The 56,522-nt window shown below is 67.7% G+C and carries 53 protein-coding genes (2 of these 53 only partly in view); 38 read left to right on the top strand and 15 right to left on the bottom strand.

The genetic code is table 11. From position 1 onward, the window contains the following. The 4 genes from AC1DW0_RS17490 to ftsZ all read left to right on the top strand — a co-directional run. Positions 1-622 carry the 3' portion of a D-alanine--D-alanine ligase gene (locus AC1DW0_RS17490; protein ID WP_457350216.1) on the top strand. 356 nt of this gene lie to the left of the window's left edge, so the window shows 622 of its 978 coding nt (coding positions 357-978); its start codon lies beyond the left edge, outside the window; its stop codon occupies positions 620-622. Further along, on the top strand, positions 619-1,449 hold the full coding sequence (locus tag AC1DW0_RS17485; RefSeq protein WP_457350215.1) for a cell division protein FtsQ/DivIB: 831 nt from the start codon (positions 619-621) through the stop codon (positions 1,447-1,449). The genes AC1DW0_RS17490 and AC1DW0_RS17485 overlap by 4 nt, the downstream gene beginning before the upstream one ends. Positions 1,450-1,457: 8 nt before the next feature. After that, positions 1,458-2,687 (top strand): cell division protein FtsA, encoded by a 1,230-nt coding sequence (gene ftsA / locus AC1DW0_RS17480; protein ID WP_056202917.1) that lies wholly within the window; start codon positions 1,458-1,460, stop codon positions 2,685-2,687. Positions 2,688-2,768: 81 nt separating this feature from the next. Continuing rightward, entirely contained in the window at positions 2,769-4,007 is a 1,239-nt protein-coding gene (gene ftsZ / locus AC1DW0_RS17475) for a cell division protein FtsZ (RefSeq protein ID WP_056202920.1), read from the top strand. A 52-nt stretch (positions 4,008-4,059) separates the two neighbouring features. On the opposite strand, the gene AC1DW0_RS17470 is transcribed toward ftsZ, so the two are convergent. The 3 genes from AC1DW0_RS17470 to AC1DW0_RS17460 are packed head-to-tail and all read right to left on the bottom strand — an operon-like array spanning position 4,060 to position 6,783. Then, the gene (locus AC1DW0_RS17470; protein ID WP_477947087.1) at positions 4,060-5,244 is read right to left on the bottom strand and encodes a Bcr/CflA family efflux MFS transporter; all 1,185 of its coding nucleotides are present in this window, start codon (positions 5,242-5,244) and stop codon (positions 4,060-4,062) included. Then, complete coding sequence (locus AC1DW0_RS17465) at positions 5,241-6,065, bottom strand: alpha/beta fold hydrolase (protein WP_457442909.1); 825 nt, start codon at positions 6,063-6,065, stop codon at positions 5,241-5,243. Before AC1DW0_RS17465 ends, AC1DW0_RS17470 begins: the two co-directional genes overlap by 4 nt. A gap of 22 nt (positions 6,066-6,087) precedes the next feature. Continuing rightward, complete coding sequence (locus AC1DW0_RS17460; protein WP_477947085.1) at positions 6,088-6,783, bottom strand: SDR family oxidoreductase; 696 nt, start codon at positions 6,781-6,783, stop codon at positions 6,088-6,090. 115 nt (positions 6,784-6,898) lie between these two features. On the opposite strand from AC1DW0_RS17460, the gene AC1DW0_RS17455 reads away from it, so the two are divergent. The 4 genes from AC1DW0_RS17455 to AC1DW0_RS17440 all read left to right on the top strand — a co-directional run bounded on the left by AC1DW0_RS17455 (position 6,899) and on the right by AC1DW0_RS17440 (position 10,679). Continuing rightward, on the top strand, positions 6,899-7,462 hold the full coding sequence (locus tag AC1DW0_RS17455) for a TetR/AcrR family transcriptional regulator (RefSeq protein WP_056202931.1): 564 nt from the start codon (positions 6,899-6,901) through the stop codon (positions 7,460-7,462). A 102-nt stretch (positions 7,463-7,564) separates the two neighbouring features. Then, positions 7,565-9,526, top strand: a complete 1,962-nt coding sequence (locus AC1DW0_RS17450) for a sensor histidine kinase (RefSeq protein ID WP_457350207.1) — start codon at positions 7,565-7,567, stop codon at positions 9,524-9,526. An 18-nt stretch (positions 9,527-9,544) separates the two neighbouring features. Beyond that, on the top strand, positions 9,545-10,480 hold the full coding sequence (gene lpxC / locus AC1DW0_RS17445; protein WP_457350205.1) for a UDP-3-O-acyl-N-acetylglucosamine deacetylase: 936 nt from the start codon (positions 9,545-9,547) through the stop codon (positions 10,478-10,480). 13 nt (positions 10,481-10,493) lie between these two features. Further along, positions 10,494-10,679: a hypothetical protein gene (locus AC1DW0_RS17440; RefSeq protein ID WP_056202941.1), complete on the top strand. Its 186-nt coding sequence runs from the start codon at positions 10,494-10,496 to the stop codon at positions 10,677-10,679. 287 nt (positions 10,680-10,966) lie between these two features. Here the strand turns inward: AC1DW0_RS17440 and AC1DW0_RS17435 are convergent, their stop codons facing one another. Both AC1DW0_RS17435 and AC1DW0_RS17430 read right to left on the bottom strand, forming a co-directional pair. After that, the gene (locus AC1DW0_RS17435; RefSeq protein WP_457350203.1) at positions 10,967-12,454 is read right to left on the bottom strand and encodes a carboxypeptidase M32; all 1,488 of its coding nucleotides are present in this window, start codon (positions 12,452-12,454) and stop codon (positions 10,967-10,969) included. A 253-nt stretch (positions 12,455-12,707) separates the two neighbouring features. Then, positions 12,708-13,205, bottom strand: a complete 498-nt coding sequence (locus AC1DW0_RS17430) for a YqaA family protein (protein ID WP_457350201.1) — start codon at positions 13,203-13,205, stop codon at positions 12,708-12,710. Positions 13,206-13,268: 63 nt separating this feature from the next. Here AC1DW0_RS17430 and dusB point away from each other — a divergent pair, with 63 nt between their 5' ends. The 12 genes from dusB (at position 13,269) to ruvC (ending at position 24,284) form a co-directional block, all read left to right on the top strand. Continuing rightward, complete coding sequence (dusB, locus tag AC1DW0_RS17425) at positions 13,269-14,333, top strand: tRNA dihydrouridine synthase DusB (RefSeq protein ID WP_056202947.1); 1,065 nt, start codon at positions 13,269-13,271, stop codon at positions 14,331-14,333. Between the two features lie 19 nt (positions 14,334-14,352). After that, the gene (locus tag AC1DW0_RS17420; protein WP_056202949.1) at positions 14,353-14,601 is read left to right on the top strand and encodes a helix-turn-helix domain-containing protein; all 249 of its coding nucleotides are present in this window, start codon (positions 14,353-14,355) and stop codon (positions 14,599-14,601) included. Between the two features lie 170 nt (positions 14,602-14,771). Beyond that, positions 14,772-16,352: a bifunctional phosphoribosylaminoimidazolecarboxamide formyltransferase/IMP cyclohydrolase gene (purH, locus tag AC1DW0_RS17415; RefSeq protein ID WP_457389173.1), complete on the top strand. Its 1,581-nt coding sequence runs from the start codon at positions 14,772-14,774 to the stop codon at positions 16,350-16,352. A 252-nt stretch (positions 16,353-16,604) separates the two neighbouring features. Further along, a complete protein-coding gene (locus tag AC1DW0_RS17410) occupies positions 16,605-18,023 on the top strand; it encodes a coniferyl aldehyde dehydrogenase (protein ID WP_477947081.1) in 1,419 nt (472 codons plus the stop codon). A 2-nt stretch (positions 18,024-18,025) separates the two neighbouring features. Then, positions 18,026-19,666, top strand: a complete 1,641-nt coding sequence (locus AC1DW0_RS17405) for a GMC family oxidoreductase (RefSeq protein ID WP_477947079.1) — start codon at positions 18,026-18,028, stop codon at positions 19,664-19,666. Between the two features lie 2 nt (positions 19,667-19,668). Next, the gene (locus AC1DW0_RS17400; RefSeq protein ID WP_457389170.1) at positions 19,669-19,956 is read left to right on the top strand and encodes an antibiotic biosynthesis monooxygenase family protein; all 288 of its coding nucleotides are present in this window, start codon (positions 19,669-19,671) and stop codon (positions 19,954-19,956) included. Between the two features lie 30 nt (positions 19,957-19,986). Beyond that, entirely contained in the window at positions 19,987-20,535 is a 549-nt protein-coding gene (locus AC1DW0_RS17395; RefSeq protein WP_477947076.1) for a GNAT family N-acetyltransferase, read from the top strand. Continuing rightward, positions 20,535-20,924, top strand: coding sequence for a GFA family protein (locus tag AC1DW0_RS17390; protein WP_477947074.1), 390 nt, complete (start codon positions 20,535-20,537; stop codon positions 20,922-20,924). The genes AC1DW0_RS17395 and AC1DW0_RS17390 overlap by 1 nt, the downstream gene beginning before the upstream one ends. Positions 20,925-21,032: 108 nt before the next feature. Beyond that, the gene (locus AC1DW0_RS17385; protein WP_477947072.1) at positions 21,033-21,920 is read left to right on the top strand and encodes a tetratricopeptide repeat protein; all 888 of its coding nucleotides are present in this window, start codon (positions 21,033-21,035) and stop codon (positions 21,918-21,920) included. Between the two features lie 45 nt (positions 21,921-21,965). Then, positions 21,966-22,616: a lysophospholipid acyltransferase family protein gene (locus AC1DW0_RS17380; RefSeq protein WP_457389166.1), complete on the top strand. Its 651-nt coding sequence runs from the start codon at positions 21,966-21,968 to the stop codon at positions 22,614-22,616. Next, positions 22,616-23,596, top strand: a complete 981-nt coding sequence (locus AC1DW0_RS17375; protein ID WP_056202979.1) for a phosphatidate cytidylyltransferase — start codon at positions 22,616-22,618, stop codon at positions 23,594-23,596. Before AC1DW0_RS17380 ends, AC1DW0_RS17375 begins: the two co-directional genes overlap by 1 nt. Before the next feature lie 139 nt (positions 23,597-23,735). Next, positions 23,736-24,284 (top strand): crossover junction endodeoxyribonuclease RuvC, encoded by a 549-nt coding sequence (ruvC, locus tag AC1DW0_RS17370; protein WP_457350183.1) that lies wholly within the window; start codon positions 23,736-23,738, stop codon positions 24,282-24,284. A gap of 48 nt (positions 24,285-24,332) precedes the next feature. Here the strand turns inward: ruvC and AC1DW0_RS17365 are convergent, their stop codons facing one another. Next, positions 24,333-24,821: a PEPxxWA-CTERM sorting domain-containing protein gene (locus tag AC1DW0_RS17365; protein WP_056202983.1), complete on the bottom strand. Its 489-nt coding sequence runs from the start codon at positions 24,819-24,821 to the stop codon at positions 24,333-24,335. Positions 24,822-24,841: 20 nt separating this feature from the next. After that, the gene (locus AC1DW0_RS17360) at positions 24,842-27,871 is read right to left on the bottom strand and encodes an ExeM/NucH family extracellular endonuclease (RefSeq protein ID WP_477947069.1); all 3,030 of its coding nucleotides are present in this window, start codon (positions 27,869-27,871) and stop codon (positions 24,842-24,844) included. 105 nt (positions 27,872-27,976) lie between these two features. On the opposite strand from AC1DW0_RS17360, the gene AC1DW0_RS17355 reads away from it, so the two are divergent. From AC1DW0_RS17355 to ubiM, 7 genes are all read left to right on the top strand, one after another. Continuing rightward, positions 27,977-29,395: a sodium:solute symporter gene (locus AC1DW0_RS17355; protein ID WP_477947067.1), complete on the top strand. Its 1,419-nt coding sequence runs from the start codon at positions 27,977-27,979 to the stop codon at positions 29,393-29,395. A gap of 46 nt (positions 29,396-29,441) precedes the next feature. After that, positions 29,442-29,717 carry a hypothetical protein gene (locus AC1DW0_RS17350; RefSeq protein WP_457350175.1) on the top strand — a complete coding sequence of 92 codons (276 nt, stop codon included), beginning with the start codon at positions 29,442-29,444 and terminating at the stop codon, positions 29,715-29,717. A gap of 44 nt (positions 29,718-29,761) precedes the next feature. After that, positions 29,762-30,739, top strand: coding sequence for a S1C family serine protease (locus tag AC1DW0_RS17345; RefSeq protein ID WP_457350173.1), 978 nt, complete (start codon positions 29,762-29,764; stop codon positions 30,737-30,739). 35 nt (positions 30,740-30,774) lie between these two features. Beyond that, positions 30,775-31,356 carry a GNAT family N-acetyltransferase gene (locus tag AC1DW0_RS17340; protein WP_457350171.1) on the top strand — a complete coding sequence of 194 codons (582 nt, stop codon included), beginning with the start codon at positions 30,775-30,777 and terminating at the stop codon, positions 31,354-31,356. 42 nt (positions 31,357-31,398) lie between these two features. Further along, positions 31,399-33,177 (top strand): ABC transporter ATP-binding protein, encoded by a 1,779-nt coding sequence (locus AC1DW0_RS17335; RefSeq protein WP_477947064.1) that lies wholly within the window; start codon positions 31,399-31,401, stop codon positions 33,175-33,177. 171 nt (positions 33,178-33,348) lie between these two features. Beyond that, positions 33,349-35,118, top strand: coding sequence for an ABC transporter ATP-binding protein (locus tag AC1DW0_RS17330; protein WP_477947062.1), 1,770 nt, complete (start codon positions 33,349-33,351; stop codon positions 35,116-35,118). A 46-nt stretch (positions 35,119-35,164) separates the two neighbouring features. Next, on the top strand, positions 35,165-36,322 hold the full coding sequence (gene ubiM / locus AC1DW0_RS17325; protein WP_056202996.1) for a 5-demethoxyubiquinol-8 5-hydroxylase UbiM: 1,158 nt from the start codon (positions 35,165-35,167) through the stop codon (positions 36,320-36,322). On the opposite strand, the gene AC1DW0_RS17320 is transcribed toward ubiM, so the two are convergent. Both AC1DW0_RS17320 and AC1DW0_RS17315 read right to left on the bottom strand, forming a co-directional pair. Beyond that, entirely contained in the window at positions 36,319-37,560 is a 1,242-nt protein-coding gene (locus AC1DW0_RS17320; protein WP_477947060.1) for a patatin-like phospholipase family protein, read from the bottom strand. The two genes, ubiM and AC1DW0_RS17320, sit on opposite strands and share 4 nt — an antisense overlap. Positions 37,561-37,580: 20 nt before the next feature. Continuing rightward, positions 37,581-38,291: a phasin family protein gene (locus AC1DW0_RS17315; RefSeq protein ID WP_056203002.1), complete on the bottom strand. Its 711-nt coding sequence runs from the start codon at positions 38,289-38,291 to the stop codon at positions 37,581-37,583. Positions 38,292-38,496: 205 nt separating this feature from the next. Here AC1DW0_RS17315 and AC1DW0_RS17310 point away from each other — a divergent pair, with 205 nt between their 5' ends. From AC1DW0_RS17310 to AC1DW0_RS17290, 5 genes are read left to right on the top strand one after another with little or no spacing between them, the layout of a single operon-like run. Further along, entirely contained in the window at positions 38,497-40,491 is a 1,995-nt protein-coding gene (locus AC1DW0_RS17310; protein ID WP_457350159.1) for an SDR family oxidoreductase, read from the top strand. 55 nt (positions 40,492-40,546) lie between these two features. Beyond that, complete coding sequence (locus tag AC1DW0_RS17305; protein WP_457350157.1) at positions 40,547-44,233, top strand: M48 family metalloprotease; 3,687 nt, start codon at positions 40,547-40,549, stop codon at positions 44,231-44,233. Positions 44,234-44,291: 58 nt separating this feature from the next. After that, entirely contained in the window at positions 44,292-44,837 is a 546-nt protein-coding gene (locus AC1DW0_RS17300; RefSeq protein WP_477947057.1) for a GNAT family N-acetyltransferase, read from the top strand. Further along, positions 44,834-46,075: a saccharopine dehydrogenase family protein gene (locus AC1DW0_RS17295; protein ID WP_477947055.1), complete on the top strand. Its 1,242-nt coding sequence runs from the start codon at positions 44,834-44,836 to the stop codon at positions 46,073-46,075. The genes AC1DW0_RS17300 and AC1DW0_RS17295 overlap by 4 nt, the downstream gene beginning before the upstream one ends. Next, the gene (locus AC1DW0_RS17290) at positions 46,072-46,827 is read left to right on the top strand and encodes a carbon-nitrogen hydrolase family protein (protein ID WP_477947053.1); all 756 of its coding nucleotides are present in this window, start codon (positions 46,072-46,074) and stop codon (positions 46,825-46,827) included. Before AC1DW0_RS17295 ends, AC1DW0_RS17290 begins: the two co-directional genes overlap by 4 nt. Here AC1DW0_RS17290 and AC1DW0_RS17285 read toward each other — a convergent pair. The 6 genes from AC1DW0_RS17285 to AC1DW0_RS17260 form a co-directional block, all read right to left on the bottom strand. Further along, positions 46,824-47,411, bottom strand: a complete 588-nt coding sequence (locus AC1DW0_RS17285; protein WP_457323437.1) for a PEP-CTERM sorting domain-containing protein — start codon at positions 47,409-47,411, stop codon at positions 46,824-46,826. The two genes, AC1DW0_RS17290 and AC1DW0_RS17285, sit on opposite strands and share 4 nt — an antisense overlap. 97 nt (positions 47,412-47,508) lie before the next feature. Then, positions 47,509-47,967 carry a DUF1203 domain-containing protein gene (locus tag AC1DW0_RS17280; RefSeq protein ID WP_477947051.1) on the bottom strand — a complete coding sequence of 153 codons (459 nt, stop codon included), beginning with the start codon at positions 47,965-47,967 and terminating at the stop codon, positions 47,509-47,511. Positions 47,968-48,039: 72 nt separating this feature from the next. Continuing rightward, positions 48,040-48,522 (bottom strand): hypothetical protein, encoded by a 483-nt coding sequence (locus AC1DW0_RS17275; RefSeq protein WP_457350147.1) that lies wholly within the window; start codon positions 48,520-48,522, stop codon positions 48,040-48,042. Further along, positions 48,519-48,794, bottom strand: a complete 276-nt coding sequence (locus AC1DW0_RS17270) for a hypothetical protein (RefSeq protein ID WP_457323434.1) — start codon at positions 48,792-48,794, stop codon at positions 48,519-48,521. Before AC1DW0_RS17270 ends, AC1DW0_RS17275 begins: the two co-directional genes overlap by 4 nt. A gap of 43 nt (positions 48,795-48,837) precedes the next feature. Then, positions 48,838-49,329: an outer membrane lipoprotein gene (locus tag AC1DW0_RS17265; RefSeq protein ID WP_235532079.1), complete on the bottom strand. Its 492-nt coding sequence runs from the start codon at positions 49,327-49,329 to the stop codon at positions 48,838-48,840. A gap of 115 nt (positions 49,330-49,444) precedes the next feature. Continuing rightward, entirely contained in the window at positions 49,445-50,002 is a 558-nt protein-coding gene (locus AC1DW0_RS17260) for an HNH endonuclease (protein ID WP_056203026.1), read from the bottom strand. A 337-nt stretch (positions 50,003-50,339) separates the two neighbouring features. Here AC1DW0_RS17260 and AC1DW0_RS17255 point away from each other — a divergent pair, with 337 nt between their 5' ends. From AC1DW0_RS17255 to AC1DW0_RS17230, 6 genes are all read left to right on the top strand, one after another. Further along, complete coding sequence (locus AC1DW0_RS17255; RefSeq protein WP_457325991.1) at positions 50,340-51,053, top strand: TetR/AcrR family transcriptional regulator; 714 nt, start codon at positions 50,340-50,342, stop codon at positions 51,051-51,053. A 40-nt stretch (positions 51,054-51,093) separates the two neighbouring features. Then, the gene (locus AC1DW0_RS17250; RefSeq protein WP_477947049.1) at positions 51,094-52,884 is read left to right on the top strand and encodes an acyl-CoA dehydrogenase C-terminal domain-containing protein; all 1,791 of its coding nucleotides are present in this window, start codon (positions 51,094-51,096) and stop codon (positions 52,882-52,884) included. A gap of 29 nt (positions 52,885-52,913) precedes the next feature. Continuing rightward, a complete protein-coding gene (locus AC1DW0_RS17245; protein ID WP_056203610.1) occupies positions 52,914-53,339 on the top strand; it encodes a DUF2147 domain-containing protein in 426 nt (141 codons plus the stop codon). 174 nt (positions 53,340-53,513) lie between these two features. Next, positions 53,514-55,910: a 3-hydroxyacyl-CoA dehydrogenase/enoyl-CoA hydratase family protein gene (locus tag AC1DW0_RS17240; RefSeq protein ID WP_477947047.1), complete on the top strand. Its 2,397-nt coding sequence runs from the start codon at positions 53,514-53,516 to the stop codon at positions 55,908-55,910. A 58-nt stretch (positions 55,911-55,968) separates the two neighbouring features. After that, entirely contained in the window at positions 55,969-56,460 is a 492-nt protein-coding gene (locus tag AC1DW0_RS17235) for a DUF4442 domain-containing protein (protein WP_457389147.1), read from the top strand. A 14-nt stretch (positions 56,461-56,474) separates the two neighbouring features. Next, positions 56,475-56,522: the beginning of an acetyl-CoA C-acyltransferase gene (locus AC1DW0_RS17230; protein WP_477947045.1), read on the top strand. The gene runs 1,167 nt beyond the window's last position; the window shows 48 of its 1,215 coding nt (coding positions 1-48); the start codon lies at positions 56,475-56,477; its stop codon lies off the right edge, out of view.

Raw genomic sequence — 56,522 nt, 5'->3', positions numbered from 1 at the left:
GGGCCTGCCGACGCCGCAATACCTGGCGCTGTCCCGCGCCGACCTGACTCGCGAGCGCATCCGCACGATTCCCGACACGCTCGGCCTGCCCGTCGTCGTGAAGCCGCCGCACGAGGGTTCGAGCATCGGCATCACCAAGGCCGCCGGCTACTCCGACATGCAGGGCGCTGTCGAGTTGGCCCTGGGCTTTGACGATGAGCTGCTGTTCGAGCAATGCATCGAAGGGCCCGAGCTGACCTGCGCCGTGCTGGGTGAAGGCGAGGGCGCCGTCGCGCTACCCGTCATCGAGATCCGCGCCGAGGCCGGCAATTACGACTTCGCGAACAAGTACGAGACCGACACGACGCAGTACCTGTTCGGCTCGCTGCCCGCCGCGCTGGAGGCCGAGATCGGTCGCCTCGTGCTGCATGCCTATCGCCTGCTCGGCTGCCGCGGCTGGGGTCGCGCCGACCTGATGCTGCGCAAGTCCGACATGAAGCCCTTCCTGCTGGAGATGAACACCAGCCCCGGAATGACGTCGCACTCCCTGGTGCCCAAGGCCGCGCAGGCCGTGGGCGTGGACTACCCGCATCTGTGCCTGTGGCTGCTTGCCCAGGCCCGGCTGGATCGCCTGATCACGTGAACTCCGCCGCCGCCGCCACCGCCGCGCTGCCGTCCGATATCCGCTTGATGAATGCGGTGTCGGCGCTGCTCGTGGCTGCGCTGGTGGCAACCGCCGCTTGGGGTGTGCTGCGCTGGGTCGTGCGCCTGCCGGCGTTCAACCTGCGCGCCATCCAGGTGGAGGGCGATGTCAGCCGCAACAGCGTGGCCTCGCTGCGCGCCAATGCCCTGCCGCGCCTGCACGGCTCCTTTCTCAGCATGAGCCTGAAGGACGGCCGCGCCGCTTTCGAGGCTGTGCCCTGGGTGCGGCGCGCGCAGCTGACGCGCGTCTGGCCGATGCGGCTGCGGGTCAATCTCGAGGAACACCGGGCCGCCGCCTATTGGGAGGCGCGCACCGATGGTGCCGACTCTGCGACCGAGGCCGCGGCCGAACGGGCCCTGGTCAACAGCTTCGGCGAAGTTTTCCAGGCCAATCTCGGCGACGTCGAGGACGAAACCCTGCCGGTACTCGCCGGCCCGGCGCAGACCGCCGGCGCGATGCTGCAGATGTGGCGGGCGCTGTCGCCAGCCGCTGAAAAACTCGGCGAGGGCATCGACCGCCTGGACCTGTCGGGCCGCGGCTCCTGGCGCGCGACGCTGGGCAGCGGCGCCGTTGTCGAACTGGGCCGCGGCAGCGAGACCGACGTGGTCGAGCGCTTCGGCCGCTTCGCCCAATCCATCACGCAGGTCACGGCGACCTACCGCAGCCCATTGCTGTCCGCCGACCTGCGCCACGCCGACGGCTACGCGGTCAAGCTGCGCGGCGTGACGACGAACACCCCGGGTAAACCCGTAAATAGAAAACGTTGAGGACGGACATGGCCAAGGAATACAAGGATTTGGTCGTCGGGCTGGATATTGGGACTGCCAAGATCATGGCCGTCGTGGCCGAGGTTTTGCCGGGGGGGGATTTGCGCATTGCCGGCCTGGGGGTGGCGCCGTCGCATGGCTTGAAGCGCGGCGTCGTCGTCAATATCGACGCCACCGTCCAGTCCATCCAGCAGGCCTTGAAAGAGGCCGAAATGATGGCCGACTGCAAAATATCTAGGGTTTACACGGGGATTACGGGCAGCCATATCCGCGGCCAGAACTCCACCGGCATGGTCATCGTGCGCGACAAGGAGGTCACGCCGGTCGATGTGACCCGCGTCGTCGAAACCGCCAAGGCCATCAATATTCCCAACGACCAGCGCCTGCTGCTGGTCGAGCCGCAGGAATTTGTCATCGACGGCCATGAGGTGAAGGAGCCCGTCGGCATGAGCGGTGGCCGGCTGGAGGTCAAGGTCCATATCGTGACCGGCGCACAGAGTGCGGCCGAAAACATTGTCAAATGCGTGCGCCGCTGCGGTTTGGAAGTGGATCAGCTGGTTTTGAACCCGAGCGCCTCCAGCCATGCCGCCCTGACCGCCGACGAACGCGACCTGGGGGTTGCGCTGGTCGATATTGGCGCCGGCACGACCGATGTGGCGATATTCACCGGCGGCTCGATCCGCCATACCGCCGTCATCCCCATCGCGGGCGACTTGATCACCAGCGATATCGCGATGGCGCTGCGCACGCCGACCAAGGACGCCGAGGAAATCAAGGTCGAATATGGCGTCGCCAAGCAGCTGCTGGCCGACCCCTCCGACCAGGTGGAAGTGCCCGGCCTGGGCGACCGCAGCCCCAGGATGTTGTCCAAGCAGGCGCTGGCCGGCGTCATCGAGCCGCGCGTCGAGGAAATCTTTTCCCTGGTGCATCAGGTCATTCGTGAGAGCGGGTATGAGGAATTGCTGTCCTCCGGCATCGTGTTGACCGGTGGATCGGCCGTCATGCCGGGCATGGTGGAACTCGCCGAGGATATTTTCCTGAAACCCGTCCGCCGCGGCCTGCCCACCTATTCGGGGGCCCTTTACGACATGGTTGCCAACCCCCGATCGGCCACCGTCATGGGCCTGCTGGAGGAGGCCCGGCTGTCACGCAGCCGGGGTTTCAAGGCAGCGCAGCAGGCTGGCTCGGTGCAAACCCTGCTCGGCCGGGTCAAGGATTGGTTCATGGGGAATTTTTGACCCCCACGAATTACGAAAAATTTGTTTCAGCAACTAGTCAATCTATCTGTGCCACGGCACAATTGCAGTAGGAGGTTTGATATGCCCATCGAGATGATCGAAGAGTTTGACCAAGGCACCCAAATCAAGGTGATCGGGGTCGGTGGCGGCGGCGGCAACGCCGTAGACCACATGATCGCCCAGGGCGTTCAAGGCGTGGAATTCATCTGCGCGAATACCGACGCGCAGGCGCTGAATCGGTCCAAGGCCGACCAGTTGCTGCAACTCGGCACCTCCGGCCTAGGCGCCGGCGCCAAACCCGAAATGGGCAAGGCGGCGGCTGAAGAGGCTGAAAACCGCATTCGCGAATCCATCGCCGGCGCCAATATGCTGTTCATCACCGCCGGTATGGGCGGTGGTACCGGCACGGGTGCTGCGCCGGTGATTGCCCGGGTTGCCAAGGAAATGGGCATCCTGACGGTCGGCGTCGTCACCAAACCCTTCGATTTCGAAGGCGGCCGGCGCGCCAAGGCGGCCGATGCCGGCCTGGCTGAACTCGAGGCCAATGTCGACTCGCTGATCGTCGTGCTGAATGACAAGCTGCTCGATGTGCTGGGCGACGATGTCACGCAGGATCAGGCCTTCGCGCATGCCAATGACGTGCTGAAGAACGCCGTTGGCGGCATTTCCGACATCATCCACATTCCCGGCCTGGTCAACGTTGACTTCGAAGACGTCAAGACGGTGATGAGCGAGCCGGGCAAGGCCATGATGGGCACGGCGCAAGCCACCGGCCCGGACCGCGCCGCCAAGGCCGCCGAAGCGGCCGTGGCCTGCCCGCTGCTGGAAGGCATCGACCTCTCCGGTGCGCGTGGCGTGCTGGTGCTGATCGCCGCGGGCCGCAGCAACTTCAAGCTCAGCGAGTCGCGCAACGCGATGAACGCGATCAAGCGCTACGCCTCGGATGAAGCGCACGTCATCTTCGGCACCGCCTACGACGAGAGCCTGGGCGACGCGCTGCGCGTGACCGTCATCGCCACCGGCCTGACGGCCGGCCGCGCCCGCCAGCAGGCGCCGCTGCAGGTCGTGCAGACCCAGCAGGTGGTGCGCAACGGTACCGACGGCATGCCCGTGCTGACGCAGGCCGTGGCCATGGCCACGCCGGCGACGGGCCAGCAGGCCAATGTCGGCCTCGGCCTGGGCGACTTTGCGAACGCCAATGTGCCCAGCGTCTGGCGTCATGGCCGCTCGGGCAGTGCCGCGGCCAAGGTCGAGGCGCTGTCGTCCAACGGCATGGACGAGATCGAGATCCCGGCCTTCCTGCGCAAGCAGGCAGACTGATCAGTCGCTGATCCTAAGAAGGGCGAGCCGTGAGGCTCGCCCTTTTGCTTTGTCAGGACGCGCGTACTACCGCCGCGGCCGGCTTTGCGGCGCCAGAAAGCAGGGCCAGCAAACCGCCTCCCGCCAGCACCAGGGCCAAGGCATCCATGCGCGCACCGGGCAACGTCGCGGCAGCCGTTGTCAGCAGTGCCGCTGCCGCCATCTGCAGAAAGCCCAGCAGCGCGGAGGCCTGGCCGGCCTGCGATGCAAATGGCGTCAACGCCAGTGCGGTGCCAGTGGGTGAGACCAGCCCCATGCCGAACAGGAAGATGCCCACCGCGACGGCAAAGCCCGCGAGACCGGCTCCACTCGCGACAAGCATCGTCAGGCCGCCGAGTGTTGCCAGCGCTGCGCCAATGCGCAGCACGGTGGGGCCACCCCAGCGCGCGGCCCAGCGCGGCGCGGTCTGCCCTGCTGCGAAGACGACGAACACGGACGTGGCAAAGAACAGCCCGACCTGCAGTGCGCTGAAACCGAAGTCGCGCGCCAGCACCAGCGGCGCGGTGCCGAAGAACGCAAACAGCGCGCCGAGGATGGCGGCGGTGGCGAGTGCCGGGCGCATGAAGCGCGCATCACCCAGCAGCACGACGTAGCCGCGTGCCAGCGCGCTGGCCGGCTGGTGTCGCCGTCTCTCGGCCGGCAGCGTCTCGCCGACGATGCCTACATAGGCCGCCGCCAGCGTCAGCCCCGCCAGCACCAGCACGACAAACAGCGCCCGCCAGCCCCAGGCGGCCTGTACAAGACCACCCAGCAGCGGCGAGAAGCCCGGCGCGGCGGCCATGACGACCATGATGCGGCCGAGCAGCGCAGCGAGTTGCGGGCCTTCGAAACGGTCGCGCGCGGCGGCGCGTGCCAGCACCGACGCGGCGGCGACGCCGACGGCCTGAAGCGCGCGGCCGAACAGCAGCAACGGCAGATCGCTCGCCAAAGCACAAACCACGCTGCCCACGATGAAGACGGCCAAGCCGCCCAGCACCACGGGCCGGCGGCCGATGCGGTCCGACAACGGGCCGACGATGAGTTGGGCCAGCGCGAACACGGCGAGGAAGAGGCTGAGCACCGCCGTCATGGCCGCCTCACTCGACCCCAGGGCCTGCGCCATCACGGGCAGAGACGGCAGCAAGATGTTGGTGGACAGCGTCGCCAGCGCTGACAGCGCGGCCAGCGTCAGCAGCCAGGGGCGGGGCACGGCGCTCATTGCCTGGCTCCTTCGGCAATGAAGGCAATGCTGCGCGCGATGACGTCGGCATCCGCCAGCAGACGGCGATGGCCAAGCCCGCTCACGCGTTGCAGATGCGAGCCAGCCCAAGCCGCATGCAGCGCCTCGGATGCAGCGAAAGGCACGGTGCGATCCTCCGGGTCGTGGACGATCAGCCCGGGATGGCGCAGGCCATGCTGCAGCCGCTCCAGATCCACATAGGTGATGCGCGTGCCGATGAAGCGTTCCACCCAGCCCGCAAATGCGGCCGCATCCGCCGGGCCCAGGCCTTGAGCGGCGGCCAGGCCCTTGACCATGGGCGACAGCGAGGAGGGGCCGGCCAGGTGCACGCTGCGCCCGACCCGCCAGCCGTGGGCAAACGCGAGCAGCGCGGCGGCCGAGCCCATCGAATGGCCGATGACGCCGTGCACCTCCTTGCCGATGTCGGCCACCACGGCGCGCAGTGCGCGGCCGGCATGCACGACGCTGGCCGCATGACCGGTCGAGTCGCCATGGGCGGGTAGATCGAAAAGGGTGACCGAGAAGCCGGCCTCGACCAGGGGCCGGGCGAAGCCGAGCAGATGGGCGCCGCGGCTGTTCCAGCCGTGGACGAGGACAACGCGTGGGCCGACGCCCAGCGTCCAGCGCGCGAGCTTCAGGCCTTCGTGGCGCAGCGGCGGTTCGGCGTGGCCAGCCAGCGCAGCGCGCTCCTCGGCCGTCAGCGGCACGCGCTCGGGCGCCGAGAAGGCATGGCGGGCCGCTGCGAGGTGGCCGTCGTCATGGGCCGTGAAAGGCGCGGCAAGGGCAGGGGAGGCGAGCATGGCGTTCTCCTGAGTTCGGGGCTCAGCCCGCGTAAGCTGGCGCGGCCGTGGACAGGCTCTGCTTGACCTGGCGGCTGATGTCGTCAGCCAGCACCTCGAAGGCGCCGGCCTCCAGCTCGGCCAGGGCCAGGCGAGCGACATCGGCCGGCGCAGACTTGGGCGCGTCCAGGCCGCGCGTCATGTCTGTGTCCATATAGCCGACATGCAGGCTGGTCAGCTGCGTGCCCTGGGCCTTCAGCTCGCTGCGCAGCCCATTGCTCAGCGCCCAGGCGGCGGCCTTGCTGGCGCTGTAGGGCGTCAGGCCCGGCACCGTCACCCAGCTCAGCACGGACAGCACATTCAGCACCGCGCCGCCGCCGTTGGCCTGCAGCACCGGCGCGAAGGCCTGGGTCAGCGCCCAGACGCCGAAGAAGTTGGTGTCCAGATGGCGGCGCGCCGTCGCGATGGCATCCGCGCCGAGAACGCCGGCCTGCTGCGAGATGCCCGCGTTGTTGATCAGCAGCGTCACATCCGTACATTGCGCAGCCGCGGCGGCCACCTGGGTGGGGTCGGTCACGTCCAGTGCGACGGGCACGACGCCGGGCAGATCGATGGAGGCCGGGTCACGCGCGGCGGCATAGACCTTGGCGGCGCCCGCGGCCAGCGCGGCCTGGGCAAAGGCGCGGCCCAGGCCGCGGTTGGCACCGGTGATGAAGACGACGGCGTTCTTGAGCCTCATGGTGGCAATTCCTTCTCGATCTGCTTATTCATGTCGAACGACATGATTGATATAAATGTCGGTCAACATATAAAATGCGTCAAGCCCGCCCACACAAAGACCCCAGGAGACCGCGATGAAGGTCAGCCGCGCCCAGGCCGAAGAGAACCGCGAACGCATCCTCGACAACGCCGCCCAGCTGTTTCGCGAGCGCGGCTTCGATGGCATCGGCCTGAACGACCTGATGCAGGCCGCTGGCCTGACGCGTGGCGGCTTCTATGGCCACTTCGAGTCCAAGGACGACTTGGCCGCCCAGGCGACGCGGCGCGCGCTGCAGGCCAACCGCGAGCAGTGGAAGACGCAGTCCGACCGCAGCCTGCAGGCCTGGGTCAAGGCCTATCTGTCCGACGCTCACCGTGACCATATCGGTGCCGGCTGCGGCCTGGTCGCGCTGGCGGGTGATGCTGCGCGTGGCGGGCCGGCCGTGCGGGAGGTGTTTGCGGAGGGCGTCGCCAACCTCGTGGCAACGCTGCAGGAACAGATGCCGGCCGACTCGGCGCCCGAGCAACGCGAGCAGGCGCTGGCCATGCTGTCCACGCTGGTGGGGGCGCTGTTGCTGTCACGCGCTGTCGGCGGCGACACCGCGCTGTCCAGCGAACTCCGCGAGGCCGCCCGCAAGAGTCTGCCTGCCGGCGGCTGAACGGTCGCCACCCGCCGCCCAGCGGTGCTGCGGCGGTTGGGGCGCGGCCAGCCCCTGTGGCATGCTCGCGCCCCATGTCAACGCCTAGAAGAAATCATAGGGATGCTTGAGTTGGGCCTGCTATGGCGCCGCGGCCTGCTGCTGCTGGCCTTGCTGGCCTGTCTGCCGTTACAGGCACAGCGATTGCCCCAACCCAGCGCACGGGCCGGGAGCGATGACGCGGCCCCCGCTGAGCTTGCCACCACCGCCTGGACGCGCGACCAGCTCGACGTCTGGTGGACCGCACTGCGCCACCACACGGTGGCCGGCGGCGACCATCTCGAGCTGCCGCCTGAACTGCTGCCTCCCGAGGACGAAGCGGCCTGGAAGCCCGTGGCGATGCCTGACGTGCGCTCACGCCCCGGCGCGGCCATGGTCAGCGATGCGCGGGGCTACGAGATGCGCTGGTACCGACTTCACGTACCGGGCGGGCGGGACGAAGCCATGGCCTTGTATCTGCCGCGTCTGGTCACGTTGTCGGCCGCGGTGCTGGCCCGCACCGACAAAGGCTGGCAGGCCCTGCTGGACAACCAGCATGCCGAGCGCGAGCAATGGGTGCAGCCCCTGTGGCTGCCCTTGCCCGGCATCGGTGCCCAGGGGCTGGACGTGGTCGTCGCTCTGCCGGTGCCGGCGGGCAGCTATCACGCGGTGTCACGCATCTGGATCGCCCCGCGCGATCAGCTGGAAAGACGCTGGCTGTGGCGGGTGCGCGCCCAAAACGGCCTGCCCCAGGCCGTCAGCCTGACGCTGGCGGTGCTAGGGCTGTTCGCGCTGACGCTGTGGTTGCGCCGCCCCGAGGCCATCTATGGGCTGTTTGCCCTCGGTGCCGCCGCATGGATGGTGCGCAACCTGCACTATTACGTCAGCCTGCCGGCTTCGCCGGCGGGGCAGGACTGGTTCTGGTGGGCCACACACGCATCCATGGGCTGGGTCATGCTGACGGCGCTGTTGTTCGCGCTGCGCTTTGCGAGCCGGCGCATCCTGTGGCTGGAGTGGGCGTTGACCGCCAGCGTGACGTTGGTGAGCCTGCTCAGCATGCCGCTGTGGCTGCGCCAGCTCGACATGGTCGTCATGCAGTACGCCGTCACGGCCGGCGTCGCCGCCATCGGCACGGCCTGGGTGGCTTTCCTGGCCTGGCGGGAGCGCCGCACCGAGCTGCGCATCATGGCCGTGGCGCTGGTCATCGGCGTCGTCATCGGCGGCCACGACCTCGCCGTGCTGGCCGGCTGGGCCTGGCCCGAACACTTCTTCCTGATGCCGTTCGCGACGTTGGCCGTCATGCTCAGCTTCCTGCATGCGGTGCAGCGCCGCTATGTCGGTGCCGTCGAGCAGGTCCAGGCCGAGAACAGCCAGCTGCAGGAGGACCTGGACGAGCAGGTCTCGGTGCTGCATGCGCAGAACGCGCAGCTGCGCGAGGCCGAGCGCCAGCAGGCCCTGCTGCTGGAGCGTCAGCGCATCATGGCCGACATGCATGACGGCCTCGGCTCCTCGCTGCTGTCGGCGCTGGTGGCGATGGAGCAGGGCAGCATGTCGCACGAGCAGTGCGTGGAGGTGCTGCGCGAATGCGTGGACGACCTGCGCCTGGTCATCGACTCGCTGGAGCCGGTCGGCCACGACCTCGTCTCGCTGCTGGCGACGATGCGCTACCGCCTGGGAAAAAGGCTGCAGATCGGCGGCCTCAAGCTTGACTGGGACGTGCAGGACCTGCCGCCCCTGGCCTGGCTGGAGCCGCCCGACGCGCTGCATGTGCTGCGCCTGATGCAGGAGGCACTGAACAACGTGCTCAAGCATGCCCAGGCCAGCCGCGTGCGCATGGTGACGCGCCACCACGGCAGCTATGTTGAGATCCGCGTCGAGGACGATGGCGCCGGCTTCGACCTGCAGAGCATTCAGCACGGCCGCGGCCTGAAGAGCCAGATCAAGCGCGCCCAGCGCCTGGGCGGCAAGCTGCGCATCGACTCCCAGCCCGGCATGGGCACGCGCCTGTCGCTCAGATTGCCCGTGGAGCGCAAAGGCGAGGTCTGATCTTGGACAATTGACCCCATGGTCAAGCAACGCACCCTGAAGTCGATCACACGCGCCGTCGGCGTCGGCATCCACAGCGGCCAGAAGGTCGAGCTGACATTGCGCCCAGCGCCGGCTGACACCGGTATCGTCTTCCGCCGCGTCGACCTCTGCCCACCGGTCGACATCCCGGTCGGTGTGACGTCGGTCAGCGACACGCGCATGGCCACCACCATCAGCCCTGGCGGCGACCCGGGCGCGCCCAAGGTGCAGACCATCGAGCATCTGCTGTCCGCCTGCGCGGGCCTGGGCCTGGACAACCTCATCATCGACATCAACGCCGACGAGGTGCCGGTGTTGGATGGCTCCGCGGCGAGCTTCGTCTTCCTGCTGCAGTCGGCCGGCATCGTCATGCAGGACGCGCCCAAGCGCTTCCTGCGCGTGAAGAAGCCCATCGAAGTGCGCCACGGCGAGGGCAAGAAGCTGATGTGGGCCCGGCTGGAGCCGCATCACGGCTACACACTGAGCTTCGAGATCGAGTTCGACAACCCGGCCGTGGCCGCCACCGGCAGCAGCTTCGTCTTCGACATGGGCTCGGGCACCTACAAGAAGGAGATCGCCCGCGCACGCACCTTCGGCATGACGGCCGACATCGACCTGATGCGCTCGCGCGGCCTGACGCTGGGCGGCTCCATGGACAACGCCATCGTCGTCGACGACTACAAGGTGCTGAACGCCGACGGCCTTCGCTATGACGACGAGTTCGTCAAGCACAAGATCCTGGATGCCATCGGTGACATGCAGGTCGCCGGCATGCCGCTGCTGGCGGCGTACACCTCCTTCAAGGGTGGCCATGCGCTGAACAACAGGCTGCTGCGCGCGCTGCTGGCCGACGAGGCCGCCTACGAGATCGTCAGTTTCGACGACGAGCGCGCAGCGCCCAAGGGCTTCGCCGAGCTTGCACCAGCATGGTGATGAGAGCGTTTACATGCTGATTGCCCGCCTCGTCGTCGGCCTGCTGCTGTTCTCGGCTGTCTTGTGCTTCGCCTTTTCCATCGCCACCGGCCAAGCGCGCTGGCGGCGGCTTGGGCTGATGATCATGAAATGGACGCTGGTGGCCGGTTTGGCCTTCTTCGGCGTGCTCATCCTGGAGCGATTGGCGCTGTTGCTGTGACGCTCGTCACGCCGCATCGCGCGCCCCCTTGGCTTGCGGGGATGCGAGGCCGGCGGCATGTGCTCAGAATGCAATCACGGTCGCTGTTCGCGTTGCAGCGGCCCAGTCCGGGACTCCACAAACCGGGCGCCACGCGCGGAGAAGGCCGGGGGGCCGGGGAAGCGCAGTGGATTGAAGAGAGAGAGATCGTTGTTGAAACTGATTGGGCCGCTCCCGCAGGAGCGGCCCTTTTTTTGTTCCCACACCCCAGCGCAAGCTGTCGACAAGCTGTCTGTCTTTGCTTGAATTCAGCTGCCGAGATAGCGGCTGCGCAGATGGGCCTCGAAATGCGCCGGGTTCAAGGCCTCGCCGCTGGCGCGCCGCACCAGTTCGGGTGTCTCATAGCGGCTGGCCGTCTGCCAGACATGGGTGGACAACCAGTCGAACACCGTGCCCAGCTCGCCGCGGGCAATCTGCGCATCCAGGTCGGGGCGCTGGGACCGCATCGCCGCAAACCACTGCGCCGCGTACATGGCGCCGAGCGTGTAGCAGGGGAAGTAGCCAAACAGGCCGGCGGGCCAGTGCACGTCCTGCATGGGGCCGTCCTTGAAATTGCCGCGCGTGTCCAGGGCGAGCAGCTCGGCCATCTTGGCGTCCCACAGCGCCGGGATGTCGTCCACCTCGGCCTGGCCTTCGATGAGGGCGCGCTCGATGTCGAAGCGCAGCAGGATATGCGCGGGGTAGGTCACCTCGTCGGCATCGACACGGATGAACCCGGGCTTCACGCGCGTCAGCAGCTTGTTCAGATTGCTGGGCTCGAAGGCCGGTTGGTCGCCGAAATGCTTCACCAGCAGCGGTGACAGCAGGCCGGCGAAGGCCGGGTGGCTGCCGAGCTGCATCTCGAAGGACAGGCTCTGGCTCTCGTGGATGCCCATGGAGCGCGCCCGGCCCACTGGCTGGCCGAGCAGGTCGCGCGGCAGGTTCTGCTCGTAGCGGCCATGGCCCGTCTCGTGGATGGTGCCCATCAGGCTGGGCAGGAAGTCATCCTCGCGATAGCGCGTCGTCATGCGCACGTCCTCGGGCACGCCGCCGCAGAAGGGGTGGGTACTTTCGTCCAGGCGGCCGGCCGCGAAGTCGAAGCCCATCAGCTTCATCGCGTCCAGGCCGAGGGCCTTCTGAGCCGCCGTGGGGAAGGGGCCGACGGGCTGGATAACGGTCTCACCGGCCTGCTTGGCCGTCACGTCGCGGATCAAGCCCGGTAGCCAGCCGCGCAGCGGTGCAAAGGCCGCCTCGACGTCGGCACTGCGCATGCCCGGCTCGTAGTTGTCGAGCAGCGCGTCGTACCTGGACAGGCCAGCGCTCTGCGACAGCGCTTCAGCTTCCTGACGCGCAATCTTCAGCACCTCGCGCAGGTTCGGCGCGAAGCCGGTCCAGTCGTTGGCCGGACGCTGGCTGCGCCAGGCGTGTTCGCAGCGGTTGTTGGCCAGGCTCTTGGCTTCCACCAGCGCCTGCGGCAGCGCGTTCGCGGCGCGCCAGACGCGGCGGATCTCGCGCAGGTTGGCGCGCTGGCCCTCGTCCAGCGGCTCGGCGTCGGCAGCCTCCAGCAGGCCGGGCAGGGCCGGGTCGGTGGCCAGTTGGTGCAGCAAGCCGTCCATCTCGGCCAGGGCCAGGCTGCGCGCCTCGTTGCCCTTGGCCGGCATGTTGGCGGCCTGGTCCCATTGCGCGATGGCCTGCAGGTGGCCGAGGTGGTGCAGGCGCTGCTGGCGCGTGGCCAAATCTTGGTAGGCAGAGGTCATGTCAATCCACGTAGTGGGATATTGGAACTTGCGGGCCGAGCGCTGGGCCGCTCCCGAGCCGGCCCGCGCTGGCGATGTGCTGGCGGCTCGATGCCGCCAGCATCGCCGTCCCCGCGGGGGCTGAGGCCGGACACGGCAAGTCCTGTGGACTTGTGGTGCCTACCGAAGGGCAGCCGCTCCGTCGGCTGCGCGGTCTGCAAGACCGACCGGGCTCGTCCGCGTTCAGCCGGGCGAGATTGGGCGAGGGGCAGCGTCATGACAACCAGGTCTCCGGAATCAGCCAAATCAAAGCCACGGTGTAGAGCAAAAAACGCAGGAACTTGCCCAGCGCCATCCAGCCCACGCAGGGCCAGAACGGCAGCTTGAGCCAGCCGGCCACGGCGCAGAGCGGGTCGCCGACGATGGGCAGCCAGCTCATCAGGCAGGCCTTGGGGCCGAAGCGCTGCAGCCAGCGCATCGCACGTGAGTGCGAGGGCTCGTGATGCTTCACCGCCTCGACCGCCTTCTCGGCGCCGTAGCCTATCCACCAACTCGTCATGCCGCCCAGCGTGTTGCCGATCGTGGCCACCGCAATGACGGCCCAGAACATGCTCGGGTCCGCCTTGACGACCAGGTAGACGGCCGGCTCCGAGCCTAGCGGCAGCAGGGTGGCCGAGACGAAAGTGATGACGAAGACGGCCACCAGCCCGACCTGGGGCAGAGCCAGGGCGGCGAGCAGCTCGCTGATGAATTGACCGAGCCAGGCTTCCATGGCGGTCATTGTCGGTGCGGGCGGGTGGCTACAATCTCGCCTCTTTTTTAAGCAGACCCTCTCGTGCAAATCGGCCCCCACCTTCTCCCCAACCGGCTCTTCGTGGCGCCGATGGCAGGGGTGACGGACCGGCCCTTCCGCCAGCTCTGCCGCCGCCTGGGTGCGGGCTATGCGGTCAGCGAGATGGTCACGTCGCGCAAGGAGCTGTGGGGCAGCCTCAAGACCTCACGCCGCGCCGACCACAGCGGTGAGCCGGGGCCTATTGCCGTGCAGATCGCCGGCACCGACGCGGCCATGATGGCCGAAGCCGCGGCCTACAACATCGACCGCGGCGCCCAGATCATCGACATCAACATGGGCTGCCCGGCCAAGAAGGTCTGCAACAAATGGGCGGGCTCGGCACTGATGCGCAACGAAGCGCTCGCGCTGGAGATCGTCGAGGCCGTCGTCGCGGTGTGTGCCAAAAGTGGCGTCACTGGCGGCGTGCCCGTCACGCTGAAGATGCGCACCGGCTGGAGCGCCGACGAACGCAACGCGCTGCGGCTGGCCCGGTTGTTCGAGTCGGCCGGCATCGCGATGCTGACCATCCACGGCCGCACGCGCGAGCAGGGCTACAAGGGCCTGGCCGAGTACGACACCATCGCCGCCGTGAAGACAGCGCTGACAATTCCCGTCGTCGCCAACGGCGACATCGACTCGCCCGAGAAAGCACGCGACGTGCTCGCCTACACGGGCGCCAACGCCTTGATGATCGGCCGTGCCGCCCAGGGGCGGCCCTGGATCTTTCGCGAGGTGGCCCACTTTCTGGCGACAGGCGAACACCTAGCCGCGCCCACCGTGCTTGAAGCACGCGACTGGCTGACCGAGCATCTGCACGACCACTACGGCCTGTACGGTGCGCTCAGCGGCATGCGCAGTGCGCGCAAGCACATCGGTTGGGCCGTGCGCGGCCTGCCCGGCGGCGAAGCCTTCCGCCAGCACATGAATACGCTCGAGAGCTGCGACCTGCAGTTGCAGGCTCTGCGTGACTGGTTCGATGAACTCGGCCAGACCCACGACCGGCTGCCGCCCACCGTCGCGGCCGCCAACGACGAAGACGCACAGGCCGACGAAGCCTGTGCCGCCTGAAACCCATTCGCGCCCTGTCATGAGTGCCCAGAAGAACACCACGCCCAACCCCATCGACGCCTGTGTGCGCGACAACCTCGAAGCCTTTTTTCGTGACCTCGACGGCCAGGAGCCGCATTCGATGCACGAGATGCTGGTCAAGCTGGTCGAGAAACCACTGTTCGAGATCGTCATGCGCGAAGCCGGCGGCAACCAGAGCAAGGCCGCGCAATGGCTGGGCATCAACCGCAACACGCTGCGCCGCAAGCTGACCGATCACAATCTATAAGACTTTGCGGGTTGGACCTTTGAGCAAAGCGAAAAGCTCCGACCTCAACTGAACATGCTTTGCGGGTTGGACCTTTGAGCAAAGCGAAAAGCTCCGACCTCAACTGAACATGCTTTGCGGATTGGACCTTCGAGCGCAGCGACAAGCTCCGACCCCAACTGATCAAGAATATGACTCAACTCACTGCATTGCTCTCGGTCTCCGACAAGACCGGCATCCTTGAATTCGCCAAAGAGCTGCACGCTCTGGGCACCAAGCTGCTGTCCACCGGCGGCACCGCCAAGCTGCTGGCTGATGCCGGCCTGCCGGTGACGGAAGTGGCCGAGCACACCGGCTTCCCCGAGATGATGGACGGCCGCGTGAAGACGCTGCACCCCAAGATCCACGGCGGCCTGCTGGCGCGCTCTGATCTTGCCGAGCACGTGGCAGCGATGGAGAAGCACGGCATCACGCGCATCGACATCCTGGCCGTCAACCTCTACCCCTTCGAGGCGACCGTGGCCAAGCCCGGCTGCACGCTGGAAGACGCCATCGAGAACATCGACATCGGCGGCCCGGCCATGGTGCGCAGCGCGGCCAAGAACTGGAAGGACGTGACGGTGCTGACCGACGCGGCCCAGTACGCCGGCGTGCTCGACGAGCTGAAGGCCTACGGCAAGACCAGCGACAAGACACGCTTCGCCTGCTCGGTGGCCGCCTTCAACCGCATCGCCCAGTACGACGCGGCCATCAGCAACTACTTGTCCGCGTTGCAGGAAGACGGCAGCAAGACCGAGTACCCAGCGCAGATGAACGCCACCTTCGTCAAGGTGCAGGACCTGCGCTACGGCGAGAACTCGCACCAGAGTGCGGCCCTCTATCGCGACCTGTTCCCGGCACCTGGGTCGCTGGTCACCGGCAAGCAGCTGCAGGGCAAGGAACTCTCGTACAACAACATCGCCGATGCCGATGCGGCCTGGGAATGCGTAAAGAGCTTCGACACGCCCGCCTGCGTCATCGTCAAGCACGCCAACCCCTGCGGCGTGGCCGTCGCAGCCTCTGCGGCCGAGGCCTACAGCAAGGCCTTCAAGACCGACCCCACCAGCGCTTTTGGCGGCATCATCGCCTTCAACCGCGAAGTGGACGGCGCGGCGGCCCAGCTCGTCGCCAAGCAGTTCGTCGAAGTGCTGATGGCGCCCAGCTTCAGCGCCGAGGCGCTGGAGATCTTCAAGGCCAAGGCCAATGTGCGCCTGATGCAGATCGCGCTGCCGCCGGGTGGCCCGCGCCCCTGGGACCAGGGGCGCAACGCCGGCGACAGCAAGCGCGTCGGCTCGGGCCTGCTGCTGCAGACCTCTGACAACCATTTCCTGAAGCGCGAAGACCTCAAGGTCGTCACGACGCTGCAGCCCACGGCCCAGCAGCTCGACGACCTGATGTTCGCCTGGACCGTGGCCCAGTACGTGAAGAGCAATGCCATCGTCTTCTGCGGCGGCGGCATGACGCTGGGTGTCGGCGCCGGCCAGATGAGCCGCCTCGACTCGGCCCGCATCGCCTCCATCAAGGCCCAGCATGCGTCCTTGAGCCTGCAGGGCTCGGCCGTGGCCAGCGATGCTTTCTTCCCCTTCCGCGACGGCCTGGACGTGCTGGCCGACGCGGGCGCGAGCTGCGTCATCCAGCCGGGTGGCTCCATGCGCGACGACGAAGTCATCGCTGCCGCCAACGAGCGCGGCATCGCGATGGTGGTCACAGGCGTACGCCATTTCCGCCATTAAAGAGCCCCTCGTCCAAGGAGTACCTTGGCCGGTCCCCCGAGGGGACGGCGATGCTTGCCGGATTGACCGGCAAGCACATCGCCAAGGCGGGCCGGCTCGGGAGCGGCCCAGCGCTCGGCCCGCAAATCCCATGAAATGCCCGTGTCACCTCGGGGACTAGACGCGCGCCTCTAGTCCAGGGCCTCCACCGATGGTGGGGGCCCGTCTTGCGGTTAGCCTCGACGCACTAGATCGAGAACCGGAGACATGCCCATGGACACCGCCCTGCAGGAGCGCCTGCATCTGGCGCTGACGGCGCAACGCCGCGCCTACGAGGCCGACCGCATGCCCTCGTACGAGGTGCGCCGTGACCGCCTGCAACGGCTGCTCAAGATGACGCGCCAGCACGGCGAGGCGATCGCTAGCGCCATGGCCCAGGACTTCGGCCATCGCGCCCGCCAGGAATCGCTGCTGGCCGACATCTTCACCGTCGAGTCCGGCGCCCGCCACGCTATCAAGCATCTGCGCCGCTGGATGAAGACCCGGCGCGTCGCCACGCCGCTGCACTTCCTGCCCGGCCGCAATGTGCTGATGCGCCAACCGCTGGGTGTCGTGGGCATCGTGTCGCCCTGGAACTACCCCTACTACCTGGCGATGGAGCCGGCCGTCGCGGCGCTGGCCGCCGGCAACCGCGTGCTGATCAAGCCGTCCGAGCTGACGCCGGCCACTTCCGAGTTGATGGCCCGCCTCGTCGCCGAATACTTCAAGCCCGAAGAGATGCAGGTCATCACCGGTGACGCCGAAGTGGGCAAGGCCTTCACGACGCTGCCCTTCGACCACCTGTTCTTCACCGGCTCCACCGCCGTGGGCCGCCACGTGGCCCAGGCCGCGGCCAGGAACCTGACGCCGGTGACGCTGGAGCTCGGTGGCAAGTCGCCGGCCGTCGTCGACCGCAGCTGCAACCTCGACCTGACCGCGTCGCGCCTGGCCTTCGGCAAGCTCTTCAACGCCGGCCAGACCTGCGTCGCGCCCGACTACCTGCTGGTGCCCAAGGAGATGGTCGAGCCGCTGAGCCAGAAGATCCTGGCCGAGATGCGCCGCATGTACCCGCGCATCGCCGGCAATGCCGACTACACCAGCATCGCCACGCCGCGCCACCACGCGCGGCTGCAAGGCCTGCTCACCGACGCCGCCGAGCGCGGCGCCCGCGTGCTGCGCAGCCATGACGAGCAGCCCGATCCGCAACAGGACCGCCGCCTGGTGCCGGCTCTGCTGCTGGACGTGCCGCCCGAGGCCACCGTCATGCAGGAGGAAATCTTCGGCCCGCTGCTGCCCATCGTCGGCTACGACAAGGTCGACGAGGCCCTCGCCCACATCAACCGCGGTGATCGCCCGCTGGCGCTGTACTGGTTCGGCACCGACAGCGCTGCGCGCGACCACGTCATGCGCGAGACCCATGCCGGCGGTGTGACCATCAACGACTGCCTGTGGCACCTGGGCCAGGAGGAGCAACCCTTCGGTGGCGTCGGCGCCAGTGGCATGGGGTCCTACCACGGTGAGTGGGGCTTCCGTACCTTCAGCAAGGAGAAGCCGCTGTTCATCCAGTCGCGCTTCGCCGGCACCAAGCTGTTCCAGCCGCCTTACGGTGCCACCTTCGAGAAACTCCTTTCGCTGCTGCGACGCATCGCCTGACCATGAACGACCCTCAAGCTTTCGACGAGACCCACGACGTCATCGTCATCGGCGGTGGCTCATCCGGCTCGGCGCTCGCCGGCCGGCTGAGCGAAGACCCCGGTACCCAGGTGTTGGTGCTGGAAGCCGGTGCCGACGTCAGCAACTGGCTGGGGACGGTGCCCACGGGTGCCGTGCTGATGGTGCCCAGCAAGCTGCACAACTACGCCTTCGAGACGGTGCCGCAGCCGGGCCTGAATGGCCGCCGCGGCTATGTGCCGCGCGGCAAGATGCTGGGGGGCTCGTCGGGCATCAACGCGATGGTCTACATCCGCGGCCAGCGCGAGGACTACGACCACTGGGCCGCGCTCGGCAACCCCGGCTGGGGCTGGAGCGATGTACTGCCCCACTTCATCAGGAGCGAGGGCAACGACACCTTCGGCGCCCCGCTGCATGGCCGCCAGGGGCCGTTGAAGGTCAGCCAGCTGCGCACCGACAACCCGCTGCAGGCGGCCTGGGTGGCCGCCGGGCGAGAGGCGGGCCACGTCATCAACGCCGACTTCAATGGCGAGTCGCAGGAAGGCGTTGGCATCTACCAGGTCACGCAGGACCGCGGCGAGCGTTGCAGTGCGGCCCGCGCCTACCTGCGCCCGCACCTGGGCCGGCCCAACCTGCGAGTGACCGTGCAGGCGCAGGTGCAGCGCATCCTGTTCGACGGCCGCCGCGCGGTGGGCGTGGAGGTGAAGGTGGGCGGCGTGTTGCGTCGGCTGCAGGCCAGGCGCGAGGTCGTGCTGGCGGCGGGCGCCATCCAGTCGCCGCAGCTGCTGATGCTGTCCGGCGTGGGCGATGCGGCGCAACTGCAGGCGCAGGGCATCGCCGTGCTGCACCACCTGCCCGGCGTGGGTGCCAACCTGCAGGACCACCCGGACTTCGTGTTCGGCCTGCGCAGCAGCAGCCTCGACACCTTTGGCCTGTCGCTGCGCGGCGGCTTCGCTTTCTGGCGCGCCGTCCAGCGCTACCGCGCCGAGCGCCGCGGCATGCTGACCAGCAATTTCGCCGAAGGCGGTGGCTTCCTGCGCACCAGTGCCGCGCAGGCGCGGCCGAACATCCAGCTGCACTTCGTCGTCGCCGCCGTGGAGGACCATGCGCGCAAGATGCGCATGGGGCACGGCATGTCCTGCCATGTGTGCCTGCTGCGCCCGCAAAGCCGCGGCACCGTCAGGCTGGCTGGTCGCGACGCCGGCACCGCGCCGCTGATCGACCCAGGCTTCTTCCAGCATGCCGACGACATGGCGCAGATGGTGGCCGGCTTCAAGCTCACGCGCGAGCTTCTGCACCAGCCGGCGCTGCGCGCGCACTGGCGCACCGAGATGTGGAGCACCGAGACGCACTCCGATGCCGACATCGAAGCCTTGCTGCGCCAGCGCGCCGACACCATCTACCACCCCGTGGGCAGCTGCAAGATGGGCACGGACGCGATGGCCGTGGTGGACGCCGAGCTGCGTGTGCACGGCCTGCAAAGCCTGCGCGTGGTGGATGCATCCATCATGCCCACGCTGATCAGCGGCAACACCAACGCACCGGCCATGATGATCGGCGAGAAGGCGGCGCAGATGATGCAGGCTGCAGCCCGCCAGCCCGAGGTCGTTGCGCAGGCGGCCTGAGCATGATCCTGGAGATCGCGCAGCTTCAGGTGCGGCCTGGTCAGGGCGCTGAGTTCGAGAGGGCCTTTGCCGTCGCGCAGGGAATCATCTCGTCCATGCCCGGCTACCTGGGCCATGAGCTGCAGCGCTGCCTGGAGCGCGCCGATCACTACATGCTGCTGGTGCGCTGGGAGAGCGTCGAGCACCACGAGGTAGGCTTTCGCAAGTCCGAGGGCTACCAGGAATGGCGCCGGTTGCTGCACCACTTCTATGACCCCTTCCCGACGGTGCTGCACTACGAGCGGATTTGAAGCCTCGGGATGCGAACATGCGGTCCACGCATGTACAGCCCGCCACAAATCCGCCACGCCACGCCTGAGGACGCTGCCGCGCTCGCGGCCTTCGGCGCCCAGGCCTTCGCCGACACCTACCGTGACCTCAGCGACGCGCAGGAGATCGCCGACTACGTCGCCGAGCACTTCCAGCCCGAGGTCATGGCTGGCGTCATCCTGGACACCACCTGCACGGTGCTGCTGGCCTGGGTAGACGAGCAGCTCGCCGGCTACGCCATCGTCAAGGTCGAGCCTGCGCCCGATTGCGTGGCGGGCCCGGCCCCCATCCATCTCTGGCGCATCTATCTCGGCCAGGGCTTCATCGGCCGTGGCCTGGGTGCGGCGCTGATGCATGAGGTGCATGCCGTGGCGCGCCGGCGCGGGGCGCAGACCCTGTGGCTGGGTGTCTACGATCGCAATGTGCGAGCCGTGGCCTTCTACGAGCGCTTCGGTTTCGCCCAGGTTGGCGGCCAGGAATTCCTGTTCGGCGGCCAGATCTACATCGACCCGGTCTATGCCGCCGCCGTGCGTCCGCCCGAACTGAAGGAGGCCTGCTGATGATTGAAGGTTCCTGCCTGTGCGGCAGCGTGCGCTGGCGTTTCGACGGCCAGCCTGACGGCGCAACCGCCTGCAACTGCACAGCGTGTCGTCGCTATGGCACGCTTTGGGCCTACGACTACGTGGACGAAGGCATCCACATCACCGGCTCTACGCAGGCCTATGCGCGCGGCAAGGCGTTGGAATTCCATTTCTGCCCGACCTGCGGCTGCGTGACGCATTGGCGCGGGCTGAGGCTGGAAGCCGACGGGCGCCGCCGCATTGCCGTGAACCTGCGCCTGGCCGAGCCCGATGTGGTGGCGAGCATCCCGATCGATCACTTCGACGGGTTGGATACCTTTGACGACCTGCCGCGCGACGGGCGCTGCGTGGCGGACTATTGGTTCTAGTCCTACAGGTAAAGCCTTGAAACCGCACGGCTCGTCGCCAGATCAGGGGCGCAAACTGCCGTCTTCCCACGCGCGTGGCGGGTGGGTGATGGTTTGAGGAGTGTTGCGATGAAATTCCCCCGATTCCTGCTGCTGTGCATGGCCCTGCTAGGCACGCTCTGGCTGGGCACCGCCCAGGCGCTGCCTAACGTCGACGAGGTGCAGGCCGCTGCTCAGCGTGGCGACTACGCCGGCGCGGAGAAGATGATGCGCGAGGTTGTTGCGGCCAAGCCCGACAGCCCGCGCGCCCATTACGTGCTGGCCGAGATCCTGGCCCACCAGCGCCAGTTCCCTGAAGCCGCCGAGCACACGCGCCGCGCTCGCGCGCTGGACCCTGCCATCAAGTTCGCCGACGCCGCCAAGTTCAATGCCTTCGAACAGTTGCTGCAGCGTGAGCAGGCCGGGGTGGCGAAGTCCGTCGCGCCGACTGCCGTCAATGCGGCACCGCCGATGCGCGCCGCGCCGGTCGAGCGCAGCGAGAGCGGTGGTGGCGTGTCCCTCTGGCTGCTGATCGGTGGTGCCGTCATCTTCATCTGGCTGGCCATGCGCTGGATGCGCAACCGCACCGCCGCGCAGAGCCAGCAGCCGGCCATGGCGGGTGGTTATGGCGCGGGCGGCTATGGCGCTGGTGCTGGTTATGGGCCTGGCGGCATGCAGGCGCCTGGCTCGGGCGGCCCCGGCATGCTCGGCGTTGGTCTTGGCGTAGCGGGTGGCGTTGCCGCCGGCATGCTGGCCGAGAAGCTGCTCCATGGTGGCCATGACGAACGCAGCGTTGCGCGCGACACCGATACCAGCGGCGGCCTGATCCCCGGCAGCTTTGATTCCGGTGGCTCCAGCAGCGCCGCCGACGAACTGAGCCGCCGTGACGTCGACTTCGGCAGCGGCGACGGTTGGGGCGGTGGCGACGCCGGCGGCGGCGATTTGGGTGGCGGTGGCGGCGGCGGCGACGACTGGTAAGTCCTCACGGGCTGGCGCGGGGGCGGGCCCCGATAATCCCGCCCCATGACGCCAGCCGCTTTCACCGGCCAGTTGCTCTCCTTCATTGCCCGCCTCATCACGGGGGCTCAGGGCCACTGGAAGGGCTGCCCGCCGACGGCGGAGCAGCGCATCTACATCGCCAACCACCAGAGTCACTTCGATCTCGTCCTGATCTGGGCTGCCTTCCCGCATGATCTGCGCGCCACCACGCGCGCCATCGCCGCCCGCGACTACTGGACGACCAGTGCCCTCAAGCGCTGGCTGACCACCTCGGTCTTCAACGCCATCTACGTCAGCCGCGCACGCAGCAAGCCCGACGAGGACCCGCTGGAGCCCCTCGTCGAGGCACTGGCCAACGGCGACTCGCTGGTCATCTTTCCCGAGGGCACGCGATCCAACAAGGGCAACCCGCAGCCCTTCAAGTCCGGCATCTACCACCTCGCCGAGCAATTCCCGCATGTGCAACTGATCCCGACCTGGATCGACAACGTGCAGCGCGTCATGCCCAAGGGCGAGGTCGTGCCCGTGCCCATCCTGTGCACGGTGACCTTCGGTGCCCCCATCCAGCTGCAGGCCGGTGAGAGCAAGGCCGACTTCCTGTGCCGTGCCCGCGAGGCCGTCATGGAGCAGCGGCCCGACCCCTACTGGGTCGGCCGCGAAGAGGAGGGCCACTGATGCGCTGGCTCAAGGCCTTGACGCCCAGCGAGCAGGTGGCGCTGCTCTTCGTCGTGCTGTTCGGCTTCCTGATGCTGCTGACGGTGGGGCTGTTCCTGAATTCGCTGCGCGAACGCGAGAACGAGGACGAACGCCTGAAGTCCCAGCTCGCCTGGGAGCGCGTGCGCCGCGACCTGCGCGCCGCCTGGATCGGTGGCTGCATGTTCTGGGTCGCGTGGATTTCCGGGCCGCTGGGCGCGACGCTGCTGTTCGCGCTGTTCTCCTTCCTGGCGCTGCGCGAGTTCATCACCCTCGTGCACACCGAGCGCAGCGATCACCGCACCCTCATCGTCGCCTTCTTCGTGCTGCTGCCCATCCAGTACATGATCTGCGGCACGCGCTTCTTCGACCTGTTCACCGTCTTCCTGCCCGTCTACGGCTTCCTCGTGCTGCCCATCGTCAGCGCGTTGGCGGGCGACCCGCGGCGCTTCCTGGAGCGCAACGCCAAGATCCAGTGGGGCGTCATGGTCTGCGTCTACGGCCTGTCGCACGCGCCGGCGCTGCTGCTGCTGGATATTCCGGGCAATACCGGCCGCGGCGCCTTCCTGCTGTTCTTCCTGGTCATGGTCGTGGCGGCCTCGCAGATCGCGCAAGAGATCGCCACCCGCGCGCTACGCCGCCGCCCGGTGGCCCGGCAGATCAGCCGCAGCTTCTCGATGCGGGCGTGGTGGATCGGCACCTGCACCGGCGCCCTGGCCGGCCTGCTGCTGTACTGGATCACGCCGTTCAAGGCCGGCCAGGCGCTGGCCATGGCCTTCCTGACCGCCGGTGCTGCGGGCTTCGGCGGCCTGGTCATGAAGGCCCTGAAGAAGGACGCCGGCGTGCTGTACTGGGGCAACCGCAGCTCCATCACCGGCGCCGTCGGCCTGCTCGACCGCATCGCGGTGCTGTGCTTTGCGGCGCCAGTGCTGTTCCATTCGGCGAACTGGTACTACCGATGAGGATCCTCGGCATCGACCCCGGCTTGCAGACCACGGGCTTTAGTTCCGGCCCGTCGCTGCCGCGACTTCACGAGCGCTGCGCGCTCATGAGCCTGCACAGAAACCTCGCTATCGTCGCCACCGCAGGTGTTCTGCCGTCATGAGGATTCTCGGCATTGACCCCGGCCTGCAGACCACCGGTTTTGGTGTCATCGAAGCCGACGGCCCGCGCCTGGCCTATGTGGCCAGCGGCACCATCAAGACCAACGCCGTCGCCACCGGCGACCTGCCGGCGCGGCTGAAGATCCTGTTCGATGGCATCCGCGAGGTCACGGCGCGCTACCAGCCGCAGTGCGCGGCGGTGGAGATCGTCTTCGTCAACGTGAACCCGCAGTCCACGCTGCTGCTCGGCCAGGCGCGCGGCGCGGCCATCACCGCGCTGGTGTCCGCCGACCTGCTCGTCAGCGAGTACACCGCCCTGCAAATGAAGAAGGCCATCGTCGGCCACGGCCACGCCAAGAAGGAGCAGATCCAGGCCATGGTGCAGCGCCTGCTGAACCTGCCCGGCCTGCCCGGCAAGGACGCCGCCGATGCGCTGGGCATTGCCATCATGCATGCCCACGCACGGGTCACTTTCGAGGCCATGGGCCGCAGCACGACGCTGGAGCGGCGCCAGCATGCGCAGTTCAAGGGCGGGCGGACGTACTGAAGGCAAAACGGCCCGCCGAGGCGAGCCGTTCGTGCTGAGCGCGATCGTTCAGGACTTGCGGCGCCGAGCCATGAAGCCAACGAGGCCCAGGCCGCCCAGCATCAGCGCATAGCTCTCCGGTTCTGGCACGACGGCGGAGATGCTGTAGCCGCCACTGCCCTCGGCGCCAATGGCATGGGTGTAGTGCAGAAATGCATCGCTGGCATCCACGCTGCCCGAGTTCAAGGTGATGAGCCAGCCAGGACCGCCAGAGGCGTAAGACAGGCCGAGGAACACGCCGTCCTGGTAGTCAGCGCTGGAGCCGGTCTCCAGCGTGTAGTTCACAGACATGAAGGTCATCGAGAAAGCCGACAGCGGAACGGCCTCGAAGCCACTCCCGGTCAGTGCGGTGGTGTCGACCGTATAGCTGCCGGAGAAGGTCAGGCCGAGCACCGAGGGCGAGCCGGCATCGATGGCGCCGTTGAAGTTGTAGCTGACGGCTTGTGCCGACGTGGCGAGCAGCGCGGCGGCAGCGATGAGCAGGGGGCGGAATTGCATGATGGTTGTCCTTGCGGGAATCAGAATTTGAACGAAGCGGCGTTGACTGCGCTGCAGAGCACGGCCTTGAGCTTGACCATCGGGCGCGACGTGGCGGCGCCGGCCGAGCCATCAGGGTCGTAGCCGATCAAGGCGCCGTCAGCCTGGTTGGTGCAGGTGACATGGCCGGTGGCCAGTGGATCGGCGCTGGTGATGTGCACGCTCTTCAAGAGTTCGGTGAACACGAGGGTGTCCTGGCCGGGCTTGAAATCGGTGACGGTGTCCAGGCCGTCACTGCCAGTGCGGTACACGAACTGGTTCTTGCCGCCCTTGCCGGTCATCGTGTCACGGCCCAGGCCGCCTTCGAAGACGTCGTCACCGTCGGTACCCACGAGGGTGTCGTTGCCATTCGTGCCGTAGACGGTCTTGACCAGGTTCAGCCCAATCAACATCGGGTCATGGTCCGAGGCACGGAACTGGTTGGGCTGGTACCAGTCATTGCCGGCGGCCTTGTCCTCGGTGTTGTAGTCGATCCATTCCGGCTCGTCGGCGTTGATGTGCCAGCTGGTCGCGCCCGTCACCTTGGCGGCGATGGCGGCGGTGCCCAGGCCGTGGTCGAGGCGGCCGGCGCTGGCGTCGAAGACATAGCTGTAGTCGGCCGGGTCGAACATGCTGACGAGGTCGACGATGCCGGCGCTCGTCAGCAGGTCGATCGGGTCTTCCTTGGCGTAGGAATTGAAGTCGCCGAGCATGATGACGCGGTCGGTGCCGGCCGTGGCCGTGACGGTGGGCAGCCAGTCCAGCAGGCGCTGGGCCTGCTGCTTGCGCTGCAGGTTCCAGCAGCCCTGCAGGTCGCCGGTGTCGCCGTTGGCGCCGGTGCCGCAGCTGCCCTTGGACTTCAGGTGGTTGACGACGACGGCGAACTTCTCGCCGTTGGGGGCCACGAAGCCCTGGGCAAAGGTCGGCCGGTTGTTGATGGCGTTGTCGTCGGACATCGACGCACCCATTAGGCCGAGCTTGGCCGGCTTGTAGATCATGGCCACGCGGATGGCGTCGGTGCCCGTGGACGGCGGCAGCGGCACGGCGGCATAGGTGTTGACGCCCATCATGGCGTTGAGGCCGTCGACGAGGTTCTGCACGGCGAAGTTGCCGCTGTTCTGGATCTCCATCAGGCCGACGACGTCGGCGTTCAGGCCCGACAGGGCGGCCAGGATCTTGGTGCGCTGGCGATCGAATTCCGCCTGGTTGTCCGCGCCGCGGCAGCCGGCGCTCGGGCAGGCGCCGCCGCCCGGCACGGCGCTGCCGTTGGTGAAGGTCGTGAAGAAGTTCAGCACGTTGGAGCTGGCCACGCGGACATTGCCGCCCACCGCCGGCGGCGCCAGCGGGCGCGCGATCGGGCGGGCGAACACCGGCGCGGCGGTCGGGTGGATCTTGTAGGCCAGCGGGCCGGTGGCCGAGTCGGTGGAGGGACCGAAGTCGACGACACCGGTCACGCCATCGACCGTGTCACCAGCGCGCACGGTGCCGTCCTGCCACAGGTAGGGCGTGGGGTTGGGGAACTTGGTGGCGCTGCTGTCATCCAGCACGACGCTGCGGGCCAGGTTGGCGGCCTGCATGGCGAGCGCCGCCGGGCCGGGGCGCAGCACGTTGGTGGGGTTGAGCGTGCGGCCGCCGGCCGACACGGTCAGCTGGCCCCAGCTGCCGACGAAGTTGGTCTGGTTGACGGTCAGCGGGTCGGTGATGTGGACCAGCATGCCCTCATAGCGCTCCATGTCGGACTGGCTGGCCAGGGTCGCCAGGCTGACCTCGACCGGCAGGGGCAGCGGATTGCCGGTGCTGACGACGGAGACGTTGGTGACGCTGCTCAGTTCGGTCAGCGGGTTGGCCTGGCTGGCGGCGCTGCTCGAGACCGAGTACTCCTGCACCTTGGCCGACACATTGACCTTGTCGCCGACGGCCACGGTGGGCGCCGTGCTCGTGAAGACGAAGATGCCGTCGGAGGTCGCCGGGTCACCGTCGCCGTCCGGGTCCTGCATGTAGAAGCCGTTGTTGATCAGCTTGGTGACGACGCCACCGGTCGTGACGGTCGTGCCGTCCATGCCGCTCTTGGCACCCGAGCCCTGGATGGCGGGGATCTTGACGACGCCGCTGACCGACAGCTTGAATGTGCAGCTCGCCGTCTGGGCTTCGTCGTTGTCCCACTTCAAGCCGAGGTTGTAGTTGCCGGCCGCGAGGGTGTTGTCGACATTGATTTGCTGGGTCGCGGCCACGCCATCGGCGCTTGCGCCGACGAAGCTGCCCAGCGTCACGCCTGCGGGCAAGGCGCCGACCACGCTGGCCGCATTGACGCGGCTGTCGCTGTCGGTCGCGCTGACGACGAAGCTGGAGGCTGCGCCGGACACGGCGGCCTGGTCGGGGCAGCTCGGGATGATGGGCTGGTTGACGTTGCCGCCGCCGCAGAGGTTGGCGGGCGTGGCGCCATTGCGCGGGCTGACGGGCCCAACCGTGAAATCGGCGCTGTTGGCGTTGGTGTCGGTGCAGCCGGCAGCGTTGCGCAGCGCAGCCGTGGTGGCGGCCAGCGCGGGCGTGGGGCTGCCTTCAACGGGCGTCGAGCTGCCGTAGGACAGGATGTCTTCCACGCCGGTCGGCGCAGCCACGGCAGGCAGCGTCGTGCCATTGGTGACGAGGGCGACCTTGCCCGAGGCGCCACTCATGTTGATTGCGCCCGACGTGACGTCGATGTCGGGTGTGGGGAGTGCCACGCCCGCGGCGCCGCCGGAAGCTTCGGCGATCAGGTAGTAGCGGCCCGGCTGCAGCACGACGCCGGCCGGGATGACGGTCTTGTTGGTCCAGCTGGTGCCGGCGGCCGAGGCGTACTGCACCGACCAGCCGCCAATCGTCACCGGCGTCGTGCCGGCGTTGAAGAGCTCGATGAAGTCGCGGCTGTAGGTGGCGTTGGCGTTGCCGCCCCCGCCATAAACCTGGCTGATCACAACCCCGCTGGTCGAGGCCAGCACGGCGGGCGCGGCGAAGGCCGCGGCGAGGAGGGAGACCAGTGGTTTGATTCGCATGACTATTTAGTAAAAATTGCCGCAATGGGCGCGGATGCTAACGACCACCTGTGACGGTTTGACCCGCCGCATTCAGGGGGGTGCCATCGGGCATGATCCCGGCCCATGTCGCCAGCACTGCTTTTGCTCGGGGTTCTCACCTATTTCGCGCTGCTATTGGTACTGGCGCGGTGCGTCTCGCACGGTTCCGGAGCTGAGGGTTTCTATGTGGGGGGCAGGGAAAGTCCCTGGCCGGTCGTTGCCTTCGGAATGATCGGGACGTCGCTGTCCGGCGTCACTTTCATCAGCGTGCCGGGCTCGGTCGCGATCAGCGGCTTCACCTATCTGCAGATCGCGCTTGGCCAAGTGGTCGGCTATGCGGTCATCGCCCTCGTGCTGCTGCCGGCCTATCACCGCCTCAAGCTCGCCTCCATCTACGGCCTGCTCGGTGACCGGCTCGGCCCCGCAGCGCAGCGCCTGGGTTCGGCCTTCTTCGTGCTGAGCCGCACGCTGGGCGCGACGGCGCGGCTCTATCTCGTCGTGGCGGTGCTGCACACGCTGATCCTGCAGCCGCTGGGCGTGCCGTTTGGGGTGGGCGCGGCGGTCGTGCTCGTGATGATCCTGCTCTACACAGTGGAGGGCGGCGTGAAGGCGCTGGTGTGGACGGACACGCTGCAGACCGCGGGCATGCTGACCGGCCTGGTCGTCTGCTTGGCGCTGCTGTGGCAGACCGGTGCGTTGGCGCAGATCGATGCCGCTGGCCTGAGCCGCGTCTGGGTCGGCGATCCGATGAGCCGCGACTTCTCCGCCAAGGCGCTGCTGGCCGGCATGTTCATTGCCATCGCGATGACGGGGCTGGACCAGGAAATGATGCAGAAGAGCCTGTCGGTTGCGAAGCTCCGTGACGCGCAGAAGAACGTGCTCGTGCTGGCCGTGCTGATGCTCGTCGTGGTGTCGGCCTTCCTGCTGCTGGGCGGGCTGCTGACGCTGTTCGCTCAAGCGCACGGCATCGCGGTCAAGGGCGACGCACTGTTCCCCACCGTCGTCATGCAATACCTGCCGGCCTGGGTGCAGGTCGTCTTCGTGCTGGCCCTCGTGTCGGCCCTGCTGCCCAGCGCCGATGGTGCGCTGACCGCACTGACAGCCAGCACCTGCCTGGACCTGCTGCGCCTGCCGCGCGAAGACGTGCGCACGCGGCGGCGCGTGCACCTCGGCTTTGCGGTGCTGTTCCTGGCACTCGTGCTCGGCTTCAAGGCCCTGGACAGCACCAGCATGATCTTTCTGATCCTGAAGCTCGCGGGCTACACGTATGGGCCGCTGCTGGGACTGTTCGCGTTTGCGATGTTCACGCCGCGGGCGGTGTCGGGGCGGGCGCTGACGGTCGTCTGCTTGGCCGCGCCGCTGCTGTGTGCGGTGCTGGATTTCGGGCAGCCTTGGGGCGGCTATCAGATCGGGTTGGAATTGCTCTTGCTAAACGGCGTGCTGACCTGGACGGGTTTGTGGCTGGTGGCGCGGCGGCCGGCACGGAGGGAGAACATCGCATGAGTCCTGAAATGACCTTGAAGCCCTTGCGGCCCTGGAAGGAAGTCCTGTGCGACTGGGTAGCCGAGGTGGCCTTGAAGGTCGGCCGGCCGGGGGCCGACTTGCTGGAGCGCGCCCTGAGCCTTATGACTTCAGCCCGGAACGCTATGTCGAAATCCGCTATCCCTTCGGTTGCACGCACAAGATCAACGCGGCCTTTGTCGTGGTCAGGCCAGCGGCCAGCCTGGCCGCCGTGTTTTCGGAGCATGCCGGCTATCTGGAGTTCGAGCTGGTCGAGGGCTGCGCGGTCGTGGAGATCCGGGAAGACATCTATTGGCAGAGCTAGGGCTTCGCCGACCAAGTGACGCACGCCATGCCCATGTGACCCCTATGAATTTCATGGCCTTCATCGCCTCTGCGCTGGCATCGGTACTGGCTTTCTCCGCCCATGCGGATGAGCCTTCGAGAGCAATGCCCACACCAGTTCACCGATCTCTGGAGGCGGTCGTCAGCATCACTGTGGCGACGCAGCGGGAACTCCTGATGCCCTCGGTCGGTTCGGGCATGGTCATTCGCTCCGACGGGCTGATCCTGACGTCGGCGAGCCTGTTCGAGGGTCAGGGCAACATCACCGTGGAGACTGCAGATCGGTCCAGCTACGTCGGCGAAATGGTTGGCAAAGACAAGATCAGCGGGCTTGCGCTCCTTCGCATTGCCGCAAAGGATTTGAGAACCGTCACGCTTGGCGATGACGAGCCCACCAAGCCAGGGCGCAAGGTCTGGGCGCTTGGCCGAACCTCTGCGGCTGCTGGCGGAAAGCCGTTGTTGGCAGCCGGCGCGGTCAGTGCGAGTTTGCCTATCGCCAAAGTGCCGCTGTTCGTGGAGTCGACAGTACAGCTGGTTGCTGGCATGGGCGGGGGGCCGCTGCTGGATGAGGAAAGCGGCCGCGTCATTGGCGTCAATGGGCTGCTATGGGCGCCGCCCAAAGGCCAGGCCATCGCGCTGTCGGTTCCGGTCGCTGCTTTCAAGCGCATCGAAGCGCAGCTGCTGTCTGTGGGCAGAGTTCGCTATGGATCGATTGGCGTGACGTCGACGACGCTCACTGCGCAGCAGGCTGCAGGCGCCGGGCTGCCACGTGGCGGGGCGCTCGTGCGCACCGTCAGGAAGACCGCAGGCGAGCCGCCGCCACTGCTGGAGGTGGGCGATCTGGTGTTGATGTTCGACGGCAAGCCGGTCGATGACATGATGGATCTCGCATCGGCCGTTCGATCCGCCGAGCCCGGGACGACCAAAGCCATCAGCGTTCTTCGTCGAGGTACCGTGCACCACCTCGACGTGCCCGTCGTGGAAATGCCTGCGCGGGATTAGAGGCTGCGGATGGCTGATGGGATACGGAGATGAAGATGTCTTGGCCTGGCTCACCCATCGATGGCCTCACGGCCATCGAACTGACGTCGTCGCACACCCCGGCGCTGGCGCGCTTCTTCGCGGCCAACCCTGCGTACTTTCTCGCCGTGCAGGGCGAACCTGCCCGGCCCGGTGATGCACGCGAGGAGATCGAGGAGGCGCTGCCAGAAGGCATTCCGCATACGAGGAAATGGGTCATCGGCTATGTCCGCCCAGACGGCGAGATCGTCGCGATGGCCAACTTGGTCTCGGACATTTTTGCGCCGTCTGTCTGGAACGTCAGCACCTTCATCGTCGAGACCGCTCGCCATGGCTCGGGCGATGCGCGGCGCCTGTACGACAGCATCGAAGCCTGGGCAATTCGGTCGGGCGCTCGCTGGCTGCGGCTGGGCGTGGTGATCGGCAACACCAGGGCCGAGCGCTTCTGGGCCTCGATGGGCTATGCCGAAACCCAGGTTCGCAGCGGCTTCCACATCGGAGATCAGGTCAACGAACTCCGTGTCATGTTCAAGCCCCTGGCAGGAGGCTCCCTGGCGGAATACCTGGCATCGGTACCGCGAGACCGACCGGCACCCTAACCTTCAAAGGGAGTGCCGCTGCGGCGACACTCCGAACCCTGCATGTCCGTTCCCGTCGCTTCTTCGCCTTCCAGCCTGTCCCGCATGCTCGCCGCCTTCGTGCGTGAGCACTGGCGCGCCTATGCGGCCGCAGGCGTGATGCTCACCTGCATCGCCGCATTGACCGTCTGGATCCCCCGCCAGGTCGGCCATGTCGTCGACGACCTCGTCGCCGGCGGCCTGAAGGGTGATTCGCTGCTGAAACAACTCGGCCTGCTCGTGCTGGCTGGGCTCGTCATCTACCTGCTGCGCGCCGGCTGGCGGCTGACCCTCTTCAAAGCGTCCTTCCAGCTTGGTGCACGACTGCGCACGCGGCTCTACGCGCGCCTTGCGCTGCAAGGCCCCGCCTACTTCCAGTCTCAACGCACCGGCGACCTGATGGCGCTGGCGACCAATGACATCGACACCGTCGAGCAGGCCGCCGGCGAGGCGATGCTGGCGGGCTTTGATGGCACGCAGACGCTGGTGCTGGTGCTCGCGATGATGACGATCGGCATCGACTGGCGCCTGGGCCTCGCGGCCCTCGTGCCCTTTCCGTTGATGGCGCTGGCTTTCTGGTGGGTCTCCAACCATCTGCACCAGGCCGCGCAGGACTCACTGGGCGCCTTCAGTGGCCTGAACCACCAGGTGCAGGAAAGCCTGTCCGGCGTGCGCACAGTGCGCGCCCTGGGCCTCGTCGCGCGCAGTGAGGCGCAGTTCACCGAGCTGGCCGAGAAGGCGGCCGAGGCGAGCTTTCGCTCGCAGCGCTGGGAGGCTGCCTACGAGCCCGCCGTCGGCATGACGCTGTCCGCCGCGTTCGCCATCGCGCTGGCCGTGGGCGGCTGGCTGGTGGCGCGCGGCGAGATCAGCATCGGTCAGCTGACGGCCTTCACGATGTACCTCGGCCAGTTGATCTGGCCAATGTTCGCGGCGGGTTGGGTACTGGCATTGCTGGAGCGCGGCCGCGCGGCCTGGACGCGGCTGGCGCCGGTGCTGGACGCGCCGCTGACACTGACCGATGAGGGCAGGGCGGCGCTGCCGGCCCACGCCGAACTGCGCGCCGACGGGCTGACCTTCAGCTTCCCCGGCGCCAAACGGCCGGCGTTGGAAGGCGTGGACCTGGCACTCGCACCGGGCAAGACGCTGGGCGTCGTCGGCGCGACCGGTGCGGGCAAATCCACTTTCGTGCGCTTGCTGCTGCGCCAGTCCGAGCCGGACGCGGGCCGGCTGACGCTGGGTGGTGTCGCATTGCCAGAACTGCCGCTCGCTACGCTGCGCGCCCACATCGCCTGGGTGCCGCAGGAGCCGTTTTTGTTCTCGGCCTCGGTGGCTGACAACATCGCGCTGGCCAAGCCCGGCGCAACGCGCGAAGAGATCGAGGCTGCAGCACGCCTGGCTGCCGTGCACGACGACATCGCCCGCCTGCCTGAGGGCTACGCCACGGAGGTCGGCGAACGCGGCGTGACGCTGTCGGGCGGCCAGCGCCAGCGCGTCGCCATCGCACGGGCTCTGTTGAGTGACGCGCCGCTGCTGGTGCTGGACGACGCGCTGTCGGCCGTCGACACCGGCACCGAGACCGACATCCTCGACCACCTGCGCGAACTCCGAAGCACACGGCCCGACCGCAGCGTCATCGTCATCGCGCACCGGTTGTCCGCCGTCATGGACGCCGACGAGGTCATCGTGCTCAAGCAAGGCCATGTCATCGAGCGCGGCACGCATGCCGAGCTGCTGGCCCTGGGCGGCTGGTACTCGGCGCAATGGCGCTATCAACAGATCGAGGCCAGCCTTGAAGCCGCTTGAAATGGAGCCCCTCGCCCAATCTTGCCTGGCTGAACGCAGGCGAGCCTGGTCGATCCCCCGAGGGGATGGCGATGCTCGCGTCATCGAGCCGCGAGCACATCGCCAGTGCGGGCCGGCTTGGGAGCGGCCCTGCGCTCGGCCCGAAATGCAATGCGCGGTGGAGCGCCCTAAATGAAGAAAGAGACACCGTGGAAGAGCGTCGGTTTGCTGCTCGATGCGGCCAAGCCTGAGAAACCCCACCTCATCCAGGGCGGTATCTGGCTCGTCCTCGCCGCCGGCCTGGAGGTGCTCGGCCCGATCCTCGGCAAGCGCTACATCGACCACCACCTGCTGCCGCGCCAGTTCGACATCACCGAGATGGCCACGCTGCTGGCGCTGATGCTGCTGACCGGCTGGGCCGCGAGCTGGATCCGCTACGCCCAGCTGTCGCGCATGGCCGGTGTCGCGCGCCGCTCGGTGCTGCGGCTGCGCGAGCGGGTCTATGCGCATGTGCTGGCGCTACCCATGGCCTTCTTCGACAAGGCCATCACCGGCCAGCTCGTCAGCCGCGTCACCAACGACACCGAGGCGGTGAACCAGCTCTACCGCCAGGTGCTGTACGTGATGCTGGACTCGACCATCGTCGTCTTCGGCTCGCTGGTGGCGATGGCCTTTCTCGACTGGCGGTTGATGCTCATCGTCGCGACCCTGGTGCCGGCCATGGTGGTCATCATCCTGGGCTACCAGAAGCTGTCGGCGCCGGCGGTGGCGCGCACGCGCCAGCTGCGCAGCGACATCAACGCGCAGATGGCCGAGAGCATGGCCGGCATGGCGGTGCTGCAGGCCAGCGGTGCGGCCGGGCGCTTTGGCGCGCGCTTCGAGACGACGAATGCCGAGCACCGCCTGTCGCGCATCGCCGAGCTGCGCGCCAACGCCTGGCTGCTGCGCCCGGCGCTGGACCTGATGAACGTGCTGCTGCTCGTCACCGTCATCTACAGCTTCGGGCGGCGAGAGATGTCGGGGCTGGAGGTCGGGCTGCTTTACGCCTTCCTGAGCTACATCGCCCGAGTGGTGGAGCCGCTGATCCAGATCACCATGCAGTTCGGCCAGCTGCAGCAGGCCATGGTGGCGGCGTCGCGCGTGCGCACGCTGCTGGAGGAGGATGAGCACCGCGGCCCGGCCCAGGACGGCCGCGGGATTGCCCAGGGCAGCATCCGCATCGAGGGGCTGAGCTTCGGCTACGACCCTGCAAGGCCGGTGCTGCATGGCGTCGACGTGGACATCGCGGCGGGCAGCCTTGTCGGTATCGTCGGCCACACCGGCAGCGGCAAGAGCACGCTGTTGTCGCTGCTGCTGCGCTTCTACACGGCGCAGCAGGGGCGCCTCACGGTGGACGGCCAGGCGCTCGCCGCCGTGCCCGATGCCGCCTTCCGCGATGCCGTCGGCCTGGTGCCGCAGGAGCCCTATCTGATGGCGGCCAGCGTGCGCGACAACATCGCGATGGGCCGGCCGGGCATCAGCGAGGACGACATCCAGGACGCGGCCATGGCGGCCCGTGCGCATGATTTCATCGAGGCCTTGCCGCAGGGCTATGACACCCAACTGGGCGAGGGCGGGGCGCGCGTATCGACCGGGCAGAAGCAGTTGCTGGCGATGGCGCGGGCATTGGCAGGCTCACCGCGCATCCTGTTCCTGGATGAGGCGACCAGCAATATCGACAGCGCCACCGAGCAGCGCGTGGGTGAGGCGCTGACGGCGCTGCGCGGGCGCGTGACGGTGGTGGCCATCGCGCACCGGCTGTCGACCATCCGCGCCGCCGACCAGATCCTCGTGCTCAACCACGGACACCTGCAGGAGCGTGGTTCGCACGAGGCGCTGATGGCGATCGAAGGCGGCTTGTACCGCCGCCTGGTCGAACTGCAGACGCTGGAAGAGCCCGACGCCGAAGCCGAGCCTGTCTGACCTGCGTCAAGGCGCCGTTGCGCTCCGCGGCCTAGGCTGCGCGACCATGAATGAACTCGTCCGCACTTCGCCGCAAGTCCTGATCTGCGGCGCCGGCCCGGCCGGCCTGGCGCTGGCCTGCGCGCTGCACGACCGCGGCCTGGCCGTGCGCGTGCTGGAGCAGGCCGATGCGGCCGTGCTGGCGAGTCCCTGTGACGATGGCCGCGAGATCGCACTCACCCACCGCTCGCGCCGCGCGCTGGAAAACCTGGGTTTGTGGGCGCACCTGAGCGACATCGCGCCGCTGCGCCGCGCCAGTGTGCGCTCCAGCGGCTCACGCACGGCGCTGCCTTTCGAGTCAAGTGGGCAGGATCTCGGCTGGCTGGTGGCCAACCACCGCATCCGCGCCGCGGCCTGGGCCGGCGCACAGCAGCGCGGCATCGAGGTGCTCTGCGGCCGCACGGTCGTCGGCTTTTGCCGGGACGGCGAAATGGCCACCGTGGACACGCGCTGCGGTGAGCGCCACCTGGCACCGCTGGTCGTCGCGGCCGACAGCCGCTTTTCGCCGCTGCGCCGCCTGGCCGGCATCGGCGCTCGCCATCACGATTTCGGCCGCAGCGCGCTGCTCGTACCGCTCGCGCACGAGCGCGACCATGAAGGCGTGGCTCAGGAATGTTTTCTGCGAGGCCACACGCTGGCGCTGCTGCCCAAGACGGGGCGGCGATGCTCGGCGGTGTGGACGGTGGCGAATACCGAGCTGCCGCGCCTGGCGGCGATGGACGAGACGGAGCTGGCCGCCGCCATTGAAGCCGCCGCCGAGGGCCGGCTGGGGCCGATGCGCGTCGACGGTGCCCGCCATGTCTATCCGTTGGTGGCTGTGTGGGCCGAGCGTTTCGTCGCGCCGCGCCTGGCGCTCATCGGCGACGCGGCGGTGGGCATGCACCCGGTCACCGCGCATGGCTACAACCTGGGGCTCTACGGCATCGAAGCGTTGGCGCAGCGGCTGGATGCGGCCCGCGATCCGGGCGAGATGAGCGCGCTGCTGGCCTATGAGGCGGAGCACCGCCGTGCGGCGGGGCCGCTGTATGCCGGCACGAATGCGCTGGTGCGCTTCTTCACGGACGACCGCGCGCCGGTGTTGGCGCTGCGCCGCGCCGTCATCGACATCGCCCGCCATCTGCCGCCGCTGCGCGCGGCAATCACGCGCCGGCTGGTGGACGCCTAGCGGCCCTGCGCTTCCAGCACGCTCAGGGATCCGCGCAGCGAGCGCAGCGCCTGTTCCATCGGCGTTTCGCCCGGCGCAGGCAGCAGGCGGGCCTCGCGGCTGGCCAGCACATCCTCGCGCAGCGTCAGGCCGGCGCGCGCGAACTGCGGCTTCAGCAGCGCCGCGCGCTCACGCAGCAGTTCGCGCGTGGCTTGGTAGGCATGCTCGGCGAGGTGGCGGCGTTGGCTGTAGCTGAAGGTGTTGGCCATGAAGAGCTCGGCATCGCGCGGGTCGGGCTCGAACAGCAGGATGTCGGTCTGCGGGTGCGTCAGCTCATAGCCCTTGAGGCCCAGCGCCAGGCGCGAATGGATCAGCGAGCGGAAGGTCTGCGACAGCACCAGCGGCAGGCCGCCGTCCACCAGGCGGTGGATGCGCGGCTGCAGCGCGCGCAGGGCCGGGCGGCCGAGCTTGCTGGCGAGCTTCTTTGCACGGCGCGAGCGCGCATCGCGTGGCGACAGGCGGTTGCTCTCGTAGGGCACGAGCGGGTTCAGGCAGATCAGCAGGTCCAGGCCGCGGTCCAGCAGCACGGAAGCGTGCAGCGTCTTCTTCAACGCGCCGTCCACGTAATGCCGGCCGTCGATCTCGACCGGCGGGAACAGCCCCGGCAGCGCCGCGCTGGCCTGCACGGCCTGCGAGATGGGCACGTGGTCCCAGCCCTCGGCGCCGAAGGGGATGGCTTCGCCGGTGTCCAGGTCGGTGGCCACCAGCACGAGGCGATGGCGCAGGTCGCGGAAGTCATTGCTGCGGCCGGGCTCGGCAAAAACCTGGGTCAGCGCCTCGCCGAACCGTTCGCTGGACAGCAGGCCGGTGGGCAGCACGCGGCCCAGGCGCTCGATGGCGCCGAGCAGGGAGCGGCCTTCCAGCAGCACCTCGCGCGCTGCATCGGCCAAGAGGCCCGGCAGCAGGCGCAGGCGTTCCCCGAACTCGGTCCAGGCCGGCTGCAGCAGTTCGGCGGGATCGAAGCGGTCGGGGGCCTCGGCGGTGTTCTCGATGAAGGCGGCGCAGAGCTGGCGCGGCGTCATGCCGTTGGCCAGGCCGGCGGCGATGAAGCCGCCCGCACTGACGCCGATGTAGCCGTCGCAAGCGGTGAAGTCGAGGCCGCCAACGGCCTCCTCCAAAGCACAAAGGGCGCCAACTTCATAGATGGCGCCCAGTGGGCCTCCGCCTGCCAGGGCCAAACCGATCTTCGGTTGGCTCATGGTCAGAGAGAGTTACTTGCTCAGGCTTGAGCGGCTTGCTCGGCGGCCGGAGCGGCGGCAGCCTTCTTGGCAGCCGGGGCGCGCTTGGCCGGAGCAGCCTTCTTCGCCGGGGCGGCAGCCTTCTTGGCGGGAGCGGCAACCTTCTTGGCCACAGCCTTGACGGCGGCCTTCACCGGAGCGGCCTTCTTGGCAACAGCCTTCTTGGCGGGCGCAGCCTTGGCCACGACGGCCTTCTTCACGGCAGCAGCCTTCTTGACGACGGCCTTCTTGGCCTTGGCAGCGGGCGAAGCCTTCTTCAGGCCGGCCGACACGGCCAGGTCGTCGATGCGCTTGATCAGGCTCTGCACGTCGCTGGCGGACGGCACGTTCAGGGTCTTCAGCGCCTTGGCGACGCGTTGCTCGAAGATGCTTTCCAGCTTGTCCCAGTGCTGACCGGCCTTGGCGCCGACATCACCAGCCATGCCGCTGACTTTGGTGGCCACGGCGCTGAGCTTTTCCTCAGCGGCGGATTGGGTCTTCTTTTGCAATTTGAGTCCTTCCGAAACGAGGGCCTCGAAAACCTTGCCGCCTTCGCCCTGGGCCTTGGCGAAAGAGGCCAGACCGGCGGCCCAGATCTGCTGGGCGCTGTCCTTGACATTCTTGGCCATGTCGCCATCGAGCAGGCCAGCCGGGAAGCCGGTGGCGGCCGAGGCCTTCTTCTTGTCTGCCATCTTTTGAAGCTTCTTGACCATTTGGGTGTCCTTGCGAGTTAGCGCGGTTTGTTGGGATCAGCCGCCGGGACTGTAGCGGCGCGATCCCCCTTCAGCACGGCCATTCCTAGTGAGTGCGCTCTACGATGGCGAAGGCCGTTTCCTGGGGAAAGTGCCCAGCGGGCGGCCGCAAACCCTGGTCAAGAATCAGCGCGACAACGTCCAAATCCACAAGCAGGAGACCCGCATGCAGTATTTCGTCACCGGCGCCACAGGCTTCATCGGCAAGCGGCTCGTCAAGAAGCTGCTGGCTCGCCGCGGCAGCACGGTCCATTTCCTGATGCGCGAGGAGAGTGCGGCCAAGCTGCCCGACCTGCTCGCCTACTGGGGCGTCAGCAAGACCCGCGCGATCCCCGTCTACGGCGACCTGACGAGCAAGAAGCTCGGCGTGGCCAGCGACGCCGTCAAGAGCCTGAAGGGCAAGATCGATCACCTTTACCACCTGGCCGCGGTCTACGACCTCGGCGCCGACGAGGAGTCGCAGGTCGCGGTGAACATCGAGGGCACCCGCAGCATGGTCGAGTTCGCGCAGGCCATCGACGCCGGCCATGTGCATCACGTCAGCTCGATTGCGGCGGCAGGCCTGTACGAAGGCGTGTTCCGCGAGGACATGTTCGAGGAGGCCGAGAACCTCGATCACCCCTACTTCATGACCAAGCACGAGAGCGAGAAGATCGTGCGCAAGGAGTGCAAGCGGCCCTGGACGGTCTACCGCCCGGCGCTGGTGGTCGGTGATTCCAAGTCCGGCGAGATGGACAAGATCGACGGGCCTTACTACTTCTTCAAGCTGATCCAGCGCATGCGCCAGATCCTGCCGCCGTGGCTGCCCAGCGTCGGCCTGGAGGGGGGACGCATCAACATCGTGCCGGTGGACTTCGTCGTCGACGCGCTCGACCACATCTCGCACAAGGTCACCAAGGCCCACGGCTGCTACCACCTCGTCGACCCCAAGGGCTACCGCGTCGGCGATGTGCTGGACATCTTCAGCAAGGCCGCGCACGCGCCCAAGATGAACCTGTTCATCAACGCCGCGTTGATGGGCTTCATTCCCAAGAGCGTCAAGAAGGGCCTGATGGCGCTGGCGCCGGTGCGCCGCATCAAGAACGCGGTCATGAAGGATCTCGGCATCCCCGAGGACATGCTGACCTTCGTCAACTACCCGACCCGCTTCGACTGCCGCGACACCGAGGCCGCGCTGAAGGGCTCGGGCATCGCCTGCCCCGACCTGAACGACTACGCCTGGCGGCTGTGGGACTACTGGGAGCGTCATCTCGACCCGGCCCTGTTCATCGACCGTTCGCTGCGCGGCGCCACCGGTGGCAAGGTGGTGCTGGTGACGGGCGGCTCGTCGGGCATCGGCCTCGCCGCGGCCATCAAGTTCGCCGAGGCCGGCGCCATCACGCTGATCTGCGCGCGCGACGAGGTCAAGCTGGCCGAAGCGGTCAAGGAGATCAAGGCCGCGGCGGGCAAGGACGCGCAGATCCACAGCTACGCCTGCGACATCGCCGACGAGGCTGGCTGCGCCGGGCTGATCCAGTGGTGCACCGAAGAGTTCGGTGGCGTCGACTTCCTGATCAACAACGCGGGCCGCTCCATCCGCCGCGCCATCGAGAGCAGCTACGACCGCTTCCACGACTTTCAGCGCACGATGGACCTGAACTACTTCGGCTGCCTGCGCGTGACCATGGGCCTGCTGCCCGGCATGGTGGCCAAGAAGAAGGGGCACGTCGTCAACATCAGCTCCATCGGCGTGCTGACGAATGCGCCGCGCTTCAGCGCCTATGTGGCCAGCAAGGCCGCGCTGGACGCCTGGACGCGCTGTGCTTCCAGCGAGTTCGCCGACACGGGCGTGACCTTCACGACGATCAACATGCCGCTGGTGCGCACGCCGATGATCGCCCCCACGGCGATCTACAAGAACGTGCCGACGCTGGCGCCCGAGGAGGCTGGCGACATGATTGCGCAGGCCTGCATCAACAAGCCGGTGCGCATCGCCACGCGCCTGGGCATCTCGGGCGAGATGCTGCACGCCGCCGCGCCGCGCATCGCGCAGATCGTCATGAACACGACCTTCCGCATGTTCCCCGACAGCTCGGCCGCCAAGGGCGACAAGTCGGGCAAGTCGGGGCTGTCGCCCGAGGCCATCGCGATGCAGCAAATGATGCGAGGGATTCACTTCTAAGCCATCGATGAGCGCCCAGGGGCCACAGAGCTCCGGCGCGTGAAGGGAGGATCTCTTGCAACACTCACACCCTGTCGGGCCGCTGCCGTCCGTCAAGCCGGCGCCTACGCCGCGCAGCTACCAACTGCGGGCCTGGGGCGCCGTGGCCTCGCTGGTCGCCTTCCTCGGCATCTATTTCGGCCTGGCCGGCTGGTTCGCCTGGACGGCGTGGCGGCTGGGCCAGAGCGCCTTCGCCGGCCGCAGCGACGGCTTCTGGGCCTTTCTGGTGGCGCTGTGCGCGGCGCTGCTGGCCGTCTTCATGCTGAAGGCGCTGTTCTTTCGCCAGCGACGCGCTGAAGACCACAGCCTCGAGATCCAGAGCACCGACCAGCCCGTGCTGTTCGTCGAGCTGAACGCCATTGCCGATGCTGTCGGCGCACCGCGCCCGCACCGTGTGCTGGTGTCGGCGCGCGTCAACGCGGCGGTGTTCTACGACCTGTCGCCGCTGAACCTGCTGTGGCCGACGAAGAAGAACCTCGAGATCGGCCTGGGCCTGGTCAATGTGCTGAACCGCAGCGAACTGCGCGCGGTGCTGGCGCACGAATTCGGCCACTTCGCGCAGCGTGCCATGGCCGTGGGCCGCTGGGTCTACGTGGCCCAGCAGATCGCTGCGCGGCTGGTGGCGCAGCGCGACATGCTGGACAACTTCCTGCAGGCCCTGAGCCGCTTCGACTTCCGCATCGCCTGGGTCGGCTGGGTGCTCAGCGTCATCGTCTGGGCCATCCGCAGCCTGGTGGACAGCGTCTTCACCGGTGTGCAGCTGCTGCAGCGCAGCCTGGGCCGCGAGATGGAGTACGGCGCCGACGCGGTGGCCGTCGCGCTGACCGGCAGCGATGCGCTGGTGCACGCCCTCTACAAGCTGCAGACGGCCGACATCGACTGGGACCGTGCCGCCGGCGTGGCGGGCGAGTTGCGGGTCAAGGAGCAATGGGTGGGCGACCTGTTCGCGCTGCAGGGAGCTATCGCCGAGCGCACCGGTCGCATGCTGGATGACGCCGACTATGGCCGGGTGCCGGTCGCACAGGGCGGCCCCAGCCGCCTGTTCGACACCGCCGACAGCGCCGTGCCGCAGATGTGGCGCACCCACCCGCTCAACCATGAGCGCGAGGCGCGCGCCAAGGCCGAGTACCGGGCCAGCGAAGTCGATGAGCGCAGTGCCTGGACGCTGTTCGAGAACGCCGCCTCGCTGCGCGAGCAGGTCACGCGCCGGCTGATCGAGGCGCCCGAGTCCGCCAAGGCCATGGATGAGGCGGCTCTGCAAGAAGCGCTGGATGAGCGCTTCGGCGGCGAACTGCTGCAGCCGCGCTACCGCGGCGCCTACCTGGGCCGCGCCCTGACCCGCCATGCGACCGAGCCCGGCCAACTGGTTGGCGACCTTCCCGAGGAGGCGGAGGGCATCCAGCGCCTTGCCGCCCTCTATCCGGCCAGCCTGGGTGAGGCCGTGCGCCGCTGGCGCCGCATCGACGCCGACAAGGAGCCGGCCGAGCATGCCGAGCTGCTGACCGAGTTGCGCCGCCACGACCAGATTGCCCGCGAGACCCATCTCGCATTGGCGCGGGCACTGGGCGACGGCAGCGAGGCGCGGCTGCGCGGCCTGCTCGCTCAGCTGCATTACGCCGAGCACACCGCCGCCAACCTGCGTGACCTGCGCGGCATGCTGGCGCACACGGTTCGCGTCGAGACCACGGGCCGGATCAGCGATGCCGGTCGCATGCGCGTGCGAGATGCCGGCGGCCGGCTGCATCACGCGCTGCAGCAGTTCTATGCCGAAGCCCCTGACGTGGTGCTGGATGAAGCCACCTGCAAGCGGCTGCAGGTCGACAGCTGGGTCGCCGCGCTGGGTGAGTTGAAGCTCGGTCCGCCCGACATCAGCCATCTGGGCGATTGGCTCGGCGTCATCGACAGCTGGATGGACCTGGCGGAACGCGCCCTCAATGGGCTGCGTGGTGCCGTGCTGGCGGAACTGCTGGCCGCGGAAAGCCGCACGGCTGCCAAGGAGCCCGCCGGCGAGGCGACGGTGCCGTCCACGCCGCGCGGCTACGCCACCCTGCTCGAAGGCGCCGAGCGCCCGCGCGACCTGCGTCCCAGCCCGTGGGCGCGCTTCCTGGCCGCACAAGGCCGCGGCGCGGCTGCGGCGCGTATCGCCGTGGCGGGCGGCATCGTCGTCGGCGTGCTCGGCTTTGGCGGTGGCTATGGCGACATCAGTGTGCAGGTGCTCAACGGCTTCGACCGCCCGGTGCGCGTGCGCGTTGGCGGAGCGGGCGCGATCACATTACCCGCCTTTGGTTCGGCGACCGTCGGCCAGGCGCCGGACGCTCATCTCCCCATCAGTGCCGAGACGGAGCAGGGTGAGCTCATCGAGCGCTTCGAGGTCGCCCTGGAGCACGGCCCGGGCCAGCCGATCTACAACGTCGCCGGCGCCGCGCCGCTGGTGGAATTGACCTACACCTATGGCCGCGACGCGGGGCAAGTGCCGCCCAGGGTGCTTGGCGCACCGCGCTGGTCGAGCAGCCAGGCCGATGTCTTCTTTGGCGATCCGCCGCAGAGCGTCTCGGTCAAGCAGGGGCAGACCGAAATCCGCCACGTGCTCTACAGCGCAGCGGATGTGGCCCCGGCCATGCAGCTCAGCCTGCTGCGCGACGACGCAGCGGCGGTCGAGCGCTTGAGCGAGCAGCATCTGCTTTGGGACCGCCGCGATTCGCCCGTGCGCTACGCCTGGTTGCGCCTGCTGCGCGGCCAGCCGGCCCACGACAAGGTGCTGGCCGCGGCTCTGTCACGCGAGCCGGCAGGCATCGAGCTGCTGCGCGAACGCATGGACACCTTGCCCGCCGACGAGAAGACGCGTTTGTGTGACGAACTCGGCGGCCGCGCGGCCGCGCCGGTAGCCGACGGCCATTCGGTCTATCTGGCCGCACGGTGCTTGCCCGAAGGTCCACTGCGTGACGCCGCGCTGCTGGCAGGCCTGGCGCGCTTCCCCCAGCACGCCTGGCTGGCCTATGGCGCGGCCAAGGCCGAAGCCGGCAATGCCAACTGGCGCGTGGCGCTGCGTGACTATGAGCTGGCGCGTGTGGAGCCCGCACTGGCGCCGTTTGCCAGCATCGAGGCCAACCGGCTGCGTCGCTTGCTTGGCGAAAAGGAGCTGGGTGTCGAGGCCGAGCGTATCGGCCCGCCGAGTCGGTTGCTGGGCGCACTCGGCTACCAGGTGCGGGCACGCGCGCTGGTCTCCGAGCCCGAGGCCTTCGCCAGGCTCGCGGCCGGAGAACCGGATAAGGCGGCCAGCGTCGACGCCGCGCCTTCTTCGCATCTACTGCGTCTGGCTGCGGCGTCCGACGGCGCCTCGGCCGACCTGCGCCGGCGTGTCGCGACCCTGCCTCCCGACGACGGCCTGGACGAGCTGACTTACTGGACGGCGCTGGCCCTGGCCGACCGCGAGGGACGGCCCGCGCCTGCGCTGCCCGCCGCGGCCATGGCCAGTGCCGGCATCGAGCCCGACCAGATCCGCAAGCTCGAAGCCTTTCGCAACGCGCTGGGCAGCACTGCCGCATTGGCCAGCGCTGAAAAGCATCTGCAAGGTTTGTTGCCCGAGCTGCGCGGCCAGGCCTACAGCATGGCCACAGTGCGCCTGGGTGGCCGCGCGCCGCCAGCTTGGCGGGAAGCCGCCAAGCGCTTGCTCCAGAGCCACGAGCGCCCCTACTTCAACTGAATCACAATGCCCCGGAGCCCGGCCTCGGCCGGGCTTTCTCATTCAAGGAACCGAGCTCATGTTGAGAGGCCAACACGTCGGCTTGCGTTATGTGACGGAAGACGATCTGCCCTGGCTCAAGCGCGCCGTGGGCGACCCGCAGGTGCGCGGCCCCTACCTCGGCTCGCGCATGATGACGCCGCATGCTGTGGACCAGCGCTGGAAGGACAACGGCTTCGCCAACGAGGACGCCGAGCGCCTGCTGATCTGTCAGCTGCACGACGGCAGCGTCATCGGTGACGTGGTGCACTTCGCCGCGGCCCGCTACACGACGGCGCGCGAGATCGGCTGGACGCTGGCCGACGTCGCGATGCGCGGCCGCGGATTGGCTTCGGAGGCTGCCGCGCTGTTGGTGGACTATCTGTTCGAGAACTGGCCGATGAACCGGCTGTCCTGCGGCATGTCGGTGCACAACCATGCGTCCCGGCGTGTGGCGGAGAAGTGCGGCTTCACGCACGAGGGCATCCAGCGCGGCGTCGTGTTTGTCGGCGGTGAGTATGTGGACTGCCATTCGCTGTCGCTGCTGCGCAGCGAGTGGATGGCGATGAAAGGCAAGGACAAGTGAGCTCCGCTGGTCACAACAACCGTGAATTCGATCTGATCGTCTTCGGTGCGACCGGCTTCACGGGCCGTCTTGTCGCGGAATACCTGCACTTGAGCGGGGCCGGTGGCGCGCGCTGGGCAATTGCCGGGCGCAGCCTGGACAAGCTGGGCAAGGTGCGCGACGAGTTGCACCTGCCGCCGTCCGTCGCGCTGCTCAAGGCCGATGCGAACGACGCTGCAGCGCTGAAGGCACTGGTGGCGCGCACGCGCTGCGTCATCACGACGGTCGGGCCTTACCAATTGCATGGCGAACCGCTGGCGACGGCCTGCGCCGAGGGCGGCACGGATTACGTCGATCTCTGCGGCGAGCCGCTCTGGATGGCGAAGATGATCGACAAGCTCACGCCACTGGCGCAGAAGAGCGGCGCGCGCATCGTCTTCTCCTGCGGCTTCGACTCCATCCCCTTCGATCTCGGCGTCGTCTACCTGCAGGCGGAGGCGCAGAAGCGCTTCGGCGCGCCGCTGCCGGAAGTGCGCGGCCGCGTCGCACGAGTGAAGGGTACGGCGTCGGGCGGCACGCTGGCCAGCATGATGGAGACCATCGAGGCCGTGAAGCGCGAGCCGGGGCTCATCAAGGTGATGGCCAACCCGTTTGCGCTGACACCGGGTTTCAAGGGCCCGCGCCAGCCCGGCGGTCAGGCCGCGGACTTCGACGACTGGGCCGACCGCTGGAGCGGTCCCTTCTTCATGGCCACCATCAACACGAAAAACGTGCACCGCAGCAACGCGCTGCGCGGCCACCCCTGGGGCGCCGATTTCATCTACAGCGAGAAGCTGCTGACCGGCAAGCCCGGCCAGGCCGACAAGGGGCGCAAGAAGGCCATCGCGCTGGCCCGCTTCACCAAGCTGCAGAACCTGGCCCTGGGCTTCACGCCGACACGGGCCCTGCTGCGCCGCTTCGTGCTGACCCAGCCCGGCGACGGGCCGGACAAGGCGGCGCGCGAGGCCGGGCACTATGAGCTCTGGTTCACCGGCAGGTCGGCCGGTGGCGAGCTGCTGCGCGCCGTCGTCAAGGGCGACCGCGACCCCGGCTATGGCTCGACCTGCAAGCTCATCAGTGAGACGGCCCTGTGCCTCGTGCAGGACGTGGGCCGCGACGCGACGCCGGGCGGCATCTGGACGCCGGGCAGTGCCATGGGGCTGGCCCTGGTGCGCCGCCTGCATGAACGCGCCGGGCTGACCTTCGAGATCGCGGCTTGACGGGCGTCCCGCGCTGGGCGGTCAGCCAGCCGCGCATGCACTGGACGCTGCAGGCCAGCCTGGCCGAGACGCTGGCCACATTGGAGGCGGCCGCAGCGGCCGGTGCCCAGGGCTGCGTCGGCACCGAGCTGGCGTTGACGGGCTTTCACCGCCGCGTGCCTGAACTGCTCGATGAACGGGCCCTGGCCGATGCCGAGGCGCAATTGTGTGCCGCCTGCGCGCGGCTCGGCATCGCGGCGGCCGTGGGCGTGCCGACACTGGGCGTGGACGGTGCGGTGTTCAACAGCCATCTCTACATCGACGCCGCGGGCCGCGAGCTGGGCCGCGTGCACAAGCGCGGGCTGACCGACAGCGAGGCGACTTTCTTCGCGCGGGGTGAGGAGCGCGGCTGGACGGCGATCGGCGGCGTGCTGGCGACGTCGGTGCTGTGCCGCGAGACGCTGGACGGCGCAGCGCTGCTACCGGAGCTGCGCGCCGCGGCCATTGGCTCGGGGCCACGCGTGATCTTCTGGCCCAGCTACATCAGCGAATCCGACGCCGAGCAGGCGGCGCTGTGCAAGGCCTATCGCAGTGGTGCCGAGGCACTGGCGCGCGAGCTGGGCGCCTGGGTGCTGCAGAGCAACTGGCCCGAATCGCTGAACGCACCCGAGCAGCGCGGTTTCGGGGCCAGCGTCGTCATTGCGCCGGATGGCCACTGCGTGCTGACGCTGCCGCGGGATGAAGCCGCCTTGATCGTCGTGGATCTGGCTTAGCGCCGGCGCTTGGCCAGCCAGCCGAATACGCCCAGGCCGGCCAGCAGCAGCGCGCCACTGGCGGGTTCGGGCACCGGGGCAGTCGCGCCGGTCACCGTTGCGGCATTCAAGCCCCAGCCCTCGTCGCCCAGGCCCTGGAAGCCGGCACGGTCTGAACCTTCAAAGCTCGTCGGGCTGTCGATGCTGAAGACCAGTTGGTTGCTGCCCGCGGCCAGCGTGACGGGGAGGCTGATCGTCAGCTGCTGGTTGACCACCGCACCGACCGTGGCGCCGTTCGGGTTGAACAGCACGCGGTCGGCGCCACCGCCGCCGAGATTCCAGGTGCCGCTGAACACTTCGCTGCCGTTCAGCGTCACGCGCAGGATGTCGATGTAGCCGTTGTCGCCGTCCAGCGTGGCGTAGCCGGCCAGCGTGAAATCGATCAGGCCGGCGCCGGCGCCAGCGGCGAAATTGGCGGTCACCGAGACCGTGGTGTCCAACGTGGCCGTCGGCGCGGGCAAGGTGTACAGCGTGGCGGCCCAGGCGGGCGCGACCGTCAGCAAGGCGGCGGCAGCGAGCAGCGGCAGGCGGGGCATCGAAGTCATCGCGCGTCTCCGGTGGGGTTCGGCGCAATCTATCCGCCGCCGGTCCGCGCCGTGGGCTTCGAACTTGGGGGTGTCCCCCGACTCGGGGGGAGCGGGATCAGGTGCGCCGGATCAGCGCCGCATAGCAGCCGCGTCGTGCGTAATGGGCGTGGATGTAGTCCACCTCGGGCTGGGACAGCAGGCGCTCGATGAGGCCTTCGATGGCTGCGCCGTCGACGATGTCCGCATCGATCATCAGGCCCGCTGCATCGAAGGCGCGCAGTGACAGCAGGCGGCTGCGCAATGCGTCGGGCACGGTGTCGATGGCGTCGAAAGCTTCTCCGGCCTTTTCGCGCACGTAGATGGCGTGGCGGGAGCGGTAGGGCGTGTCGGCAGGCTGGTGCTCGTGGTTGATGAGCAGCACGGACTCATCCTCAGTGGTGTCGCGCAGTTCGACGCGGTCGGGCAGGCCCGCGCCGCGATGGCGCAGCGCGCCATGGTCGGCCAGCGCTGCGTCACTCAGGCCGAAGAGGTGCTGGAAGGGTTGGGCGGACAGCCCGGTGATGCGAAAGGACATGGTGTGCTCCAAGGGGTGGATGCACGCCATTCTTCAGACACGGCCGGGCTGCGTCTGGCCGCAATCGGACCTTCAATCTCGGCCTGCGGGACGCTCATAGCCGTTGTCCACCCAGGCTTCGGCGGACGCCTGGCTGAGCTTGAAGCCGGCTGCGACCTTGACCTGCGCAAGGCGCTCGCCGGCGGCATCAAAGGCTGCCAGCCAGGCATAGGGATCGTCTTCGGCGGGCACGATCTCCAGCGTGATCTTCAGCCAGTTGCCGTCGCGCGCCACATAGAGCGCCTTGTTCAGCTGGGCGTGCAGTTGCTGCTCATGGCGGCGGAGGACCTCGGAGGCCGTCTTCACCAGCGTGTTGAAGGCGTTGACGTCCAGTGGCTTGGGGTTCTTCTTGTCGCGCCCCATGGTCCAGGGGCCGACCAGGGCCGGCTCGCTTTCGCCGGCCTTGAACATCGCGACAGCCCAGCCTTCGTCGTCTTCGTTCTTGATGACCTGGGCCGTCCAGCCGTTGTCGCGCCACAGGCGCGCCTCGAAGACGGGTTCGTCCAGATCAGTCATGCCTTCAATCCCTTGGCCAGCAGCTCGGCGACGAGCGCATTGATGCCGCCTTCACGGCCGGTGGCGCGCTCGCGCAACTGCTCGGTCAGTTCAGCAGGCAACTTGCAGGCAAAGGGAACGAGGCCGGCGGCGGCGTCCAGCTTGCGCTGGGCCTTGCGGTCAGGCAGGGCGGCAGCGGCCTGGCCGAAGCGGCCGGGGGCCGCCTTGCCGCGCATCGCGCTGTCCAGCTTCAGGCCGGCGAGCCGTTCAAGATCGGTTTTCTTCATGCTCATGGGCCGGATTGTCCTCCCTTGGAGACAAGCCGGCCTGTGAGCGTCAGCCGTTGGTGGCCGGAGCGGCCGGCACGACGGCCGGGGCGCGCTGCACGCGGGTCTTGCCGCCGGTCGTCACGAGGACAACGGGGTCACCGCTGTTGAAGGCTTCGGCGCCCTTGGCCTGGACGATCGCGCGGCGCTCGCCGTTGCGCAGCTGGACGATGATTTCGAGAGCATCTTCCTTGGTCGCCGAGCGCTCAATGGCGTTGCCGATGACGGCGCCGGCGACGGCACCGATGACGCCAACGACCGCGCCTTCACGGCGGCCGCCGACCGAGCTGCCGGCAATCGCGCCGGTCACGCCACCGGCCACGCCGCCGACGCCGCTCTGCGAGCCGTCGACGGTGACGGGGCGGGAGGACAGCACGGTGGCGTCCTGGATCTGGGACATGCGTTGCGCGTCACCACGCTGGACGACGTCGGGGCTGGTCGTCGAGCAGGCCGAAAGCACCAGGGCCGCAGCCAGGGTGAGGGAGGTCATGAGCTTGGACATTCGAATACTCCTTGGGCAAACCGGCAGCCCAACGTCGCCAATTGTCTCGCCGTTGACGGCTCGATGCCCCCGACTACAACTCTTTACCGTTGGCGGTCAACGGGAATGACCCGCATCACCCATGCAGGCGCGAGCTGCGCGGCACGCTGGCGAGCAGGAACTCCATCTGGTCGGCCAGGATGCGGCGGCCGCGCAGGATCATGTCCTCGTGCAGGCTGGGCACATAGGGCAGGTAGAGCAGGCTCATGTGCGCCTCCTCCGGCATGCGGTTGCCCTTGCGGCCATTGCAGGGCCGGCAAGCGGTGATGCAGTTCATCCAGGTGTCGTAGCCGCCGCGCGACGTCGGGTGAATGTGCTCGCGTGTCAGGTCTTCGGGCAGACAGTGGTGGCCGCAGTAGGCACAGACGAAGCGGTCGCGCACGAACAGCTTGCTGTTGGTCAGCGCCGGCGCCTGGCGCCAGGCCCGGCTGGGAACGGCGCCACGCACGGCAATGATGGGGTGGACCTCGATGCGCGACTGGCGCCCGGAGATGCGCTGCCAGCCCCCGCGCAGCACCTGGCAGGGGTCGCCCAGCGTCCAGGCCACGCCGTCGCAGGCGTAGATCACGGCCGCTTCACGGGTCGTGATCCAGGCCTGGGGTCGGCCGGAGACATCGAGTTGGAGCACATCCACAGAAGTCAACCTCCTCCCGGAGACTACTTCAGAAGCGACCCGGCACTCAAGCGTGTGTGCATGACAGCGTGGCGGTTCTGCGCATCCGGTATTTGGGCCGAGCGCCGGGCCGCCCCTAGCCGGCCCGTCGGGCGATGTGCATGCGGCTCGATGCCGCATTCAGCGGCGCGAGACCGGACGAGGGGCTGGGGTTTGCACTAGGTTGTTGGCAGTATTAGGCACATCACCCTAGGAAATCGGTAGGACAAGCTGGCGCTGTCACGGGAGCGACCTGCAAAATAGAACGATCGTTCGTTTTATTCCAAGCTGGCTTCCGCCCCTTCTGCCCGTGTCCACGCTGCCCACTCCCGCCAAGAAAACCGCCCCGCTGCGCGTTGCGAAGCCGGCGCGCGTTGCGCGTTCGCTGCAAAAAGGCCAGCAGACCCGTGCCGCCATCCTCGAGGCTGCTCTCGGCCTGGCCTCGCACATGGGCCTGGAGGGCTTGTCCATCGGCGCACTGGCCGATGTGACAGCCATGAGCAAGTCGGGCGTCTTCGCCCACTTCGGCTCGCGTGAGGAACTGCAGATCGCGGTCGTCACTGAGTATCACGCCAAGTTCGAGGAAGAAGTCTTCTTCACCGCCATCCGCGAGCCGCGCGGCCTGCCGCGCCTGCGCGCGATGTTCGAGCGCTGGGTGCGCCGCGTATCCGTCGAGGTCGACTCCGGCTGCATCTACATCAGTGGCGCCGTCGAGTTCGACGACCGGCCCGGCCCGGTGCGCGATGCTCTCGTGGCCATGGTCAAGGCCTGGCATGCGGCGCTGCAAAAGGCCATCCAGCTCGCCATCAGCGAGGGCCATCTGAAAGCCGATGCCGATGTCGAGCAGATTTGCTTCGAGCTGCACGGCCTGATCCTGTCCCTGCACCACGACGCGCGCTTCATGCGCATTCCTGGCGCACTGGCGCGTGCCGGCATCGGCTTCGACCGAGCCATCCAGTTCTACGCCACGCCGCTTGGCCTTGACATCGACGGCAGCCGCAAGCTTCCAAAGACCGGCACCGCCAAGCGCTGAACCCCTTTCTTGACCCACTGACCGTTCCAGGAGTACCCCGATGCCCCAGTACACCCCGCCCATGCGTGACATGCAGTTCGTCATGCACGAGCTGTTGAACGTCGTCGACGAACTGAAGATGCTGCCCGCGCATGCAGACATCGACGCCGACACGATCAACGCGGTGCTTGAGGAGGGTGGCAAGTTCGCCGCCGAGGTGCTTGCGCCCATCAACCTCAGCGGCGACGCCGAGGGCTGCACGCTCGACAAGACCACGCACGAGGTCAAGCCGCCCAAGGGCTTCAAGGAAGCCTACAAGCAGTACGTCGAAGGCGGCTGGCCTGCTTTGAGCTGCGATCCGCAGTTCGGCGGCCAGGGCCTGCCGCATCTGGTGAACCAGTTCTTCTACGAGATGCTGAACTCGGCCAACCAGGCCTGGACGATGTACCCGGGCCTCTCGCATGGCGCCTATGAAGCCCTGCATGCCCATGGCACGCCCGAGCAGCAGGCCACCTACCTGCCCAAGCTGACCAGCGGCGAATGGACCGGCACCATGTGCCTGACCGAGCCGCATTGCGGCACCGACCTCGGCATGCTGCGCAGCAAGGCCGAACCGCAGGCCGATGGCACTTACAAGATCACCGGCCAGAAGATCTTCATCTCGGCCGGCGAACACGACATGGCCGAGAACATCGTCCACCTGGTGCTGGCCCGCCTGCCGGACGCGCCTGTGGGCTCCAAGGGCATTTCGCTCTTCATCGTGCCCAAGTTCAACGTCAACGCCGACGGCTCACTGGGCAGCCGAAACGGCGTCTTCTGCGCCGGCCTGGAGCACAAGATGGGCATCCACGGCAACGCCACCGCGCAGATCGTGCTGGAAGGCGCGAACGGCACGCTGGTGGGCCAGCCCAACAAGGGCCTGGCCGCCATGTTCGTCATGATGAACGCTGCTCGCCTGGGTGTCGGCAACCAGTCCCTGGGTCTGACCGAGGTGGCCTACCAGAACGCCGTCGCCTATGCCAAGGACCGCATCCAGATGCGGGCGCTTTCCGGCCCCAAAGCTCCGGACAAGCCCGCCGATCCCATCATCGTCCACCCCGACGTGCGCAAGATGCTGCTGACGGCCCGCGCCTTCGCCGAAGGCGGCCGCATGCTGCAGGGCTACACGGTGCTGCAGCTGGACAAGGCGCTCAAGAGCGACGACGAGGACGAGCGCAAGGACGCCGAGGCCGAGGTCGCGCTGCTGACGCCCATCATCAAGGCCTTCATCACCGACAACGGCTGGCTGGCCACCTCGCACTGCATGCAGGTATTTGGCGGCCACGGCTTCATCCACGAATGGGGCATGGAGCAGTACGTGCGCGACGCGCGCATCAACATGATCTACGAGGGTACCAACACCATCCAGTCGCTGGACCTGCTGGGCCGCAAGGTGCTGGGCAACAACGGCGCAACCCTCAAGAAGTTCGGCAAGAAGATCGCCGCCTTCATCGAGGAAGAAGGCACCAATGAGGCCATGCAGGAGTTCGTGAACCCGCTTGCCGACCTCGGCGACAAGGTCAACAAGCTCACGCAGGAACTGGGCATGAAGGCCTTTGGCAACCCGGATGAGGTCGGCGCCGCGGCGGTGGACTATCTGCGCGTGGTGGGCCACATGACCTTCGCCTTCTTCTTCGCGCAGGCCGCCAAGATCGCTCTGGCAAAGAAGGACAGCGGCGACCCGTTCTACACGGCCAAGCTGGCCACGGCGCGCTTCTATTTCGCGAAGCTGCTGCCCGAGACGGCGACGCTGATCCGCACCTGCCGTGCGGGCCTGGCGCCGCTGATGGAAATGGAAGAAGCTCTGTTCTGAGCCGCTTGATGAACGACAAGGATGCCCCGATGAAATTCCTGTTCGCTGCTGCCCTGCTGTTGCCCGCGTTTGCGTTCGCGCAGACTTCACCCGTGGGCCTGTGGAAGACCATCGACGACGACGGCAAAACCGCGAAGTCGCTGGTCCGCATCAGCGAACAGGGGGGCACCCTCGTCGGCAGCATCGACAAGCTGCTGGACCCGAGCGCGGAGCCCAACGCGAAATGCGACAAGTGCAAGGATGACCGCAGGGACCAGCCCGTCGTCGGCCTGCAGATCATCCGCGGCGTGAAGACCGAAGGCGACGGCATCTGGGGCGGCGGCGAGATCCTCGACCCTAATAACGGCAAGACCTACCGCACCCGCTTGAAGCCGGTGGACGGTGGCAAGAAACTGGAGATGCGCGGCTACATCGGCCCCTTCTACCGCACGCAGACGTGGATTCGCGTGGAATGAAGTGGCCCCTCGCCCAGGCTGCCGCGCTGCACGCGGGCCAGCCTGGTCGGTCCCCCGAGGGGACGGCGATGCTTGCGGCGTTGAGCCGCAAGCACATCGCCAGCCGGGCCGGCTTGGGGCGGCCCGGCGCTCGGCCCGAAGGGCAATGAACAACTGGCAAACATGGAGAAAGAAATGAGTCGATTCCAAGTCCGCAAGGTCGCCGTGCTCGGCGCCGGCGTGATGGGCGCGCAGATTGCGGCCCACCTCGTCAACTGCAAGGTGCCGGTCGTGCTGTTCGACCTGCCTGCGAAAGAAGGCGCCAAGAATGGCATCGTCACCAAGGCCGTCGATGGCCTGAAGAAGCTCAAGCCGGCCCCGCTGGGTGATGCATCGGAAGCCGCGCTGATCCAGCAGGCCAATTACGAAGAGCACCTGGAAGTCCTGCGCGGCTGCGACCTCATCATCGAGGCCATCGCCGAGCGCATGGACTGGAAGCTCGACCTGTACACCAAGATCGCGCCGTTCATCGCCCCGCATGCGATCGTGGCTTCGAACACGTCTGGATTGAGCATCACCAAGCTCTCCGAAGTGCTGCCCGAAGAAATCAAGCCGCGCTTCTGCGGCATCCACTTCTTCAACCCGCCGCGCTACATGGCGCTGGTCGAGCTGATCAACACGCCGACCACGCAGCCGGAAATCCTCGACCAGCTCGAAGCCTTCGTGACCACGTCGCTGGGCAAGAGCGTCGTGCGCGCCCACGACACGCCCAATTTCGTCGCCAACCGCGTCGGCATCGCCGGCATGATGGCCACGATGATCGAGGCCGAGAAGTTCGGCCTGAGCGTGGACGTCGTCGACGACCTGACCGGCAAGAAGCTGGGCCGCGCATCGAGCGGCACCTTCCGCACCGCGGACGTCGTCGGCCTGGACACCATGGCCCACGTCGTCAAGACGATGCAGGACAACCTCAAGGACGACCCGTTCTACAGCACCTACGCCACGCCCAAGGTGCTGGCCGGCCTGATCGAGAAGGGCGCGCTGGGCCAGAAGACCGGTGCCGGTTTCTACAAGAAAGTCGGCAAGGACATCCAGCGCCTGGATTTCGCCACCGGTGAATACGTCGCCGGCGGCAAGAAGGCTGACGAGATCGTCGCCCGCATCCTGAAGAAGGCGCCGGCCGACCGCCTCAAGCTGCTGCGCGAGAGCACCAACCCGCAAGCCCAGTTCCTGTGGGCCATCCTGCGCGACAGCTTCCACTACGCGGCCGTGCACCTGAACACGGTGGCCGACACGGCCCGCGAGATCGACTTCGCGATGCGCTGGGGCTTCGGCACCACCCAAGGCCCCTTCGAGCTGTGGCAGGCCGCCGGCTGGAAGCAGGTCGCCGAGTGGATCTCGGCCGACATCGCCGACGGCAAGACGCTGTCCAGCGCGCCGCTGCCGGCATGGGTCACCGAAGGCCCGGTCGCCGAAGCCGGTGGCGTGCACACGCCAGCCGGTTCGTGGAGCGCCGCTGAAGGCAAGTTCAAGCCGCGCAGTGAGCTGCCGGTCTACCAGCGCCAAGCCTTCCCGGAGAGCCTGCTGGGCTCCGGCGCCGCCGACCCGCTGAAGAGCGGCACCGAGCTGTTCAAGAACGAGGAAGTGCGCGTCTGGACGCTGGACGGCAACGTCGTCATCGCCTCCATCACCGCCAAGCTGCACCTGATCAGCCCGGCCGTCACCGAAGGCCTGCTGAAGGCCGTCGAGATCGCCGAAGCCGACTACAAGGGCCTGGTGATCTGGTCGCCGGACGATGTGTTCTCCGCCGGCGCCAACCTCGAGAGCCTGATGCCCGTCTTCATGAAGATGGGCAGCAAGGGCATCGCGCCGGAAGAGAAGAAGCTGCAGGACATGATGCTGCGCCTGCGCTACGCCAGCGTGCCGGTCATCGCCGCGATGCGCGGCCTGGCCCTGGGCGGTGGCGCCGAGCTGGCCGTGCACTGCGCACGCCGTGTCGCCCACGTCGAGAGCTATGTGGGCCTGGTCGAAGTCGGCGTGGGCCTGGTGCCCGGCGGTGGTGGCCTGACCTATATCGCTCGCCGCGCCGCCGAGATGGCTGCCGCTGGCAATGCCGGTGCTGACATCCTGGCCTTCCTGAAGGACGGCTTCCTGACCGCGGCCACGGCCAAGGTCGCGACCTCGGCTCACGAAGCCAAGAAGAATGGCTTCCTGCTCGACAGCGACATCATCGTGCCGCACAAGGACGAGCTGCTGCACGTGGCGACGGCCACCGCCATCGGCATGTCCGAGGCCGGCTACCGCCCGCCGCACAAGGCGCTGTTCCCGGTTGCCGGGCGCAGCGGCATCGCGACGATCAAGGGCCAGGTTGCCAATATGCGCGACGGCGGCTTCGTCAGCGCCCACGACTACCACCTGGCCGCGGCGATTGCCGACGTGGTCTGCGGCGGCGAAGTCGAGGCCGGTTCCCTCGTCACCGAGGAGTACCTGATGGCGCTGGAGCGCAAGCACTTCTGCAGCTTGCTCGACAACCCGAAGACTCAAGAGCGAATCATGGGCATGTTGCAAACCGGCAAGCCCGTCCGAAACTAATGACATCGCGGGACAGACCGAAGCGCGTAGCTCTGTCCTCGACTGACTAGGAACAAAAGTGAACCGGCTTCAACGCACCTTGGCCAAGCTGGACGGGCTCCCGGGCCCGCTGCGCGGCCCTGCGCGCAACTTCGCGCTTCGCCGTGCGGTTCCCTTCACGGGCACGGCATCGCTCGATTTCATTGCCCTCACCCCCGAGCACAGCGAGATCCGCGTCGCCAACAAGCGCCCGGTGCAGAACCACATCAAGGGCGTGCATGCGGCCGCGATGTCGCTGCTCGCCGAGACCGCCACCGGCATGGTGGTGGGCATGAATGTGCGTGACGACTGCCTGCCGCTGTGCAAGTCGCTGCAGGTGAACTTCAGGAAGCGCGCCACCGGCGGCCTGGTCGCCAAGGCGCACCTGACCGCCGCTCAGCGCTTCGCCATGGCGAACGAGACCAAGGGTGAAGTGCGGGTCGCCGTGACCGTGACCGACGAAGCCGGCATCGAGCCGATCGAGTGTGAATTTGTCTGGGCCTGGGTGCCCAAAGAAAAGCCCCAGGCTTAAGTAAAGGAAAGACCATGAGCAAGCAAGTCCAAGACGCCTACATCGTCTCCGCCACCCGTCTG

This window comes from Roseateles sp. P4_D2 (genome assembly GCF_056401875.1).
The sequence above is the reverse complement of the archived record's forward strand: the minus strand, read 5'-3'. Positions and strand labels throughout refer to the sequence as shown.

Coding starts and splice junctions, on each gene's coding strand:
- ftsA (WP_056202917.1), top strand. CDS start 1,458: ATGGCCAAGGAATACAAGGATTTGGTCGTCGGGCTGGATATTGGGACT.
- ftsZ (WP_056202920.1), top strand. CDS start 2,769: ATGCCCATCGAGATGATCGAAGAGTTTGACCAAGGCACCCAAATCAAG.
- AC1DW0_RS17470 (WP_477947087.1), bottom strand. CDS start 5,244: ATGAGCGCCGTGCCCCGCCCCTGGCTGCTGACGCTGGCCGCGCTGTCA.
- AC1DW0_RS17465 (WP_457442909.1), bottom strand. CDS start 6,065: ATGCTCGCCTCCCCTGCCCTTGCCGCGCCTTTCACGGCCCATGACGAC.
- AC1DW0_RS17460 (WP_477947085.1), bottom strand. CDS start 6,783: ATGAGGCTCAAGAACGCCGTCGTCTTCATCACCGGTGCCAACCGCGGC.
- AC1DW0_RS17455 (WP_056202931.1), top strand. CDS start 6,899: ATGAAGGTCAGCCGCGCCCAGGCCGAAGAGAACCGCGAACGCATCCTC.
- AC1DW0_RS17450 (WP_457350207.1), top strand. CDS start 7,565: ATGCTTGAGTTGGGCCTGCTATGGCGCCGCGGCCTGCTGCTGCTGGCC.
- lpxC (WP_457350205.1), top strand. CDS start 9,545: ATGGTCAAGCAACGCACCCTGAAGTCGATCACACGCGCCGTCGGCGTC.
- AC1DW0_RS17440 (WP_056202941.1), top strand. CDS start 10,494: ATGCTGATTGCCCGCCTCGTCGTCGGCCTGCTGCTGTTCTCGGCTGTC.
- AC1DW0_RS17435 (WP_457350203.1), bottom strand. CDS start 12,454: ATGACCTCTGCCTACCAAGATTTGGCCACGCGCCAGCAGCGCCTGCAC.
- AC1DW0_RS17430 (WP_457350201.1), bottom strand. CDS start 13,205: ATGGAAGCCTGGCTCGGTCAATTCATCAGCGAGCTGCTCGCCGCCCTG.
- AC1DW0_RS17420 (WP_056202949.1), top strand. CDS start 14,353: ATGAGTGCCCAGAAGAACACCACGCCCAACCCCATCGACGCCTGTGTG.
- purH (WP_457389173.1), top strand. CDS start 14,772: ATGACTCAACTCACTGCATTGCTCTCGGTCTCCGACAAGACCGGCATC.
- AC1DW0_RS17410 (WP_477947081.1), top strand. CDS start 16,605: ATGGACACCGCCCTGCAGGAGCGCCTGCATCTGGCGCTGACGGCGCAA.
- AC1DW0_RS17405 (WP_477947079.1), top strand. CDS start 18,026: ATGAACGACCCTCAAGCTTTCGACGAGACCCACGACGTCATCGTCATC.
- AC1DW0_RS17400 (WP_457389170.1), top strand. CDS start 19,669: ATGATCCTGGAGATCGCGCAGCTTCAGGTGCGGCCTGGTCAGGGCGCT.
- AC1DW0_RS17395 (WP_477947076.1), top strand. CDS start 19,987: ATGTACAGCCCGCCACAAATCCGCCACGCCACGCCTGAGGACGCTGCC.
- AC1DW0_RS17390 (WP_477947074.1), top strand. CDS start 20,535: ATGATTGAAGGTTCCTGCCTGTGCGGCAGCGTGCGCTGGCGTTTCGAC.
- AC1DW0_RS17385 (WP_477947072.1), top strand. CDS start 21,033: ATGAAATTCCCCCGATTCCTGCTGCTGTGCATGGCCCTGCTAGGCACG.
- AC1DW0_RS17380 (WP_457389166.1), top strand. CDS start 21,966: ATGACGCCAGCCGCTTTCACCGGCCAGTTGCTCTCCTTCATTGCCCGC.
- AC1DW0_RS17375 (WP_056202979.1), top strand. CDS start 22,616: ATGCGCTGGCTCAAGGCCTTGACGCCCAGCGAGCAGGTGGCGCTGCTC.
- ruvC (WP_457350183.1), top strand. CDS start 23,736: ATGAGGATTCTCGGCATTGACCCCGGCCTGCAGACCACCGGTTTTGGT.
- AC1DW0_RS17365 (WP_056202983.1), bottom strand. CDS start 24,821: ATGCAATTCCGCCCCCTGCTCATCGCTGCCGCCGCGCTGCTCGCCACG.
- AC1DW0_RS17360 (WP_477947069.1), bottom strand. CDS start 27,871: ATGCGAATCAAACCACTGGTCTCCCTCCTCGCCGCGGCCTTCGCCGCG.
- AC1DW0_RS17355 (WP_477947067.1), top strand. CDS start 27,977: ATGTCGCCAGCACTGCTTTTGCTCGGGGTTCTCACCTATTTCGCGCTG.
- AC1DW0_RS17345 (WP_457350173.1), top strand. CDS start 29,762: ATGAATTTCATGGCCTTCATCGCCTCTGCGCTGGCATCGGTACTGGCT.
- AC1DW0_RS17340 (WP_457350171.1), top strand. CDS start 30,775: ATGTCTTGGCCTGGCTCACCCATCGATGGCCTCACGGCCATCGAACTG.
- AC1DW0_RS17335 (WP_477947064.1), top strand. CDS start 31,399: ATGTCCGTTCCCGTCGCTTCTTCGCCTTCCAGCCTGTCCCGCATGCTC.
- AC1DW0_RS17330 (WP_477947062.1), top strand. CDS start 33,349: ATGAAGAAAGAGACACCGTGGAAGAGCGTCGGTTTGCTGCTCGATGCG.
- ubiM (WP_056202996.1), top strand. CDS start 35,165: ATGAATGAACTCGTCCGCACTTCGCCGCAAGTCCTGATCTGCGGCGCC.
- AC1DW0_RS17320 (WP_477947060.1), bottom strand. CDS start 37,560: ATGAGCCAACCGAAGATCGGTTTGGCCCTGGCAGGCGGAGGCCCACTG.
- AC1DW0_RS17315 (WP_056203002.1), bottom strand. CDS start 38,291: ATGGTCAAGAAGCTTCAAAAGATGGCAGACAAGAAGAAGGCCTCGGCC.
- AC1DW0_RS17310 (WP_457350159.1), top strand. CDS start 38,497: ATGCAGTATTTCGTCACCGGCGCCACAGGCTTCATCGGCAAGCGGCTC.
- AC1DW0_RS17300 (WP_477947057.1), top strand. CDS start 44,292: ATGTTGAGAGGCCAACACGTCGGCTTGCGTTATGTGACGGAAGACGAT.
- AC1DW0_RS17285 (WP_457323437.1), bottom strand. CDS start 47,411: ATGACTTCGATGCCCCGCCTGCCGCTGCTCGCTGCCGCCGCCTTGCTG.
- AC1DW0_RS17280 (WP_477947051.1), bottom strand. CDS start 47,967: ATGTCCTTTCGCATCACCGGGCTGTCCGCCCAACCCTTCCAGCACCTC.
- AC1DW0_RS17275 (WP_457350147.1), bottom strand. CDS start 48,522: ATGACTGATCTGGACGAACCCGTCTTCGAGGCGCGCCTGTGGCGCGAC.
- AC1DW0_RS17270 (WP_457323434.1), bottom strand. CDS start 48,794: ATGAGCATGAAGAAAACCGATCTTGAACGGCTCGCCGGCCTGAAGCTG.
- AC1DW0_RS17265 (WP_235532079.1), bottom strand. CDS start 49,329: ATGTCCAAGCTCATGACCTCCCTCACCCTGGCTGCGGCCCTGGTGCTT.
- AC1DW0_RS17250 (WP_477947049.1), top strand. CDS start 51,094: ATGCCCCAGTACACCCCGCCCATGCGTGACATGCAGTTCGTCATGCAC.
- AC1DW0_RS17245 (WP_056203610.1), top strand. CDS start 52,914: ATGAAATTCCTGTTCGCTGCTGCCCTGCTGTTGCCCGCGTTTGCGTTC.
- AC1DW0_RS17240 (WP_477947047.1), top strand. CDS start 53,514: ATGAGTCGATTCCAAGTCCGCAAGGTCGCCGTGCTCGGCGCCGGCGTG.